Raw genomic sequence first — 57,181 nt, 5'->3', positions numbered from 1 at the left:
TGCGTAAGCTGGCCGGTAACCTGAAGCAGTCCAACACGCTGCTGATCTTCATCAACCAGATCCGTATGAAGATTGGTGTGATGTTCGGTAACCCGGAAACCACCACCGGTGGTAACGCGCTGAAGTTCTACGCCTCCGTGCGTCTGGATATCCGCCGTATCGGTGCCGTGAAAGACGGTGAGAACGTAGTGGGTAGCGAAACCCGCGTGAAGGTTGTGAAGAACAAGATTGCTGCACCGTTTAAACAGGCTGAATTCCAGATCCTCTACGGCGAAGGTATCAACTTCTACGGCGAACTGGTTGACCTGGGCGTGAAAGAGAAGCTGATTGAAAAAGCGGGTGCCTGGTACAGCTACAACGGCGACAAGATTGGTCAGGGTAAAGCGAATGCTATCTCCTGGCTGAAAGAGAACCCGGCGGCAGCTAAAGAGATCGAGAAGAAGGTGCGTGAGCTTCTGCTCAGCAACCAGGATTCTAAACCGCAGTTCGCTGTTGATGGCGAAGGCGTTGAAGAAACCAACGAAGATTTCTGATAAACAGATGTAATAAACAAGGGTCGCTTAGTGCGGCCCTTTTTGCTTTTTAATTTTTGCTTTTATTGCAGCAGGTTTATCTATGAATGAATCCACAGCACGTCGTCCGGCTTATAACCGTCTGCTGGATCGGGCGGTACGCATTCTTGCTGTTCGTGACCACAGCGAGCAGGAACTGCGCCGCAAACTCGCCGCGCCGGTAATGAGCAAAAACGGGCCAGAGGCTATCGATGCCACGGCAGAAGATTACGATCGGGTCGTTGCCTGGTGCTATGAGCACAGCTATCTGGACGATACCCGTTTTGTCTCACGCTTCATCGCCAGCCGCAGCCGGAAAGGCTACGGTCCGGCGCGCATCCGCCAGGAGCTTAATCAAAAAGGTATCCCGCGTGAAACCAGCGAAAAGGCGATGCGTGAATGCGAGATTGACTGGTGCGAGCTGGCGCGGGAACAGGCTGTCCGGAAGTATGGGGAACCTTTGCCGCGTGAGTTTTCAGAAAAAGTCAAAATCCAGCGCTTTTTGCTTTATCGCGGCTTCCTGATGGAGGATATTCAGGATATCTGGCGTAATTTTACCGATTGAACGCATGCGGGATTTTACTTCCCTTTAAAGAAAACTTATCTTATTCCCACTTTTTTCAGTAGCTGGTCCGTCCAACAAAGGTTGTGTAGTGACCGGCTGTGACATTTCGTTAGCTTGATTTCAGGATAATTATGAGCAAGAGCACCGCTGAGATCCGACAGGCGTTTCTCGATTTTTTCCATAGTAAGGGACACCAGGTTGTTGCCAGCAGCTCCCTGGTACCGAACAACGATCCAACTTTACTGTTTACCAACGCCGGGATGAACCAGTTCAAGGATGTCTTCCTGGGTCTCGACAAGCGTAATTATTCTCGCGCAACCACCTCGCAGCGCTGCGTGCGTGCGGGCGGTAAACATAACGATCTGGAAAACGTCGGTTACACCGCACGTCACCACACCTTCTTCGAAATGCTGGGTAACTTCAGCTTCGGCGACTATTTCAAACATGACGCTATCCAGTACGCATGGGAACTGCTGACCGGTGAAAACTGGTTCAACCTGCCGAAAGAGCGTCTGTGGGTTACCGTCTACGAAACCGATGACGAAGCCTACGAGATCTGGGAAAAAGAAGTGGGTATCCCGCGCGAACGCATTATTCGCATCGGCGATAACAAAGGCGCTCCGTACGCGTCTGACAACTTCTGGCAGATGGGTGACACTGGCCCATGCGGTCCGTGTACCGAAATCTTCTACGATCATGGCGATCACATCTGGGGCGGCCCTCCGGGCAGCGCAGAAGAAGACGGCGACCGTTACATTGAGATCTGGAACATCGTCTTCATGCAGTTCAACCGTCAGATCGACGGCACCATGGAGCCGCTGCCTAAGCCATCCGTGGATACCGGTATGGGTCTGGAGCGTATTGCCGCAGTACTGCAACACGTCAACTCCAACTACGATATCGATCTGTTCAGCACCCTGATTAAGTCTGTTGCCGAAGTGACCGGCGCAACCGACCTGAGCAACAAATCCCTGCGAGTTATTGCCGACCACATCCGTTCCTGTGCCTTCCTGATTGCTGACGGCGTGATCCCGTCGAATGAAAACCGTGGCTACGTGCTGCGCCGTATCATTCGTCGTGCTATCCGTCACGGCAACATGCTGGGCGCGAAGGACACCTTCTTCTACAAACTCGTTGGGCCACTGGTTGGCGTGATGGGCGCAGCTGGCGACGAACTGAAACGTCAGCAGGCGCAGGTTGAACAGGTTCTGAAAACCGAAGAAGAGCAGTTTGCTCGTACTCTGGAACGTGGTCTTGCCCTGCTGGACGACGAACTGTCGAAGCTGAAAGGCGATACCCTGGATGGCGAAACCGCCTTCCGTCTGTACGACACCTATGGCTTCCCGGTTGACCTGACGGCTGACGTCTGCCGCGAGCGCAACATTAAAGTTGACGAAGCGGGCTTCGAAGCCGCCATGGAAGAGCAGCGCCGCCGCGCGCGTGAGTCCAGCGGTTTTGGTGCCGACTACAACGCGATGATCCGCGTTGATGGCAGCAGCGAATTCGAAGGTTACGAGCATCTCGAAACCAACGGCAAAGTGACTGCCCTGTTTGTTGACGGCAAAGCCGTGGACAGCATCAGCGCGGGCCAGGCTGCGGTTGTGGTTCTGGACAAAACCCCGTTCTACGCAGAATCAGGCGGCCAGGTTGGCGATAAAGGCGAACTGAAGGGCAGTGATTTCAGCTTTACCGTGAACGACACGCAGAAATACGGTCAGGCGATCGGCCACCAAGGTACGCTGGCATCCGGCATGCTGAAAGTGGGCGAGGGCGTTCAAGCTATCGTTGACGAAGCACGCCGCGCACGTATCCGTCTGAACCACTCCGCGACGCACCTGATGCACGCCGCGCTGCGCCAGGTTCTGGGCACGCACGTTGCGCAGAAAGGCTCGCTGGTAAACGACAAAGTGCTGCGCTTTGACTTCTCCCATTTCGAAGCGATGAAACCGGCGGAAATCCGTGCGGTGGAAGATCTGGTGAATGCCCAGATCCGTCGTAACCTGCCGATCGAAACCAACATCATGGATCTCGACGCGGCGAAGAACAAAGGCGCAATGGCCCTGTTCGGTGAGAAGTATGATGAACGCGTACGCGTACTGAGCATGGGCGATTTCTCCACCGAACTGTGTGGCGGTACGCACGCCAGCCGTACGGGTGACATCGGTCTGTTCCGCATTGTGTCCGAATCCGGTACGGCGGCAGGCGTGCGTCGTATCGAAGCGGTCACCGGCGAAGGTGCGATTGCGCTCCTGCATGCAGAGAGCGATCAGCTGCACGACATCGCGCAGCTGCTGAAGGGCGACAGCCAGAACCTGGGCGAGAAAGTGCGCAGCGTGATGGAACGTACCCGTCAGCTGGAAAAAGAGCTGCAGCAGCTGAAAGAACAGGCCGCCGTTGCCGAGAGCGCAAACCTCTCCAGCAAAGCGGTTGAGATTAACGGCGTCAAACTGCTGGTCAGCGAACTGGCTGGCGTTGAGCCGAAAATGCTTCGTACCATGGTCGACGATCTGAAGAACCAGCTCGGTTCAACCATCATCGTTCTGGCAACGGTAGCGGAAGGTAAGGTTTCTCTGATTGCGGGCGTATCTAAGGACGTGATCGATCGTGTGAAAGCAGGGGAACTGATTGGTATGGTCGCTCAGCAAGTGGGCGGTAAAGGCGGTGGTCGTCCGGACATGGCGCAAGCCGGTGGTACAGACGCAGCAGCCCTTCCAGCGGCGCTGGCCAGTGTTGAAAGCTGGGTAAGTTCTAAACTGTAATAATTACAAAGCGTACACAGACGCCATAACGACAACGTTATGGCGTACTGCGCTCTACGCTATCGATAATGATAAAGTCAGGTTGAGTTTGTGTATATCGGCTAAACTTACGTTTAACAGATTGTGATGCCGTGACTACCTACACATTACGTGTTTGTCATCGCTTACTTTTTGGCGTTATATGATGGATAATGCCGGGATACAAGAGACCCGACTCTTTTAATCTTTCAAGGAGCAAAGAATGCTGATTCTGACTCGTCGAGTTGGTGAGACCCTCATGATTGGGGATGAGGTCACCGTGACAGTTTTAGGGGTAAAGGGCAACCAGGTACGTATTGGTGTGAACGCCCCTAAAGAAGTCTCTGTTCATCGTGAAGAGATCTACCAGCGTATCCAGGCTGAAAAATCCCAGCAGTCCAGTTACTGATATTATCGCGTCTCGCTGTCTGGCGAGACGCAACCCTCCTGATATATTCCTTGTCAAAAGTTACCGTTCGATTTCAATTGCTCTCTTTTTAACCTTCTGTCACACCCTTTCTCTGTCCGACATCCCTTTTATACCCCTACATAACTGCCAGCAGGCCTGCAAAATCCGTTTATAAAACACCCTCTTTGCGGGTTTTACATGCGAATTGCCTGTGATTTGTGCAAACGATAAAAGCTTGTGGAAAATTGTTTGACTTATAAGTCCCAGAAAGTAATATATGCGCCACGCAGCGACGAGAAGCTCTTAACGAGTTGCTCGAAGCACTCGAAAGAGGCGTTGTGTGGTGAGGTGGCCGAGAGGCTGAAGGCGCTCCCCTGCTAAGGGAGTATGCGGTCAAAAGCTGCATCCGGGGTTCGAATCCCCGCCTCACCGCCATTTTGCATCCGTAGCTCAGCTGGATAGAGTACTCGGCTACGAACCGAGCGGTCGGAGGTTCGAATCCTCCCGGATGCACCATATTCTCCGAGATAGCAGTTAAACTGTTATTTCATGTTCTGCGAGATAATCGCGAGCACCAGGGAGGATAGCGTTGCTTTAGCAACGACCCGTAGGGCGAGGCGCAGCCGAGTAATACTCCCGGATGCACCATCTATTACTTCATATTGCTTTCGAAGTGATATGAGTATCGAGTAGTACAGTAGTAAATCCTGATGCATCCGTAGCTCAGCTGGATAGAGTACTCGGCTACGAACCGAGCGGTCGGAGGTTCGAATCCTCCCGGATGCACCATCTTTTACTTTGTGTTGCTTATGAAGCAATACTGAGTATCAGCAGTAACAGTAGTAAATCCCGATGCATCCGTAGCTCAGCTGGATAGAGTACTCGGCTACGAACCGAGCGGTCGGAGGTTCGAATCCTCCCGGATGCACCATTTACTATTTTCTACAGAAGTGCCCTGATGCATCCGTAGCTCAGCTGGATAGAGTACTCGGCTACGAACCGAGCGGTCGGAGGTTCGAATCCTCCCGGATGCACCATCTTCTCCCTCATTGTTTATTCCTTCGACTTTCCGTCAGCAATCATCTTCACAGTCAGCGACAAAACTCCTTGTTTACGTTAAAGTAACGTTTTGTAATCCTTCTGCGAGAGCACGATGTACGCACAGTATGACGGTTTGATCTTCGATATGGATGGCACCATCCTGGACACCGAGCCAACGCATCGTAAAGCCTGGACTGATGTCCTCGGCCGTTACGGAATGCGTTTCGACTTACAGGCGATGATTGCCCTCAACGGATCCCCCACCTGGCGTATTGCGCAGGCCGTGATTGAACTGAATCAGGCCGATCTCGACCCCCATCAGCTCGCGCGTGAAAAAACCGATGCGGTAAAAGCGATGCTGTTAGACACCGTGCGCCCTTTGCCATTAATTGAAGTGGTAAAAGAGTGGCACGGACGTCGTCCGATGTCGGTCGGGACGGGCAGTGAGAGCGCGATCGCAGAGGCACTGCTCAACCATCTTGGCCTGCGCCACTATTTTTCTGCCGTTGTCGCCGCCGATCATGTTAAAAACCACAAGCCCGCCCCGGACACCTTTCTGCTGTGCGCAGAGCTTATGGGTGTGCCCGCTGCCAGGTGCGTCGTATTTGAAGATGCCGACTTCGGCATTCAGGCAGCACACGCTGCCGGCATGGATGCGGTGGACGTTCGCTTACTGTGAGTGACCTGCTGTCACTGACCTCACTCTTCGCCAGCAGTTTTTTAAGCGCCACTCTCCTGCCGGGAAATTCGGAAGTGGTACTGGTGGCGATGCTGTTGTCCGACGTAAGTCAGCCCTGGTTGCTCGTGTTAATAGCAACAATGGGTAATAGCTTTGGAGGGCTGACTAACGTTATTCTTGGGCGATTCTTTCCGCTACGCAAAACATCGCGCTGGCAGGAAAAGGCAGTCGGCTGGCTAAAACGCTATGGGGCTGCCACGCTTTTACTAAGCTGGATGCCGGTAATCGGTGATTTACTGTGCCTGCTGGCGGGATGGATGCGCATCTCCTGGGGGCCCGTGCTCTTTTTTTTATGCCTCGGCAAGGCGCTGCGCTACGTTCTCGTGGCGGTTGTGACTTTACAGGGCATGACGTGGTGGCACTAATTGGACTGTTTGTGACCATGAACCATTACAATTATGCTAAATAAAATGATTTTGACAGGCGGGAGGTCGAATTGATCCCGGACGTATCACAGGCACTGGCCTGGCTGGAAAACCACCCTCAGGCTCTGAAGGGTATTCAGCGTGGTCTTGAGCGCGAAACGCTGCGCGTTAACGCGGATGGCAGTCTTGCAACGACGGGCCATCCACAGGCGTTGGGTTCAGCGCTGACCCATAAGTGGATCACGACTGATTTCGCTGAAGCGCTGCTTGAGTTCATCACCCCGGTCGATGGCGATATTGACCACATGCTGAAGATTATGCGTGATATTCACCGCTACAGTGCCCGCAATCTGGGTGATGAGCGTATGTGGCCACTCAGCATGCCTTGCTATATCGAGCAGGGCCAGGACATTGAACTTGCGCAGTACGGCACGTCAAATATTGGTCGTCTGAAAACGCTCTATCGAGAAGGGCTGAAAAACCGCTACGGCGCGCTGATGCAGACGATTTCTGGCGTGCATTATAACTTCTCACTGCCGATGGCATTCTGGCAGGCGAAGTGCGGCGAGACGGACAAAGAGGCGATCTCTGCGGGCTACTTCCGCCTGATCCGTAACTACTATCGCTTTGGCTGGGTCATTCCGTATCTGTTCGGCGCATCGCCGGCGATTTGCTCCTCGTTCCTGCAGGGCAAACCGACCACGTTGCCGTTCGAGAAGACCGATTGCGGCATGTATTACCTGCCGTACGCGACCTCTCTGCGCCTCAGCGATCTGGGTTATACCAATAAATCGCAAAGCAATCTCGGAATTACCTTTAACGAATTGCACGAGTATGTGGCAGGATTGAAGCGGGCGATCAAAACGCCGTCGGAAGCGTACGACGAAATCGGGCTCGAGAAAGACGGTAAGCGCCTGCAAATCAACACTAACGTTTTGCAGATTGAGAACGAACTTTACGCGCCGATCCGTCCAAAACGTGTCACCCGCAGCGGCGAGACGCCGTCAGATGCTCTGCAACGCGGCGGTATTGAGTATATCGAAGTGCGCTCCCTGGATATCAACCCGTTCTCACCGATTGGTGTGGATGAGCAGCAGGTACGCTTCCTTGATCTGTTTATGGTCTGGTGCGTACTGGCGGATGCGCCAGAAATGAGCGCTGACGAACTGCTCTGCACCCGCACCAACTGGAACCGGGTGATCCTCGAAGGGCGCAAACCTGGCCTGACGCTGGGCATCGGTTGCCAGACGGCGCAGTTCCCGTTACAGCAGGTGGGTAAAGATCTGTTCCGCGATCTGAAGCGCGTCGCCCACACGCTGGACAGCGTTTACGGTGGGGAAGAGTATCAGCAGGTTTGCGATCGGCTGGTCGAAAGCTTTGATAATCCTGAGCTGACATTCTCGGCGCGCATTCTGCGTTCTATGATTGATCAGGGGATTGGCGGTACAGGTCGTGCGCTGGCGGCAGAGTATCGCGATATGCTGCAGCAGGAGCCGCTGGAGGTGTTAAGCGAAGCCGATTTTGCGGCGGAGCGCGACGCGTCAGTGGTGCGTCAGAGAGAGATTGAAGCGGCGGATACCGAGTCGTTTGCCGATTTCCTGGCGAAACAGGCCTGACAGAAAAGAAAAAGGCCACATCTCTGTGGCCAAAATAACATCTCTGAAGAACAGGGATGATGATAACAAATGCGCGTCTTTCATATACTCAGACTCGCGTTGAAAAGAAGAGTTCATTTTTTTTAAAAAAAAATCACTATCGGAGGTGACGTATGCCGTTATTAGATAGCTTTACTGTCGACCATACCCGTATGGAAGCACCAGCTGTACGCGTTGCGAAGACCATGCATACCCCGCACGGCGACACGATCACCGTTTTCGACCTGCGTTTCTGCGTACCTAACAAAGAAGTGATGCCGGAAAAAGGTATTCACACTCTGGAGCACCTGTTTGCCGGTTTCATGCGCGATCACCTGAACGGCAACGGCGTTGAGATCATCGATATCTCCCCAATGGGTTGCCGTACTGGTTTCTACATGAGCCTGATTGGCGTGCCTGAAGAGAAACGCGTCGCAGATGCGTGGAAAGCTGCGATGGAAGACGTGCTCAAGGTAAAAGAGCAGAACCAGATCCCTGAGCTGAACGTTTACCAGTGCGGTACGTACCAGATGCACTCTCTGGAAGAAGCCCAGGAGATTGCTCGTCATATTCTTGAGCGTGACGTTCGCGTTAACAGCAACGAAGAGCTGGCGCTGCCTAAAGATAAACTGCAGGAACTGCACATCTAGCAAATTACCCGGCCCTCAGCAAGGAGTGTGTCGGGTAATATTAGTTTCTTTATAAATTCCTAAAAGCCTATCTCTCGTTGTGCATCCCTCTCTTTCTCTCTATTATTGCAATCAACGCATGATAGTTATTTATATATATTATATCTATGGATGATATGTTGGCGCTCATTCACTGTAATTATAGATGCGTTAATATTTCATGGAATAGATAATAATTCAGAGGGATTTATGAAAGTTTATTTGACTGGCACCGCGATTCTTTTTTCCGCTCTTCTCCTGTCTGCCTGCAGCTCTAAACCCGTTACAACGCCTATCGCCAAAGCACCCGCTGAGCGCAAGCAGGAGGTGCAGTGCTACCAGGAGTTCTCCGCGCTGCAAAAGCTCGATCCGGCGGCATATGAGTCCTATCGTAAGCAATTTGATAATATTAATAAAAACTATAAAATTTACGAATCGAATAAATCTCTGGTTGATGATAACGCTTCAGAAGTTATGCTGACCGAAATTAATAAAAAACTGTCGCTGGTATGCGTAAGGATTCGTAATACGGTTTATACCAACATGATGAACCGTGCCAATGAAATGAATAAGTTATGAATAAATACTTTAGCGCAGCATTGTACTGCGGATTGTTATTATCGGGTGGAAAAGCATTTTCAGCCGGAACGGATTTGTTGGAACGTTTAAATAACGAAAAAATTATCGGCAACGGTTCAACCAATCCTTTCATTGCCTCAGAAGCCAACACGAATCCCCCGGACGCGGCGCCGCCGAAAGCAGAGCCAGCCCGCCCGTCGGCGCGTGCCGTGCCCGATAAAAAAGACAAAGCCATTGCAGTAGACCAGGCCAAACTTTCCCGCCTCACCGAGGCGCTTCGCCAGGCTAATGCCACCATCACCGGATTAGATAAACAGCTGAGCGCGGTAGAAAGCGAAAAGTCGTTACTGGAACAGGCTGTTGCCCACGAGAAGGAGCGCGTCGCGGAAAAGGAGCAGGCAATCGCCCGACTTAAATCACAGCCGGAAGGCAGTGCACAAAAACTTGCCGTCGAAAGCCTTATCGCGACGTTGCCGAAGCCAGCTGGCGTCGATCAACAAAAATATGCCGAACTGGCAGAGCAACTGCGTAACGCCAACGTACAACGCGCCGAACTGACTAAAGCCCTGAGCGAGCTGCAGGTACAGAAAAATGCGCTGGATACGCAGTTGAGCGCTCTCAAGGCGAACAACGCCCAGGCTATCGACGTGGCGAAAGAGCTCGACGCCTTAAAAGCCCAGCTGTCGGCGCTGAATCTGCAAAAAGCCACCCTGGAAACCCGGCTGGCCGAACAGGAAAAAGTGTTCAGCAGCGAAAAGACAAAGTCTGAGGTTGCCCAGAACCAGCTTGAGGACGCCAAAAAAGTCATCGCCTTGCAGGAGTCCCAGCTGGCCGCGCAGAAGAGCAGCGCCGGAAGCGACAAAGAGAAGCTGCTTCAGGAGCTGACCGACCTGCAGACGCAGAAGAAAGCGCTGGATACTCAGCTGGCCTCCCTGAAAGAAGCCAGTGCGAAAAACGCGGCTCTGACCAAAGCGCTGGCCGATCTGCAAACGCAAAAGAATGCGCTGGACGCACAGCTCGCCACGCTCAAAACAAGCAGTGACAAGAGCACCGGCGCGGTGAAAGAGGTCGATGCCTTAAAATCCCAGCTGTCGGCGCTAAACCTGCAAAAAGCCACTCTGGAAACCCGGCTGGCCGAACAGGAAAAAGTGTTCAGCAGCGAAAAGACAAAGTCTGAGATTGCCAGGAACCAGCTGGAAGACGCCAAAAAAGTCATCGCCTCGCAGGAGTCCCAGCTGGCCGCGCAGAAGAGCAGCGCCGGAAGCGACAAAGAGAAGCTGCTTCAGGAGCTGACCGACCTGCAGGCCCAGAAGAAAGCGCTGGATACTCAGCTGGCCTCCCTGAAAGAAGCCAGTGCGAAAAACGCGGCTCTGACTAAAGAGCTGACCGATCTGCAGGCCCAGAAGAAAGCGCTGGATACCCAGCTGGCCGCGCTGAAAGCGGCCAATGAGAAAAGCGCCGCGCTGGCGAAGGAGATGGCTGACCTGCAGACGCAGAAAAAGGCGCTGGAAACAGAGCTGGCCGGGCTGAAAGAGACCCGCGAGAAAAACGCAACCCTGACCAAAGCCCTGGCCGATCTGCAAACGCAAAAGAATGCGCTGGACGCACAGCTCGCCACGCTCAAAACCAGCAGTGACAAGAGCAGCGGCGCGGTGAAAGAGGTGGATGCCTTAAAATCCCAGCTGTCGGCGCTAAACCTGCAAAAAGCCACTCTGGAAACCCGGATGGCCGAGCAGGAAAAACAGCTTAAAAGCGAGAAGTTCAAGGTCGATATTGCCCAGAACCAGCTGGAGGACGCTAAAAAAGTCATCGCTTCACAGGAATCCCTGTTGGCGCTTCAGAAAAATAACGTGGGCAGCGAGAAAGACAAAAGCGGTGCGCTGGTCACCCAGCTGGCTACCGCCGGGAAAGAGACGGCGGAGCTGAAAAAGCAGCTGGCTCTGCTCCAGACGCAAAAAGCCTCGCTTGAGGAGCAGCAGAAAACGCAAAGCGCCTCTCTGGCAACGCTGACAGCCGAAAACCAGAAGCTGAAAGAGAGCCAGTCTGCACCTGCAAAAGAGGGCGCGGATAAGCAGCGGATGAAGATCGATAAAGCTGCAGCAAAAGATACCCTGACCAGCTACGCCATTGGCACCTGGTATGGCGATGCGGCAGGGCGTGAGAAGAGCAAGCTCGACGGGCTGAACAAAAAACTCGATCTCAACGCCTTTATGCAGGGCTTTGACGATAAGGTAAACAATAAGCTCCAGCTGACACCCGCTGCGCTTTCGAAGGAGCTGGCCGCGCTGGACCAGGTACAGAAAAAGCAGTTTGTCGCGACGCAAAGCGAAAATGAAAAGCAGAGTAAAGCGATCATGACTAAGGCGGCGAATGAGAAGGGGGCCAAGCGACTGCCGGATGGCGCCATCTACCGGGTGATTCAGCAGGGTGAAGCACCTCTGGTTACGGGCAAGAATGAGATCATTACCGAAATTGATGAGGTGTTGGGCACCGGAAAAGTGATGTCCAGTAAAGAGGTTCGCGCCAGCCGGGTTAAAGACTTACCGCCGCTGTTCCAGACGGTAGTGAAAAAGCTCGGGCTGGGCGGGGAGGCAAAACTGCATATTCCTGCGAAGCAGGCCTACGGTGAAGCGGGCGTTCCCGGTTTTGTACCGCCAGGCACGGTCTCGATCATTACGATTAAAATTATCGGCATTAAGTAAGCTTAATCGCTCCCATAAAAAAACGGATCTGCATGCAGATCCGTTTTTCTTTTCAGCCGGTTAGTGCGCGCCACCGCCTCCGCCGCCCGCGCCGAATGGCGGTTTGGCGAACCATATTAGCCCTAATAGCACAATGAACACGCCCGCCGATAGCCAGAAAATCTCGTTAGCCGAGATGATCAGCCCCTGCGCGGTGATCTGCTGCGCTATCCAGCCCGAAGCCTGCTGCTCGGTCATGCCCATCCCCTGCAGCTGGCTGTAAACCTCCTGCGCCTGCGGATTGAACACGTTCACCGATTCAGTCAGCTGCGCATGGTGCAGTGACTCGCGGTTGGTCCACATGGTGGTGGTCATCGAGGTACCGATGGAGCCCGCCAGGGTACGCATAAAGTTCGACAGACTGGAGGCCGCCGCCATCCGTTCCGGCGGCAGGCCGGAGAGGGTGATGGTGGTCAGTGGCATAAAGAAGCAGGCTACCGCAAAGCCCTGAATGAACTGCGGCCACGCGGAGGCACCAAAGTCCATGCCCGGCTCAAAGGTATAGGCGCGCCAGTAGAAGCACACCGCATACATAATGAAGCTGAAGGTCACCAGCCGACGCATATCCAGCTTATGGGCAAAGCGGCCGATGATCGGCGACAGCAGGACCGGGATCACCCCGACCGGCGCTGACGCCAGCCCCGCCCAGGTGGCGGTATAGCCATATACCTCCTGCAACAGCTGCGGCAGCAGAACGATAGCGCCGAAGTAGAGCATGTAGGCAAGGCTGATACACAAACAGCCTATGGTGAAGTTGCGCGACTTAAACAGCGATAAATCGACTATCGGGTTGTCATCCGTCAGCTCCCAGACAATCAGGAAGCTTAGCGCCACCACCGCCACGACCGTCAGGACGATGATCTCCTGCGAGGCGAACCAGTCCAGCTCTTTCCCGCGGTCGAGCATGATCTGCAGGCTGCCGATGCCCAGCACCAGCAGCGCCAGCCCCACGCCATCAATACGCCGTTGTTCGGTGCGGGTTTCGCGACCGCGCAGCGACTGCAGGGTCAGCAATACCACCACCGCGCCAATCGGCACGTTGATAAAGAAGATCCAGCCCCAGTGGTAGTTATCGCTGATATAGCCGCCCAGAATCGGGCCGCAGATCGGTGCGACGATCACCGTCATCGACCACAGCGCCAGCGCGATGGAGCGTTTGGCCGGCGGGTAGTTGTTGAGGAGCAGACTTTGCGACAGCGGGATCAGCGGTCCGGCGACAATCCCCTGGATCACGCGGAAGAAGATCAGCATGGTCAGGCTGCTGGACATCCCGCACGCCCAGGAGGCAATAACAAAGGCGATGGTCGACCAGAGGAAGAGTTTTACTTCCCCGACGCGCTTTGCCAGCCAGCCGGTAATCGGGATGGAGATGGCATTCGCCACCCCGAACGAGGTGATCACCCATGTCCCCTGGCTCAGGGATGAGCCAAGGTTCCCGGCGATGGTCGGGATCGCCACGTTCGCGATGGTGGAGTCCAGCACCTGCATGAATGTCGCCAGCGACAGCGCAATGGTCATGATGACCAGCTGCGCGCCTTCCAACGGTTTTTGCGGTTTTTGCTGCTGCATAACGCTCACCTTCGGATTAACCGGCGTTTGCCTTCACGATCTCATCGATCAGCTTATTCACCGGCTCAAGGCTGATCTCGCGGGCATTACTTTCGTAGGCCGGGTTAGAACGCGCCTGGTTTGCCAGCATCTGACCGTCGCGGTTGGAGGTATCGACCGTCACCAGCGTGGAGAGGCCAATACGCAGCGGATGGTCCGCCAGCTGTTTCTCATCCAGCTCAATACGCACCGGCAGACGCTGAACCACTTTGATCCAGTTCCCGGTGGCGTTCTGGGCAGGCAGCAGGGAGAAGGCGCTACCGGTACCCATATCCAGGCCGACAACTTTACCGGTGTATTTCACCTCGTCGCCGTAGATATCACTGACCACCGTCGCGCTCTGGCCGATACGCATATGCGCCAGCTGCGTCTCTTTGAAGTTAGCATCCACCCACAGGTTAGTTGCTGGCACCACCGCCATCAGCGGGGTTGAGGAGCTAATCTGCGCGCCAGGCTGCACCGAGCGACGGGATACGTAACCGGTCATCGGGCTGACAATTTTGGTTCGCTCCAGGGCCAGCCAGGCGTTGCGTACTTCGGTCGCCGCCTGTTTCACCGCAGGTTGTTGATCGAGGGTCGTGTCCAGCACCACCGCCTGGTTGGCGTTGTACTGCTGGATGGCGACATCAAGTTGGGCCTGCGCGCTGGCCACCGCATCGCGGGCATGTTGCAGCTCTTCACGGCCAATCAGATTGGCGGTGCCGAGCGGAACGCGGCGATTAAAGTCGCTCTGCGCCTGGGCGAGGGCGGTCTTCTGCACGGTGATGTTGGCCTGCAGCTGCTTGCTGTTGATCATCTGCTGGCGGGTCTGACGTACGCTCGAGGCCAGCCCGGTCTGCGCTTTTTCAAACGCCTGCTGGGCATCGGTCGGATCCAGCGTCACCAGCACGTCGCCTTTTTGCACAAAGTCGGTATTGTCAGCCCAGACTTTCGTCACGCTGCCCGACACCTGCGCCATAATCTGAACCTGGTTCCCTGCCACGTACGCATCATCCGTCTCTTCACTATGACGCAGTACTAAAAACCAATAGATCCCATATGCCACGGCAATGATAATAAAGAGCAAGGTCAGCAGCAGAAGGGCGCGCTTGCGTTTGCCTTTCTTGTTGTTGACCGGTTGCTGCGGGGTTGTGTTCTCCGCATTTGCGCTCATGATTTTCTCCACGATCTTATTATTTCACATCGGCTGAGCCGACCTGTTATCAGAAAGGCCAGCACTATGATGTGCTGGCCTGTCGGTTTTCTTATGAATCTGGATTTTTGGAGCGTGTCGTCGCGTTAGCGCAGCGCCTCAAGAACAGCGCCGTCTTCATCCATCTGGTCCAGACGGGTGAGAAGCTTGCGGGTGATATGCTCGAGCTGCTCTTTCTCGGTACCGCTTAAAGACGACCAGAGTTGATGCAGACAGTTGTGCTGAGGTGGAAGCACCTCGCGCAGGAATTCGTGACCTTTCTCGGTCAGTTGCAGATGCAGACAACGGCGGTCGTTGTCGCTTTCACGGCGTTCGATCCAGCCGCGTTTTTCCAGCTCATCGGCAATACGGGTTGCATTGGTACGAGACGAACCCAGGGCGCAGCTCAGCTCGGAAGGCTGGATGCTGTGATTCTCCTGAGACTCCAGCGTAATCAACGCCATAAATAACGTCTCGTTAATCCCTTGAGCTTTCAGCATTTTATTGCGATTTTCCAGCAGCTTGCCCTGCATATGCATGCAGAGACGGGTCAGCAGGATCTCCTGATACGGGAAATCTGCATAGCGACTGGCGCGAAATTTAAGCATTTGTTCAATGGGCGTAAACGAACTATCCATTTGGGCATAACCTCATTAATTACAGCCGATATAGTAACGACAGTGACAAATAATGTAAATGAATTATTTGTGCGGCTAAAATCCATTAGACAAATTTCACCGTCATCAAGAGCCGGGTAGATCCGTGACCCGGTAAGCACAGAAAAGAGGGGATGGCACTGGCAAAACGGGGATGGGTCTTCGGGCGTAAGCTATTCATGCGGTATTCTAATATATTACCCACATAAAAATTTCCGGAATAAATGATTACGCCACCATAACAGACTGAGGGGCTCCTTAACACCCTGAGGAGCCCCAAACTTATGTAAACCTTATTGAATTGCCTCCTGGCGATGGTAGCCGCGCCACCAGACCAGCAGGTTAACCAGCGCCATCACCGCCCCAACCGCACACACGCCTGCCCAGCCGGCATGCTGCCACGCGAACGCCGAGATCAGTGACCCGACGGCACCGCCGATAAAGTAGCTGGTCATGTACCCGGCCGTCAGACGGTTACGGGCGTCCGGCTTAACGCGGTAGATCACGGTCTGATTGGTGATATGCACCCCCTGCACGGTAAGGTCGAGCACCAGAATGCCGACAATCAGCGCCAGCACCGAGACATGCCCGTACCAGATCGCTGCCCAGGAGAGCAGGAGCATCACCAGCCCGACGGTGGTGGTGAGATGCGATTTACCCTTATCCGCCAGGCCACCCGCAGGTCGTGCGCCCAGCGCGCCTGCGGCACCGGCCAGGCCGAACAGGCCGATCATCCCCTCAGAATAGTTAAACGGCGGGGAGGCCAGCAGGAAGGCCATTGAGGTCCAGAGGATGCTGAAGTTAGCAAAGGTGAAACAGCCCAGCAGCGCCCGGGTACGCAGCAGTTTATCGTGCGTGAACAGGCTGAAAACGGACCCCAGCAGCTGAGGGTAGTTGAGATGGGTTTCTGACTTCACCTTCGGCAGGCCGCGCCACAGGGCGAGAGCCATTACCACCATCAGCACCGACGCCACCCAGTACACGGTGCGCCAGCCGCCGATACCCGCCAGCAGGCCCGCGACGGTGCGCGCCAGCAAAATCCCCAGCAGCAGGCCGCTCATAATGGTCCCCACCACCTTACCGCGTTTTTCCGGCGAGGCGAGGGTGGCGGCGAGCGGGACCAGAATCTGGGCCACTACCGAGAACAGGCCCGTCAGGGCGGTGCCGAGGATCATCATTGCCAGCGACTGGCTGGAGGCGGTGATCAGCATCCCTCCGGCGGCCAGCAGGGTCATGGAGACAATCATCGCCCGACGTTCAAACATATCTCCCAGCGGCACGAGGAACAGCAGACCCACGGCGTACCCCAGTTGGGCGGCGGTGACGATAAAACCGGCCGAGCTGGCCGAGAGCGAAAAATTGCGGGCGATGGTTTCCAGCAGCGGCTGGGCGTAATAGTTACTGGCGACCGCCAGACCGGTTGCCACTGACATCAGCAGAATAAGTGCGGGGCTAAGCCCTTGATTAGATTTTGTCATCAGGTTTTTGAAATCATTAGTTGAGTGATTATTTTTTCAAAAACCATAATAACGGATGAATAAGGGAGGCGGGGAGATGTTGAGTGATGGATCGTGCGATCCAGGCCCCTCACCCCGGCTGGGATGAGGGGGCACTGCGTGCTCTTACTTCTGCGCGGCCAGCGCCTCATTCACCCACGCATCAAACTGCTGCTGGTGGGCTTTGATCCAGCCGTCAACGTGACCCTGGACATCGGCTTCAGAGGATTTGCCCGCGTGCATCATCGCGTTCTGGGCGTTGATATCCGCCAGCGGGAGCTTCATTACCGAGAACAGCTTCGCCGCCGCCGGGTTTTTCTCAGCCCAGGCTTTGTTGGCGACGATGTGCATGGTGTTCACCGGGAAGCCATAGTTCATGCCGTTCGGCAGCTTGGTGTCGATATCCTTCTGCTCGCCCGGCAGGGAGGAGAACGGCACCTGCAACCAGACCACATCTTTACCCGGCTTCAGCACGTCGCTCACCCAGTACGGCGTCCAGGTGTAATAGATAACCGGCTTGCCTTCCTTAAAGCGGGCGATGGTGTCGGCCATCATTGCGGAGTAGTTGCCGTGGCTGACGTCCACGGTTTTCGCCAGATCGAAGGCTTTGTTCTGGTGGTTAATCACCGCTTCGCAGCCCCAGCCCGGGGAGCAGCCCATCATGTCGGCTTTGCCGTCACCGTTGGTATCAAACAGTTTGGCGATCTTCGGATCCTTCAGCTGTTCGATATTGGTGATGTGGTACTGGTCGGCAGTTTTCTTGTCGATCAGATAACCCTGCGCCGCGCCCGAGACAAAGGTGCCTTCGCGGTAGAACTTCTTGTCGCCGCCCGCCGCGCTGTACATGTCGTCATGCAGCGGCTGCCAGTTTACGGCCGTAAAGGTGGCATCGCCGGAGGCAATAGAGGTATAGCCCACGTTGTAATCCACTTCGCTGGGCTTACTGACGGTATACCCCAGCTTTTCCAGCGCCCGGCTGACCAGCCCGGTCTGGAACGACTCTTCGGAGATGGTGCTCTGTACCGGTTGCACGGTAATGCCTTTGCCCGGCAGATCGGCAGCAAATGCGCTGGTGGAGGCAAGGGTGGCAAACGCTGTGGCAAAAATTACGCTATGTCGCATCGTTGTTCCTTATTTTGCTTTTGAGAAGGGACGGGTGATTAACCCGACAGGGCCGGTGGTGTACCAGCGACGGTTGCCGCGACTGCGTGAATCACGACCGACAGCCTGGGTCAGGCGGTCAAGAATAATGGCGAGGATCACGATCCCGACGCCGCCCACGGTGGCGAGTCCCATATCGAGACGACCAATCCCGCGCAGCACCATCTGACCAAGACCCCCTACGGCGATCATCGAGGCGATCACCACCATCGACAGGGCCAGCATCAGGGTCTGGTTCACACCGGCCATAATGGTCGGCATCGCCAGCGGCAGCTGCACTTTGAACAGCATCTGGCGCGGGCTGGCGCCAAACGAGCGCGAGGCTTCGATCAGGTCGGCGGGTACCTGGTTGATCCCCAGAATGGTCAGACGCACAATCGGCGGCAGGGCGAAGATAATGGTCACCACCACGCCCGGCACGTTACCGATGCCAAACAGCATCACGATAGGCACCAGATAGACAAACGCCGGGGTGGTCTGCATCGCATCCAAAAGCGGCCGGATAATTTTGGCCGCCCGCGGACTGCGCGCCAGCCAGATCCCCATCGGCAGGCCAATCACCACGCAGAAGAGCAGGGCGGTCAGCACCAGCGCCAGGGTGATCATCGCCTGCGACCAGGCACCGATCGCACCGATCAGGATCAGCGAGATCAGGGTCGCGATGCCCATCCCCGCGCTGCCAAACTGCCAGGCAATCAGCGAGAACAGCACGATGGCGACCGGGGCCGGCATGCCCAGCATCAGCTGCTGGAAGCCGTTGAGGATATAATCCACCGGGACGCGGATCCCCTGAAACACCGGGCGGAAGTGCGTCACCACCCAGTCGATCCCCTCTGTCACCCAGCTGTCGAGCGGGATCAGGGTTTTATGGAACGGATCCATAATATTGAAATGTTCTGGCGCCGGCGCCGGGGCGCTGGTCAGCCAGTCGGCACTGCCGCCGTCCGCAGGAGCCGTCGCCGGAGCGGTACCCCACGCGTCGGCGGATTGTGCCGCGCTGTCGGCGGCCTCAGTGGTGCCCCACGGGTTAGATTGATCAGCCATTGTTTGCCCCCTCGCGATCTAAAGCCTGCAGCAACATGCGTTTTGAGATGATGCCGACGTACTGTTGTTCCTCTCCGACTACCGGTACCGCGCAGGGCGCCTGACCGACATGGGAGAGCAGCTCGCTGAGCGGCGTTTCGGCATCCACAGCAAGCGGAGCGTCAATTAACGCCGCATCGATTCCTGCGTTTTCGCTAAGCGCGGTTTTCAGGGAGTCGATGGAGACAACACCGACAAATTTATTACCGCGTTCAACCAGATAACCGTATTCGCGGTCTTCATCCTGCAGCAGTTTGAGCGCCGATCGCGGGCCGAAGCCTGGCGTTTTACGGATAATGCCGTTCGGCGTTCGGCGGGCAATATCTTTGGCGCTGAACACCTGGCTAATATCCACGCCGCGGAAGAAGGTACGCACATAATCATTCGCCGGATTATTGAGAATTTCATCCGGGGTTCCCACCTGCACCACTTCGCCGTTTTGCATAATGGCAATACGATCGCCAATTCGCATGGCTTCATCGAGGTCATGGGAAATAAAGACAATGGTGCGCTGATGCCGCGACTGCAGTTTTACCAGCTCATCCTGCATCTCGGTACGAATTAAGGGATCGAGCGCCGAGAAGGCTTCGTCCATTAATAATATATCGGGGTTGATCGCTAATGCGCGGGCTAATCCTACGCGCTGACGCATCCCGCCGGAAAGTTCATCCGGGTAGGCGTGAGCGTAATTTTCCAGCCCCACCTGACGCAGCGCATCCAGCGCTTTTTCCTGGCGCTCATTGGCCGCAACGCCGGCTAATTCCATACCAAAGGCGGTGTTATCTAATACCGTCATATGCGGCATCAGAGCGAACGACTGAAACACCATCGCGATCTTTTTTCTGCGCACCTCGCGGAGCTCGGCGTCCGATATTTTGGCGATATCCACGCCATCAATCAGCACCTGTCCGCGGGTGGGTTCAATCAGGCGATTGAGAAGGCGAACCATAGTGGATTTACCCGAACCGGATAACCCCATGATGACGAAAATCTCGCCTTCTTCAATGGCCAGACTGGCGTCTTTAACGCCAAGCGACAGCCCGGTTTTTTCCAGAATATGTTCTTTTGAAAGTCCTTTTTCAATATATTTGAATGCGCGCTGCGGGTGCTCGCCAAATACCTTATAAAGATTTTTAACTTCTAATTTAATTGCCATGCAATAAAGAATGTCCCGTTATTTATTTATGTCGATATCATTACCAGTGAATATAATTAACCGGCCATACCCTAACATACTCAGAATCTGAGACAACCCTGGATTGGCTTGTGGCATGATTTTTGCCGCGCGCGAATCGGCGCAATTTCCCATGAGATAAGGGCTGAGCGCGATATGAATTTTTCTTGAGAAATGTCTTATTATGGCGAAATTCGCGGAGCGAAAACAAAAATGCACAGGAATATGACAGGGGAATGTCGCCGGTAAGGGCAGGGAAATAGCACCCCGAAAACATGAGAATTATATTCCACTCATGCGGGTGATATTTCCCTCCTGCGTCCTACAAAATGGCGTTCTTATCGATTCCCAGGCGCTTCATGCGCGACAGGAGCGTGGTGCGCTTCAGGCCCAGGCGTTTGGCTGCGCCTTTTGGCCCGGCGATCACGCCGTTGGTCTCTTTCAGCACCCGCATAATGTGTTGATACTCCTCCTCGCCTTCGCGGATCGGACTGACGGGCGTCTCCGGCACTGCGGCGCTGACAAAGCGCGGATAATCGATATCCGGGAGCGACAGTTGCAGGACATTGCCGCGGGTCAGGAGCACCGCCCGCTCAATCACGTTTTCCAGCTCGCGCACGTTGCCCGGCCACTCCATCTTACTGAGCTGACGCAGCGTCTCCGCCGGGATACTGTCGATATTGCGCCCCAGCCGGTGGGCAATCTTGAAGGTGAACGACTTCACCAGCAGGGGGATATCTTCCGGGCGTTCCCGCAGCGGCGGGAGGAAGATCGGAAACACGTTGAGCCGGTAGTAAAGGTCGCTGCGAAACTCACGATCGGCGACCATTTGCGTTAAGTCGCGGTTGGTGGCGGCGATCAGGCGTACGTCAGTGTGGATGGTGCGGTTGCTGCCGAGCCGTTCGAACTCCTGCTCCTGCAGCACGCGCAATAGCTTGGGCTGGAGCTCAACAGGCATATCGCCCACTTCATCGAGGAACAGCGTGCTTTTGTCCGCCAGCTCAAAGCGGCCAATATGCTGGGCGCTGGCGCCGGTAAAGGCCCCGCGCTCGTGGCCGAAGAGGTCGCTTTCCAGCAGACCGGCGGGCATTGCCGCGCAGTTCATCTTCACCATCCGGCGATCGCTGCGTCCGCTGAGGTTATGAATGGCGCGGGCAATCAGCTCTTTACCGGTCCCGGTCTCGCCGAGGATCAGCACCGTGCTGTTGCTGTGGGCGACCATCTCCACCTGCTTCATCACCGTCATCATCGGCGAGCTGCGGCCAATGATTTCGCCAAAATCAGTAGCGACGTTGTTGATCTGCTCGGTCAGGGCGAGGTTTTCGTCGATCAGCCGCTCCTTGAGGTGGCTGATTTCGCGGTAGGAGAGGGCGTTATCTACGGCAATGGCGATGCGTTCGGCAATCTGGTTCAGCAGCTCCAGGTTCGAGGCGGTAAAGACCTGGGCCTGGCACTGGGCCAGCTTCAGGGTGCCGAGGATCCGATCGCGGAAAATCAACGGGAACAGGCACAGGGTCTGATCCTGTTCGCCCCACATATCAAACAGCATGCGTTCGTACGGGGCGTGCTGATCGCGACTGTGCAGATTAAGCATCAGCATCTTTTTGTTACGCATGACTTTTTCCGACAGCGTGCCCTTCTCGTCCACCTCGCTCTGATCGTACAGCGGGGCGTTTTTATCCAGGTAATGGGTGGAGTAGACGAGGAGCTTGCCCTTGCGCTCGCTGCGCAACACCATGCTGATGGAATCAATGCCGAAGTTGCGCTGGATCTCGCGGGAAACCTCTGTCACCAGCTCGTCGAGATCGAGTTTGGACAGCACCGCGTTGGTGATGGCGACCAGCAGGCGGAAATCGTTACGTTCACGGCACAGCACGTCATAGCTGTCGCTGTTATTCTGCCGGGCCAGGATCTGCTCCACCGCCAGGCCGGCCGCCTGGGTCAGGGTTTGCAGCCGGGAAAAATCGCTGTCGCTCCAGGGGCGATCCTCACTGCGCAGGAACTCGCAGCCGCCGAAGATCCGGCCGTCGGCCGCCAACGGGGTCAGGCAGTAATGGGCAAAAGGCGCATAGAGATCCAGCCCGGCCAGCGCCGGCCAGGTCTCTTTAAAGGTGTCCGCCGGACAGTGCAGCACGTCCGGGCGCGACAGCATGCGGCGAAAAGGTCCGTTCGCCAGCAGCGGCTCATCTTCATAGCGGATATCCCGATCCTGCTCGTCGGTGCTGTACAGATAAACGCGACGCTGCTCTGACTGCCAGAGCAGAATATTGGCGCGATCGGCCAGGTTCATCTGCCGTGCATGCCAGGTCAGCGCCTGCGCCAGGGCGCAGAGATCGGGCTGTTGCAGCAGGCTACGGGTAATATCGAACAATCCTTGATCGATGGGATCGTTCGTGGGTGTATACGACATGCGTTTTATCCAGAGTATCCAGAAAAATGAGAAGCTAATGAGTGCTGCCGGGATCAGCAAATACGCGGTAGCGGTTCGGCATGTGGCAAATTCAGGGTTCGCTTCACGCCGTACAGTCCGGTGAGCCTGACACCTTTGCGTTCTACCACCTCGCCGATGATGGCCGCGTCCTGGCCCAGAGGATGTTGACGTACTAAGCCTAGCACGCGCTCCGCTTCATGGCGTCCAACGACGATAGCCAGCTTGCCTTCGTTGGCAAAGTTAAGCGGGTCCAGCCCCAGCAGTTCGCATGCCCCGCGCACGGCGGCCTTCACGGGCAGGGCGCTCTCCTGCAGTTCGATGCCACAGCCGCTGCTGGCGGCAAACTCGTGGGCAACGGCATTTACGCCGCCGCGAGTGGCGTCGCGCAGGGCTTTGATGCCGGGCTCTGCCCGCAGCGCCTGAATGAGCGGCGTCAGGACGGCGCAGTCGCTTTGCAGGTCGCCATCCAGACCTAAGCCTTCGCGCAGGTTCAGGATAGTCGCACCGTGATCGCCCAGCGTGCCGCTGACCAGCAGCACATCGCCTGGCGCAATCTGGCGCATCCCCCAGTTTACCCCCTCGGGAATCGAACCGATACCGGCGGTGTTAATAAACACTTTATCCACCGCGCCGCGCGGGACCACTTTGGTATCGCCGGTCACAATGGTGATGCCTGCTTCAGAGGCGGCGGTGGCCATGCTGGTGACGATGCGCTCCAGCGCCGCCATCTCCAGCCCCTCCTCGAGGATAAAGCCGCAGGAGAGCCAGCGCGGGATCGCCCCGCTGACCGCCACGTCGTTAGCCGTACCGCAGACAGCCAGCTTGCCGATATCGCCCCCCGGGAAGAACAGCGGGTCAATCACATAGCTGTCGGTGGAAAAGGCCAGCCTGTCGCCCTGAGCGGTGAGCTCATGCAGGGGAATACGGGCCTGATCTTCCTGCTCGTTCAGCAGCGGGTTGGCGAAGGCGCGCATAAAAAGCTCGCCGATCAGCTGTTGCATGGCCTGTCCGCCGCTCCCGTGGGCGAGGGTTATCTGTTTCAACTTTCACACTCCTGAGAACGGTACTGATACCAGGCGCTACACGCCCCTTCCGATGACACCATCAGCGCGCCAAAGGCGCTTTGCGGCGTGCATTTGTTACCAAACAGCGGACACTGGGCCGGTTTACAGCGCCCGGTCAGGACCGCGCCGCAGCGTGCCTCAGGATCGTCACAGATGTCTTGCGCACGGGTGCTGAAGTGGCGCTCGGCGTCGAACTGGCGATACGCGTCGGTGAGATGCACGCCGGAGTGTTCAATCACCCCCAGCCCGCGCCATTCGCTGTCGCCTTCTATGCCGAATACCTCTGCGATGGCGGTCTGGGCCACGGCGTTGCCGTTTTCAGGCACGATGCGGCGATACTGATTTTCGACCTGGCTTACGCCCGCGATCTTCTGCTCCACGATCATCAACACCCCCTGCAGCAGATCGACCGGTTCAAAACCGGCGACCGCCAGCGGGCGCTGATGTTCCGCCGCGATAAAATCGTAGGCGTGGGTGCCAATCACCATGCTGACGTGCCCCGGTGCCAGGAAAGCGTCGATGCCGTTTTCCGGCTGTTCCAGCAGGCTTTTCAGCACCGGGATTAGCGTGATGTGCTGACAGAAAAAGAAGAAGTTCTGTACGTTAGCGGCCTTCGCCTGGCGCAGGGTCAGGGCGGTGGCGGGCATGGTGGTTTCGAACCCCAGGCCGAAGAACACCACTTTACGATCCGGGTTTTGCCGGGCCAGCTTCAGCGCGTCGGCGGGGGAGTAGATGATCCGCACATCCGCGCCGCGCATCCGGGCATCCAGCAGGGAGCCGTTTTTACCCGGGACCCGCATTGCGTCGCCGAAGGTACAGAAGATCACCTCCGGGTCGCTGGCGATCTCAATGCAGGTATCGATCCGCCCCATCGGCAGGACGCACACCGGGCAGCCGGGGCCGTGGATAAACTCGATATTCTCCGGCAGGAGCCGATCGAGGCCGAACTTAAAGATGGCGTGGGTATGGCCGCCGCACACCTCCATGATCCGCAGCGGGCGGGCCGGGGTGTAGGGCAACGACGCGGCGCGGGTTTTCAGCGTCTCAATCAGACGCATCACCTTTTCCGGGTCGCGGTATTCGTCAACATAGCGCATCAGCGGGGCTCCTCCCCAAACAGCAGCGGGCCCACGTCCGGCTCAACGTCGAACATATTCTGCAGCGCGGCGAGGGTGTCCAGCGCCTCCGCTTCATTTATCACGCTCATGGCGAAGCCGACGTGGACCAGTACCCACTGGCCGAGACGGCTGGTGCCGTTTTCGTCGTGAGCACCGACCAGGGTCAGATCCACATCGCGCAGCACGCCGCAGACCTCGACTTTGGCCTGCATACCGTCCGCAATGGCGGTGATTTTACCGGGAACGCCTATGCACATCGCTGCGCCTCCAGCCAGTCAAGCCAGGCGTCCATCCCGTCACCCCGCGTGGCGGAGACCAGCAGGATCGCGATATCCGGGTTCACTTCCCGGGCGGCGGCGAGGCATTTCTCCACGTCAAAGTTGAGGTACGGCAGCAGATCGACCTTGTTGAGCAGCATGATGGAGGCGGCGGCGAACATGTGCGGATATTTCAGCGGCTTGTCCTCGCCCTCGGTAACGGAGAGCACCGCCACCTTATGGCGCTCCCCGAGATCGAAGCTGGCCGGGCAGACCAGGTTGCCGACATTCTCGATAAACATAATCCCGCCCTCGTCCAGGGGCAGGCGCTGCATCGCGTCAGAGATCATTTGCGCGTCCAGGTGGCAGCCTTTGCCGGTATTAACCTGGATCGCCGGAGTGCCGGTGGCGCGGATCCGCTCGGCATCATTCACGGTCTGCTGATCGCCTTCGATCACCGCGCAGGGCACACGCTGCTGTAAGCGCGTTAAGGTCTCGGTCAGCAGGGTGGTTTTACCGGAGCCGGGGCTGGAGACCAGATTCAGCGCCAGCTGCTGCCGGGCACGGAACCGCTGGCGGTTACGTTCGGCAACCTGATTATTTTTGCTCAGCACGTCGATCTCAATCTCGACCATCTTGCGCTGGCTCAGGCCCGGCGCGTGAGTGCCTGCGGCCCCCTGGCCGTAATCAAGCTGGCCTGGCTGCTGTTCCGTGGGCGCAAAATCGCCGCCGCCGATCCGCGTGACGTGAAACGTCTGGCGGGGTGCCGGTGAGAAGGGGGCGCTGCGAAAAGCGGAATGGGCATTCCGCTCGTCGCCTTCTATATAGAGGTTGCCGTGGGCGCAACCGCAGGTGGTACACATGATTTACTCCTGTTCAATTTCCAGACGCGTGATGTGCAGTCCGTCGTCAGCGACGATATTCAGACTCGCGCCGCCGCATTGCGGGCAGCGTCGCACGCGATGGGTTAGCAGCTGGACATATTCCTGGCAGTCCTGACACCAGCATTCCGCCTGCTGTTCTTCGAGATGCAGCCCGCAGCCTTCGGCCAGGGTGCCGCGGCAGACCAGCTCAAAGCAAAATTCCAGCGCGCTGCTTTCCACGCAGGAAAAAGCGCCGACGCGCAGCCAGACATCCGTCACCCGCTTCGCGTGATGCTGATGGGCCTGTTGTTCGATCAATTCCAGCGCCTGCTGGCAGAGGGTGATTTCGTGCATTGTGCTATTCCCGGTGAAGTCTTGCGGGGTAAAGCAATATTGATGCCAGCTTTTAGTGAGGAGAAAGTGCGGGGGAAGACTGAACCCTGACAAAGATGACGAAATGACATGTCATTTTTTGTGATCGGGCAGGCTTTAAAAAATAAAAATGCATAAAATCAATAGGTTAAAAAATGGCATGAAATGTGCTTAGTGAAGCGAACTCTTTACATATGACGCATCAGGTACATCACCATGACACTTTCAGAATTGAGCGAAAAAGCCAATTTTATTGCCGGGCAACAGCGCGTGCTCCGCGCCCACTGGAACCACTACGGTAATTCACTGGTTCAGGCCATTACCCTCTCTAAAGCCAGTCTGCACCTGAGTGTGGGCTGCAACAACGACACCGGGCTCGGTTTCTGGCTGTTCGACCACTTCCTTATCCGCGTGACGCCTGAACAGGCGTTCAACGGGCATATCTTCAATTACACCATTGAAGCGCGTGACAACGACGAGAGCGTGCTGATTGGTCGCGCCCGGCTGAGCGATGACGGGATGCTGGACGGCAGCATTCACATCGACCAGCGCGAAGCGGTATTCAACCATTTCCTCGGGAAAATCAACGGTGTTTATGCCGCGCTATTTGAGGCCACCGAGCGCGGCGAATCGCTGACCCTGGCGGCGCTCGCGCAGCACCACGCCGCCGCCTGAATTCGATGTCGTCAGGTGTCGAAAATGACACTTCCGCCATTTTTCGTCAAAAATGACTATCACCAGAGGAAACCAGGTGAATCGTTTTGTAATTGCCGATCCCACGCTGTGTATCGGGTGCCACACCTGTGAGGCAGCCTGCTCAGAAAACCATCGCCAGCATGGCCTGCAAAGCCAGCCGCGACTGAAAGTGATGCGCAACAGCCAGGACTCTGCGCCGCAGCTTTGCCATCACTGCGAAGATGCCCCCTGCGCCCAGGTGTGCCCGGTCAATGCCATCACCCGCATTGACGGCGCCATCCAGCTTAATGAAAGCCTGTGCGTCAGCTGCAAGCTGTGCGGTATTGCCTGCCCGTTTGGCGCCGTTGAGTTTGCCGGGAGCCGCCCGCGGGCCATTCCTGCCAACTGTAATACCAGCAAGGCGCCGATGGCCGCCCCGGCACCCGCCCGCGTCAGCCCGTTCCTCGACTGGGTGCCTGGCGTGCGCGCCATCGCGGTGAAGTGCGACCTCTGCTACTTCGACCCGGACGGCCCAGCGTGCGTCCGCACCTGCCCGACCAAATCCCTGCGTCTGATTAATAACGAGGACATCGCGCGCGCCAGCCGGAACAAGCGCGAACTCACCCTGCACACGGATCTGGGCGATCTGTCGCTGTTCCAGTCGCAACAAGGAGAGCTTTGATGAACGCCTTATCGTTAATTAACCAGGCGCTGGCGTGGTATGTCATCAGCGCGGTGCTGGCCCTCATTTTTTGCGCCAACCGGCCAATCAGCGGCGCTATCGCCGGGATCGGCGGCGCCATTGCCAGCGCCATGACGGTGGGGGCAGGGGCGATCGCGCTGCTCTCCTCGCAAACCGGCCCGCTGCACGCAGAGATAACCTGGCTGCACCTCGGCATGCAGATGACCGGCATCCGGGCGATATGGCTTATCGCCATCGGCCTGCCGGCGTTTCTTATCAGCCTGTTTACCATTGCCTGGCACCGCCACCCGCAGGCGAAAGCCAACGGCCTGCTGACCAACCTGCTGATGGCTGCCGCCGTGGCCGCCATCATGGTCGATAACCTCGGCTGGCTGGTTGTGATGGCGGAAGTGATGGCCCTGTGTGGCGCGTTTCTCACCGGCTGCGCCCAGTCCGGCAAGCTGTGGTTTGTGCTGGGTCGTCTGGGGACCCTCCTGCTGGCCATCGCCTGCTGGCAGGCGTGGGGCTTCTACGGCACCCTGAACTTCGGGGCGATGAATGCCCTGGCTACCGCCCAGGCGCCTGGGGCCAGCATCTGGCTGCCGGGCCTGGCGGGCTTTGGCCTGCTGGCGGGTGTGATCCCGCTGCACGGCTGGGCCCCGCAGGCGCATGCTAATGCCAGCGCCCCGGCTGCCGCGCTGTTCTCCACGGTCGTCATGAAGGTTGGCCTGTACGGCATGCTCACCGTGGCGCTGAGCGGGGCGTTACCGCCGCTGTGGCTCGGGGTGTTGCTGCTGGTGATGGGCATGCTCACCGCCTTTATCGGCGGGCTGTACGCCCTGATGGAGCACAACATCCAGCGCCTGCTGGCGTATCACACCCTGGAAAACATCGGCATTATCCTGCTCGGCCTCGGGGCGGGCGTCACCGGTATTGCGCTGCACAGCAACCTGCTGATTGCGCTGGGCTTTACCGGCGGTCTTTACCATCTGATTAGCCACGGGCTGTTTAAAACCACGCTGTTCCTCGGCGCGGGCGCGGTGTGGTATCGCACCGGCCATCGCGACATCGAGAAGCTGGGCGGCATCGGCAAAAAAATGCCGCTGATCTCGCTGGCCATGCTGGTGGGGCTGATGGCGATGGCGGCCCTGCCGCCGCTGAACGGCTTTGCCGGGGAGTGGGTGATCTATCAGTCCTTCTTCAATCTCGGCACCCATGACGCCTTTGTTGCCCGCCTGCTGGGGCCGCTGCTGGCAACCGGCCTGGCGATTACCGGCGCGCTGGCGGTGATGTGTATGGCGAAAGTCTATGGCGTCACCTTCCTCGGCGCACCGCGCACCGAAGAGGCGGAAAACGCCTGCTGCGCCCCGGGGATGATGACCGTCAGCACTGTGCTGGCGGCGCTGTTCTGCGTGGCGGGCGGCGTGGCGGCCCCGTGGTTCCTGCCGATTATCAGCGGCCTGTTCCCGGTCAGCGGCGGGGAGATGTCTACCGTCTCGCAGCCGATGATTACCCTGCTGCTGATCGCCGGTCTGCTGCTGCCGTTTATCCTGATGGTGCTGTTCAAGGGCGACCGCCTGGCGAACCGCTCCCGCGGCTTTGCCTGGGTCTGCGGCTACGATCACGAAGCCTCGATGGTCATCACCGCCCACGGCTTTGCAATGCCGGTGAAAGAGTCCTTCGCGCCAGTGCTGAAGCTGCGCAAATGGCTCAACCCGGTGCGCTTTATCCCCGGCTGGCAGTGCGACAGCACCGCCGTGTTATTCCACCGTATCGCCCTGATTGAGCTGGCGGTGCTGGTGGTTGTCGTTATCTCCCGAGGAGCCTGAGCATGACCCTCATCTTCGCTTTGATTCAGGCGCTGGTGCTGTTTGCCGCTGCGCCGCTGCTGGCGGGCATTACCCGCGTGGCGCGTGCCCGTCTGCATACCCGTCGCGGGCCGGATATCTTCCAGGAGTACCGGGATCTGATCAAACTCCTGGGCCGCCAGAGCGTGGCCCCGGCGGCGTCCGGCTGGGTGTTCCGTCTGATGCCGTTTGTGATGGTGGCGGTGATGTTCGCCATTGCTACCGCACTGCCGGTGATCACCGTTGCCTCTCCAGTGCCTGCGCTGGGGGATCTGATCACCCTGATCTACCTCTTCGCTATCGCACGCTTCTTCTTCGCCATCGCCGGGCTGGATACCGGCAGCCCCTTCACCGGGATTGGCGCCAGCCGTGAAGCGATGCTCGGCGTGCTGGTGGAGCCGATCCTGCTCCTGGGTCTGTGGGTTGCCGCTCAGGTGGCGGGCACCACTCACATCAGCGCGGTGACCGCGACCATCTACCACTGGCCGGTGGCCCACACCCTGACGCTGTTACTGGCGATGTGCGCCTGCGCCTTCGCCACCTTCATTGAGATGGGCAAGCTGCCGTTTGACCTTGCCGAGGCCGAGCAGGAGCTGCAGGAAGGCCCGCTGTCGGAATACAGCGGCGCGGGCTTTGCCGTGCTCAAGTGGGGCATCAGCCTGAAACAGCTGGTGGTGTTGCAGATGTTTGTCGGGGTGTTTATCCCCTGGGGACAGATGACCCACTTCTCCGCAGGCGGTCTGCTGCTGGCGATCGTCATTGCGGTGGTCAAGCTGGTCGTGGGCGTACTGGTGATTGCCCTGTTTGAGAACAGCATGGCGCGCCTGCGCTTTAACGCCACCTCACGGATTACCTGGACCGGTTTCGGTCTGGCATTTTTAGCTTTCGTCTCCTTGCTGGCGGCGTGACTGTAGAGAATACCCATGTCTGAAGAAAAAGTTGGTCAACACTATCTCGCCGCACTGCATCAGGCCTTCCCTGGCGTGGTGCTGGATGAAGCCTGGCAGACCAAAGATCAAATCACCGTGACGGTGAAAATCAACTACCTGCCGGAAGTGGTCGAGTTCCTGTACTACAAGCAGGGCGGCTGGCTGTCGGTGCTGTTTGGCAACGACGAACGCCAGCTCTGCGGCAGCTACGCCGTCTACTACGTGCTGTCGATGGAGCAGGGCACCCGCTGCTGGCTCACCGTGCGCGTGGAGGTGGACGCCGACAAACCGGAGTTCCCGTCCGTCACCCCGCGCGTGCCCGCGGCGGTGTGGGGCGAGCGCGAAGTGCGCGACATGTACGGCCTGGTGCCGGTGGGCCTGCCGGACGAGCGCCGTCTGGTGCTGCCGGATGACTGGCCGGACGAACTCTATCCGCTGCGTAAAGACAGCATGGATTACCGTCAGCGCCCGGCCCCGACCACCGACAAAGAGACCTATGCGTTCATCAACGAACTCGGGGATAAGAAGAACAACGTGGTGCCGATTGGCCCCCTGCACGTCACCTCCGATGAGCCGGGCCACTTCCGCCTGTTCGTCGACGGCGAGAACATTATCGACGCCGACTACCGCCTGTTCTACGTCCATCGCGGCATGGAGAAGCTGGCTGAAACGCGGATGGGCTACAACGAAGTGACCTTCCTGTCGGATCGCGTCTGCGGTATCTGCGGCTTTGCCCACAGCACGGCCTACACCACCTCGGTGGAGAATGCGATGGGGATCGTGGTGCCGGAACGCGCCCAGATGATCCGCGCCATTCTGCTGGAGGTGGAACGCCTGCACTCGCACCTGCTGAACCTCGGCCTGGCCTGCCACTTCGTCGGGTTTGACTCCGGCTTTATGCAGTTCTTCCGCGTGCGTGAAACCTCGATGAAGATGGCGGAGATCCTCACCGGGGCGCGTAAAACCTACGGCCTGAACCTGATCGGCGGCATCCGTCGCGACCTGCTGAAAGACGACATGATCCAGACCCGCCTGCTGGCCCAGCAGATGCGCCGCGAGGTGCAGGACCTGGTGGATATTCTGCTGAGCACGCCGAACATCGACCAGCGCACCGTCGGCGTGGGTCGTCTCGACCCGCAGATCGCCCGCGACTTCAGCAACGTCGGCCCGATGGTCCGCGCCAGCGGTCACGCCCGCGATACCCGCGCCGACCACCCGTTTGTTGGCTACGGCCTGCTGCCGATGGAGGTTCACACCGAGCAGGGCTGCGACGTGATTTCCCGCCTGAAGGTGCGCATCAACGAGGTCTACACCGCGCTGAACATGATTGATTTTGGTCTCGACAACCTGCCGGGCGGCGAGCTGATGGTGGAAGGCTTTACCTATATCCCGAACCGCTTTGCGCTGGGCTTCAGCGAAGCGCCGCGCGGGGATGATATCCACTGGAGCATGACCGGCGACAACCAGAAGCTGTGGCGCTGGCGCTGCCGGGCGGCCACCTACGCCAACTGGCCGACGCTGCGCTACATGCTGCGCGGCAACACCGTCTCCGACGCGCCGCTGATTATCGGCAGCCTCGACCCTTGCTACTCCTGCACCGACCGCATGACGGTGGTGGACGTGCGTAAGAAGAAGAGCAAGGTGGTGCCGTACAAAGAGCTGGAACGCTACAGCATTGAACGCAAGAACTCGCCGCTGAAATAACCCGGAGCATTCATGTTTACCTTTATCAAAAAAGTCATCAAAACCGGCACGGTGACGGAGTCGTATCCCCTCCAGCCGATTGCGGTCGACAAAAATATGCGCGGCAAGCCGGAGCACGACCCCAAGCAGTGTATCGGCTGCGCGGCCTGCGTGAACGCCTGTCCGTCGAACGCTCTGACGGTAGAGACGGATGTGCAGTACGGTCAGCTTGCCTGGCAGTTCAATCTGGGGCGCTGCATCTTCTGCGGGCGCTGCGAAGAGGTCTGCCCGACCACCGCCATCAAACTCTCCCAGGAGTATGAGCTGGCGGTGTGGAGCAAGGCCGATTTTCTCCAGCAGTCGCGCTTTGACGTCTGCCACTGCCGGGTGTGTCAGCGCCCGTACGCGGTGCAAAAAGAGATCGACTACGTCATCGAACTGCTGCGCCACAACGGCGACAAACGCGCGGAGCATCACCGGGAGAGCTTTGAGACCTGCCCGGACTGTAAGCGCCTGCAGGGGCTGACCCCCTCGGAAAAAATCCATCTGACCCGCGAGATGAAGGAAGCGACACGATGAGCGAACTCTTAGGCCCACGTAACGAACAGGGGATCCCGGTGCCGGTGACGGTGGATGAGTCCATCGCCCGCATGAAGGCCTCGCTGCTGAAAAAAATCAAGCGCTCCGCCTATGTCTACCGCGTGGACTGCGGCGGCTGCAACGGCTGCGAGATTGAGATCTTCGCTACCCTGTCGCCGATCTTCGACACCGAGCGCTTCGGCATTAAGGTGGTGCCATCCCCGCGCCACGCCGACATTCTGCTGTTTACCGGGGCGGTGACCCGCGCAATGCGCTCCCCGGCGCTGCGCGCGTGGGAATCGGCCCCCGATCCGAAAATCTGTATCTCCTACGGCGCCTGCGGCAACTCCGGCGGTATCTTCCACGATCTGTACTGCGTCTGGGGCGGCACCGACAAAATCGTCCCGGTGGATGTGTACATTCCCGGCTGCCCGCCGTCGCCTGCCGCCACCCTGTACGGTTTTGCCATGGCGCTGGGGCTGCTGGAGCAGAAGATCCACGCCCGCGAGCCGGGGGCGCTGGACAACCAGCCCGCCGAGATCCTGCATCCGGAGATGGTTCAGCCCCTGCGGGTCCGCATCGACCGCGCCGCGCGCCGCCTGGCGGGCTACCGCTACGGCCGCCAGATCGCCGACGACTTTATGCGCCATCTGCTGGAAGGGGATAAAAGCGTGGCGGCCTGGCTGGCCCGGGAGAACGATCCGCGCCTGAATGAGATCGTCGGCAACCTCCTTGAGGTGGTCGGGCAGGAGCGTATCTGATGAGCGAAACCGTGGTCTTCAGCCAGCTCAGCCGCAAGTTCATTGATGAAAATGACAACACCCCCGACGACGCCCAGCAGGTGATCTACTACGGGCTGGCCATCGGCCACCATCTGGGGGTCATCGACTGCCTGGAGGCGGCGCTGACCTGTCCGTGGGAGGCGTATCTGGACTGGATCGCCACCCTGGAAACGGGGAGCGAGGCGCGGCGTAAAATGGAGGGTGTGCCGCGCTACGGTGAGATCGTGATCGACGCGAATCATATTGTGATGCTGGCCAGCGCCTTTGACGCCGCAATGGCGCGGCAGACGGCGCAGCAGCAGGAATGGAGCGAAGCGATGCTCGGCATGCTCCACGCCATTCACCAGGAAAACGCCATCTATCTGATGGTTCGGAGGCAACGTGACTGATGTATTACTCTGCGTCGGCAACAGCATGATGGGCGACGACGGCGCCGGTCCGCTGCTGGCCGAGATGTGCCGCGAAGCGCCGCGCGGCGACTGGGTGGTGTTCGACGGCGGCAGCGCCCCGGAAAACGACGTGGTCGCGATCCGCGAGCTGCGCCCGGCGCGGCTGCTGATTGTTGATGCGACAGATATGGGGCTCAACCCGGGCGAGATCCGCCGTATCGACCCGGACGACATCGCCGAGATGTTTATGATGACGACGCACAATATGCCGCTTAATTATCTGGTGGATCAGCTGCGGGGGGATGTGGGGGAGGTGATCTTCTTAGGTATTCAGCCGGATATTGTGGGGTTTTATTATCCGATGACGGAGAAGGTAAAAGAGGCGGTGGAGACCGTTTATGAAAGCCTGGCGGAGAGGGATGGGGTGCTGGGGTTTGGGGAGTTGTAGCGAGTAATCACAAAGGTACCTCTCTGGAAATGCCCGGTGGCGGCTAGCACCTTACCGGGCCTACGAAATATGCGTCATTTGTTGATATTGTGGGTTTTGTAGGCCGTGCAAGGCGTCAGCCGCCGCCCGGCATAAGCGAGCACAATATTTAAACCAGGTTGCTGATTACGTGTACCTCTCTGGAATTGCCCGGTGGCGGCTAGCGCCTTACCGGGCCTACGAAATATGCGTCATTTGTTGATATCCTGGGTTTTGTAGGCCGTGCAAGGCGTCAGCCGCCGCCCGGCAAATGCGAGCACAATATTTAAACCAGGTTGCTGATTACGTGTACCTCTCTGGAATTGCCCGGTGGCGGCTTACGTCTTACCGGACTTATAGCTCTGTTTTTTTATTAGTTCTGTTTTTCGTAAAATGTTAAACCGAAATTAATTTTAACGGGTATATGAGCACAGGAGTTTAAGGCGTGAGATCGCATGAAAGAGTAGGGAAGATGTTTATGCTTGTCGTCGTGGTCAGCCTGTTAGCAGGTTGTGCGCCGTTACAGCCTTCGGGATGCCACAAAACCTCAGCAATAGGGAGTTGCAGTTCTGGGCGCTGGGACGATCAGGATGAATGGGGGGCACAGGCGCGGGGTATTAAGGCGGCAATAGAAGATAAAATTGCTGAGCCAGAACGCTGGAAGGGCAAAAAATGCAGACTGCATATGGAGTTTGCGCAGGATGGTAGAGCGTTAAAGGTATCAACCAGTAATGGCAATAAGGAGTATTGTGAGGCGGTGAAACTGGCGGCTCAAAAAGCGAAGTTCCCGGCGTTTACCAATCCTGAGGTGTTTAGGGATTTTCAGAAGGTTGGGTTTGATATGCGGGGGTAGTTGGGTGGTTATTGCTGGGATGTCCGCTTTGTGCCAGGAGCGGACATTTAGTATCATCCTTAGCCACTTATCAAAACCGAATATCGTACAGTAGAACGGTGTCAGGCCACTTATGTTCAAAGTTGGTGGATAAGATCAAACACTATATCCCAGAGAGATGCCATAAATAATATCTTTGTTGATAAGGGAATGGTCTAATACATAGGAATCAGTTTAATCAAGCGCTTTTTTTAAAAACTCTTTCAAGCCTTGCTCTATTGTTGTGTATCTGGAAGTATAACTTCCATGATCTCCTCCGCGAGGTCCTGTATCAGAACGGTGAATCCCTGATGTGTAAGTTGTTTTATCTTGTGTAGATGGAATAACAAAGAAATAGTAGTTTGTGTATGAGTTATCATACCAGTAGTTGGTGAGTTTTATATTCCCATTAACAATCCATTCCAATTTCCCATATCTCGCATCAGGCTTTTGGAGTGTAAAATTTTTATTCGCAAGATTCGGTGACAAGATAATGCTTTCGTATATGCCAGATAGAGATTGAAATGATAAGTTTTGATCTTGTTTTCGGTTTTCAGTTTCTTTATCCTCCTGAATTTCATTTAGAATATTATTTATATCGAAGGTGATTATTGCTTGTGGTGTACTTGCGGCAATTTTAGGTGATTCAACTGGTTTTGTAAGTGTGGAGGATAGCTTTTCCAACTCATTTTTAAAGCATTGAGATGCTGCTTTCTCTTTTTCAAAATCTCTCTGAGTTTTCAATAAAATATTACAAGTTTCTTCTAAAGCTCTTGATGCCTCATCTCGGTGTAATCGCATATTTTCTGCAACTTTATTTGCCGACCTAAATTTTGATTCAGCGATAGCCAAGGCTGACTTTGTTTCCGCTAAGGATTTAGTTGTCTTATCGAGTTGATAAGTCAGGCTTTCTATCTTCGCGGAAAATTCCTTCGCTTTTTTAAGTATCCCGTTATATTTGTTAACCAGTTCAATTTCCCGAGATGTGCTTATGCTCTTTGATTCATGAACTTCAATTTTATGTAATGTGGATAGGTTAAACCCACCTTTTGTTGCATAAGTTAAAGCCACACCAAAAGCCGATAAAGCCTCTGCCTTTGAACTGTTATTCAGAGCTAAGTTCAGAGCCTTCCCTGCTTTCGCTTTATACATAATTTTCGCCTGCCCAATATTATTAAAAAACCTAACAATAATTCTCTGCCTGCTCTGAAAAAATTTAAATAAAAAGATCAATAAGGCAAAGTCAAAATCTATTGCTAACCGCCTCCAGGGGAGATGGTGAAAAGGTAACAACAGAACATTAGAGTTTAGAGTGTAGTGTTTTCTGTATTAAATTTTTTCACAAATAGTGTGCCAACCTACATTACGCGGACACAATTCTATAGTCGGTTTGGACTCTCAGGTGCGGTTGTAAGTATCCCGGTAAACAGACCATACACTTTCAAAAATCTTCCTGTCTCATCATGGAAGGAAATGTCCGCTCCTCGCTCTTAACAGACATCCATTGTTTCTCATAGGTAACAACCGATGTTGTCGTCTTATAAAAAATCGAACACCAGCCCCAACGCTAACCTCATCCTCAACCGCATTAAGGGGCCTTCCACAGCCCCTTATCACAACCTGAAACGAGTCAGCCTTCACGGACTTCCAGCCGCATTCAATGCACCGTAATATACGGCTCCTTCACAAACTCATTAACCAGCCAGACCAGATCGTGCAGCAGCCCCGTCAGTTCTTTCTCGACGCTGGCGGGCAACGTTCCGCCCAGAATTGCCTGCACTAAAGCCAGCGCATAATCCACCTGAGGGGCGGTTTCCTGCCAGCAGTCCGGCATACAGGAGGTGAGTGTTTCCCCCTGGATCAACTGCGCAACAAGGTGCGGCGGAAGTTCGGCATCACAGCGTTCACGCAGCTGGCGCAGCGCGTGGAGCAGACCTTCACAGAGCGTAGTGCGGGATGCTCTGTCGTCCGTTTCGATCAACACGCTCACCAGAGCGGCGCAGCGATCGGCGACCTCAAAGAGATCCGCAGCAGCAGAAAGCGGCGTAGTCAGGGAAGGGGGAATAACCTGTTCGTCAGATTGCGGGTAAGGCAGGGTTGGGATAGTAGTCATCATGACATCCTCTCTGTATTAATTGATTTAACCATCCTAAAAGTTCCTACGCTCAAAGGAGGCAGCACTGACGGAGGTAGGAATGCCGCCCACAGAGAAAAACGGCCAGCCTTTCGGCTGCTCCGCCAGTGCCACCGTGATTTTACGGGATATGCACTGTCGCGACATACAAATATCGCTCTGTAGAATACGGGTTCCTACGCCCGATTGCGGATGTGTCGCAACGCAGTCACTTTACGAGCCTGATAATGGGATTAAAAGCCTTAACCCTGAATTACATAAGGTTACTTTGAAGTTTGCGAGGAGCTTTCCAGAAAGGCCATGCCGGGGGCGCTTCGCTTGCCCGGCCTACAAGGACTAAAACAAATCCGTCACTCCTGTCATCGTCACTTATGACGATGACAGCCACACCTCCAAATAAATCCCTTTAATTTCAAAATCTTAATATCTGGCCCAATTTATGCATACCTCCGGCAAGCTAATCATCATTCCCGGAGATTAAGGATGAACCGTTTCATCATTGCCGATGCCAGCAAATGCATCGGCTGTCGTACCTGTGAAGTGGCCTGCGTGGTGTCGCACCACGACACCCAGGACTGCGCCTCGCTGACCCCGCAGAACTTCCTGCCGCGCATTCACGTCATCAAAGGCGTCAACGTCTCCACGGCCACCATGTGCCGCCAGTGTGAAGACGCCCCTTGCGCCAGCGTCTGCCCGAACGGGGCCATCACCCGCGATAACGACTTTGTTCACGTCCACCAGGAGCGCTGCATCGGGTGCAAAACCTGCGTGGTGGCCTGCCCGTACGGCGCGATGGAAGTGGTGCTGCGTCCGGTTGTGCGCAGCATCGGCGCCGGGCTGAACGTGATGTCAGAGAAGGCCGAGGCCAACAAATGCGACCTCTGCTATCACCAGCCGGACGGCCCCGCCTGCATTCAGGCCTGCCCGACCAATGCCATTGTCTGCATCGACAGGCAGAAGCTTGAGCAGTTGAGTCTCGAGAAACGCCGCCGCGCGGCGCTGGACTCCGTTTCCTCGCAGATGCTGTAAGCCTCTGCCTCTCTTTTCACTTTTAGCAGGTCTGTTACTGATGAAAAAAATCACCAGCGTCTGCCCGTACTGCGGTGCGGGCTGTAAATTAAAACTCGTTGTCGACAACAATAAAATCGTTCGTGCGGAGGGCGCGCAGGGCGTCACCAACCAGAATCAGCTGTGCCTGAAAGGCTATTACGGCTGGGATTTTCTCAACGACACCCGGCTGCTGACGCCGCGCCTCACCCAGCCAATGATCCGCTACCAGAAAGGCGGCAAATTTGTGCCCGTCTCCTGGGATGAAGCCATCCGCTACACCGCCCGACGCCTGAGTGAGATCAAGGCCAGCCATGGACCGCGCTCCATCATGACCACAGGGTCATCGCGCGGCACCGGGAATGAAACCAACTACGTGATGCAGAAGTTTGCCCGCGGGGTGCTCAACACCAACAACGTCGACTGCTGCGCCCGCGTCTGCCACGGGCCGAGCGTGGCCGGGCTGCAGGAGACGCTGGGCAACGGGGCGATGAGCAACTCCATCAGCGATATCGAAAACTCAAAATGCCTGCTGATCTTCGGCTACAACTGCGCCGACTCGCACCCGATCGTCGCCCGCCGGGTGATCAAAGCCAAACAGAACGGCGCCCGGGTGATCGTCTGCGATCCGCGAAAAATTGAAACCGCGCGCATCGCCGACCGGCATTTGCAGATCCACAACGGCTGCAACATGGCGCTGGTGAACGCCTTTATTTACACCCTGCTGGACGAGAGCCTCTACAACAGCGATTACGTCGCCCGCTACACCGAAGGACTGGACGCGCTGCGCGAAACGGTCCGCGACTACGCCCCGGAAAACGTCGAGGAGATTACCGGGGTCAGCGCCCGGCAGATCCGCGATGCGATGCGCATCTATGCCGCCGCGCCGTCCGCCACCGTGATGTGGGGGATGGGCGTGACCCAGTTCGGGCAGGCGGTGGACGTGGTGAAAGGGCTCTCCACCCTGGCGCTGCTTACCGGCAACCTCGGGCGCGAACACTGCGGCGTCGGCCCGGTGCGCGGGCAGAATAACGTCCAGGGCGCGTGCGACATGGGGGTGATCCCCAACCAGTTCCCCGGCTATCAGGACGTGACGGACCCGCAGGTGCGGGAGAAATTCGCCCGGGCGTGGGGCGTCGATCCTGCGCGGATGGATGACCAGGTCGGCGTGCGGATCACCGAAGTGCCGCACCTCGCGCTGGAGGGCAAGGTCAAAGCCTATTACATCATGGGTGAAGATCCGCTCCAGACCGAAGCCGATCTGGGCCTGGTGCGCAAAGGCTTTGACGCCCTCGACTTCGTGGTGGTGCAGGACATCTTTATGACCAAAACCGCCGAAGCCGCAGATGTGTTGCTGCCCGCCACCTCATGGGGCGAGCACGGCGGGGTCTTCACCTGCGCCGACCGCGGCTTCCAGCGTTTTGAAAAAGCCGTGGAGCCAAAGGGCAACGTCAAGCGCGACTGGGAGATCATCAGCCTGATCGCCACCGCGATGGGCTACCCGATGGCGTACCGCGATAACCAGCAGATCTGGGACGAAATGCGCGAGCTGTGTCCGTTGTTCTACGGCGTGACGTACGAAAAAATGGGCGAGATGGGGCACATCCAGTGGCCGTGTCCGACCCTCGAACATCCGGGCACGCCGTGGCTCTACGCGGACAACCGCTTCGACACCCCGAGCGGCAAAGGGCAGCTGTTTGCCGCGCCATGGCGCAAACCGGCGGAGATGCCGGACGCCGACTATCCGCTGGTGCTCTGCACCGTGCGCGAGGTGGGGCACTACTCCTGCCGTTCGATGACCGGCAACTGCGCGGCGCTGCAAACCCTGGCGGATGAACCGGGCTTTGTGCAGATCAACCCGCAGGATGCGCAGCAGCTCGGCATCCGCGATCGCCAGCTGGTGTGGGTCAGCTCCCGCCGCGGGAAGGTGATCAGCCGCGCCGACGTGAGCGAACGCATCAATCAAGGGGCGGTATACATGACCTATCAGTGGTGGATTGGGGCCTGCAACGAGCTGACCCAGGACAACCTCGACCCGGTCTCGAAAACGCCAGAAACCAAATACTGCGCGGTGAAGATCGACACTATTGCCGATCAAGCCTGGGCAGAAAACTATGCCCAGACCACCTACAGCGCGATGAAACAACGCCTGCGTGAGGCGGTAGAGAGTTAATTAATGTGTACAAACGGCACGCTGCTGCGCATTCGCGGCAAAGTCCAGGGGGTGGGGTTTCGCCCCTGGGTCTGGCAACTGGCCCGGCAGCTGGGGCTGAAAGGCGACGTCTGCAACGACGGAGCAGGGGTGATGGTTCGCCTGGCCGGTGAGGCGCAGGATTTTATCACCCGGCTGGCCGCCGGAGGCCCGCCGCTGGCGCGCATTGACGACATCAGCGAGCAGCCGTGGCACTGGGCCTCGTTGCCGGAGGCCTTCACCATTCTGCCCAGCGGGCAGGGGAAGATGACCACCCAGGTGGTGCCGGATGCCGCCACCTGCCCGCAATGTCTGGCCGAGATGAACGACCCGGGCGAGCGTCGCTACCGTTATCCCTTTATCAACTGTACCCACTGCGGGCCGCGCTTCACCATTATCCGGGCGATGCCCTATGACCGCCCGGCCACCACCATGGCGGAGTTTGCCCTCTGTCCGGCCTGCGCGGCGGAGTACCGCAACCCGGCTGACCGGCGCTTTCACGCCCAGCCGGTGGCCTGCCCCGACTGCGGGCCGCAGCTGAGCTGGGTGTGCAGCGAGTGGCGTGAAGATAAAGATAGCGCCCTGCGGGCTGCGGTGGAGGCGCTGAAGCAGGGCGGGATCGTGGCGATAAAGGGGCTGGGCGGCTTCCATCTGGCCTGCGATGCCGGCAATGCGCTGGCGGTTAACCGGCTGCGCGCGCGCAAGCGGCGTCCGGCGAAACCGCTGGCGGTGATGATCCCGCCGCAATTAGCCACTGCACTTCCTGCAGAAGCGCAGGCCCTGCTGCGTTCAACCGCGGCACCGATTGTGCTGGTGGATAAGCGGCTCCTGGCCTGCTGCGAAGCCATCGCCCCCGGGCTGAACGAGGTGGGAGTATTGCTGGCGGCCAATCCGCTCCAGCATCTGCTGATGCAGGATCTGGATCGTCCCCTGGTGATGACCTCCGGCAACCTGAACGGCTGCCCTCCGGCGCTGACCAACGACCGGGCCATGCAGGATCTGGATGGGATTGCCGACGGCTGGCTGCTGCATAACCGCGACATCGTTCAGCGCATGGACGACTCGGTGCTGCGCGCCAGCGGCGAAATGCTGCGCCGCTCCCGGGGCTTTGTCCCGGACGCGCTGCCGTTGCCGCCCGGTTTTGCCAATGTACCTTCGCTTTTATGCCTTGGCGCGGATCTGAAAAACACCTTCTGCCTGGTGCGCGGCGGGGAGGCGATCCTGAGCCAGCACCTGGGCGATCTGGGGGATGACGAGGCGCTGGCCCAGTGGCAGCAGGCCCTGACCGTGCTTCAGGATCTCTGGCAGTTCAGCCCGGAAGGGGTGGTGACCGACGCCCATCCCGGCTATCGCTCCACCCGGCTCGGGGAGCAGATGCCGTATCCCCACCATCGCGTGCTGCATCACCACGCCCACGCCGCGGCCTGCCTGGCGGAACATGGCTGGCCGCGCGACGGCGGGGACGTCATCGCCCTGGTCCTTGACGGGCTGGGCCAGGGGGAAAACGGTGCCCTGTGGGGGGGGGAGTGCCTGCGGGTCAACTACCGCTGCTGTGACCGGCTCGGCGGGCTGCCTGCGGTGGCGCTGCCGGGCGGCGACCTGGCGGCACGCCAGCCGTGGCGCAACCTGCTGGCCCAGTTCCAGGCCTTTGTGCCCGGGTGGCAAACCCGCCCCGAGGCGCGGGTGCTGCTGGATAAACCCTGGCCGCCGCTGGCCCAGGCCATCGCCCGCGGGGTGAATTCTCCGCTGGCCTCATCTGCCGGACGGCTGTTTGATGCGGTGGCCGCCGCAACGGGCTGCGCGCCGGCGCAGCTTAGCTACGAAGGGGAGGCCGCCTGTCGGCTGGAGGCCCTGGCGCTGCGCGGCGGGCCGGTCAGCCATCCGGTCACCTTGCCGGTACGCGACGGCGAGCTGGATATGGCCACCTTCTGGCACCAGTGGCTTGGCTGGCAGGCCTCTGACGCCGAGCGCGCGTGGGCGTTCCACGATGCGCTGGCCGGCGGGCTGGCGACGCTGGCGGCGCAGCATGCCCGCCGCTGCGACCTTGGCACCATCGTCTGTAGCGGCGGGGTCATGCACAACCGGCTCCTGCGGGAACGCCTGCAATTCTGGCTGGACGATTTTACCGTGCTGTTTCCCGGGCGCTTGCCCGCCGGAGACGGCGCGATTGCATTTGGACAGGCGGTGATTGCTGCCGCGTCTCTTTCTTAAATCGGGATATCACGATGTTTATCAAATACTTCAACAACCACCCCAAGGCCATGGCGCTGATGCTGGCCCTGATCGCCACCAATATTCTCGCCTGGGGAACCGCGTTCTACCTCTTTCACAACACCCCGTCGCTGATGGCGGCCAGCCTGCTGGCCTGGTGCTACGGCCTGCGTCACGCGGTGGATGCGGACCACATCGCCGCCATTGATAACGTCACCCGCAAGATGATGCAGCAGGGCAAACGCCCGTGCGGCGTGGGGGCCTGGTTCTCGCTGGGGCACTCCTCCATTGTGGTGCTGGCCTCGATTGCCATCGCCGCGACCGCTACCGCTTTCAGCCGTAACATGGAATGGTTCCACGAGACCGGCGGCACCATCGGCACGGCGGTGTCGGCCTTTTTCCTGCTGGCGATGGCGCTGGTGAACCTGGTTATTCTGCGCGACGTCTGGGGCAGCTTTAACAAAATGAAGCGCGGCGAGAAGGTGCCGGAAGAGGTCTCCTTTGCCCGCGGCGGGGTGATGAACTGGCTGTTCCGCTCGGCGTTCCGCCTGGTGACCCGCAGCTGGCATATGTATCTGGTGGGCTTTCTGTTTGGCCTCGGCTTTGATACCGCCACCGAGATCGGGGTGCTGGGGATCTCCGCAGCCGGGGCCTCCAGCGGCATGTCGGTATGGGCGATCATGGTCTTCCCGCTGCTGTTTACCAGCGGTATGGCGCTGATCGACACGCTCGACAACCTGATTATGGTGGGTGCCTACGGCTGGGCCTTCAACAAGCCGCAGCGCAAGCTCTACTACAACATGACCATTACCGGCACCTCGGTGGTGGTGGCGCTGTTTATCGGCGGTCTGGAAGCGCTGGGCCTGCTGGCGGATAAGTTTGGTCTGACGGGCGGGCTGTGGAACGACGTGGCGGCGCTGAATGACAATCTGGGCAACGCCGGGTTTATCGTGGTCGGGCTGTTTATCCTCTGCTGGATCGCCTCTCTGATTAACTACCGCTTCAAAGGCTACGACGCGCTGATCGTACGCTAACGTCATCGCTGTCCGTTCGTCATGACATTTATGACGAACGGCTGCTCCCCCGCAAAACTCTTCCTCTATTTTTCCACCATTTCAGCTACTTAACATCAAATTTCATGCTGGCACACTTCATGCATACCGCTGAGGACATATTACTAACGGAGTAACTACCGATGAAGAAAGTCGTCACGGTTTGCCCCTATTGCGCATCGGGTTGCAAAATCAACCTGGTGGTCGATAACGGCAAAGTCGTCAAGGCTGAAGCGGCACAGGGTAAGACCAATCAGGGCGATCTCTGCCTGAAAGGCTACTACGGCTGGGATTTTATCAACGATACGCAGATCCTCACCCCGCGCCTGAAGTCACCGATGATCCGTCGCGAGCGCGGCGGCAAGCTGGAGGCCGTCTCCTGGGACGAAGCGCTGGATTACGTTGCCACTAAACTCTGTGCGATCAAAGCCGCACACGGCCCGGACGCGATCATGACCACCGGGTCATCGCGCGGCACCGGGAATGAAACCAACTACATCATGCAAAAATTTGCCCGCGCGGCAGTCGGCACCAACAATGTCGACTGCTGCGCGCGCGTCTGACACGGCCCATCGGTTGCAGGTCTGCACCAGTCGGTCGGTAACGGCGCAATGAGTAACTCCATTGTTGGCATCGAGAATGCCGATATGGTCTTTATTTTTGGCTATAACCCGGCGGATTCGCACCCTATCGTGGCGAACCGGGTGATCAAAGCCAAACGCAACGGGGCGAAGATTATCGTCTGCGATCCGCGCAAAATTGAAACCGCGCGTATTGCCGATATGCACATCGCCCTGAAAAACGGCTCCAACATCGCGCTGCTCAACGCGATGGGGCACGTGATTATCGAAGAGCAGCTGTACGACCGCGCCTTTGTGGCGGCCCGTACCGAAGGCTTCGAGGAGTATCGCAAAATCGTTGAAGGCTATACGCCTGAGTCCGTTGAAGACATCACCGGGGTCAGCGCCCAGGAGATCCGCCAGGCGGCACGGATGTATGCCGCAGCGGAAAACGCGGCCATTCTGTGGGGCATGGGCGTGACCCAGTTCTACCAGGGCGTGGAAACCGTGCGTTCCCTGACCAGCCTGGCGCTGCTGACCGGCAACCTCGGCAAGCCTTATGCAGGGGTTAACCCGGTGCGCGGGCAGAACAACGTGCAGGGCGCGTGCGACATGGGTGCGCTGCCGGATACCTATCCGGGCTATCAGTACATCAACAACCCGGAAAACCGGGCTAAGTTCGCCAAAGCCTGGGGCGTGGAATCGCTGCCTGCCCATACCGGGTACCGCATCAGCGAGCTGCCGCACCGGGTCGCGCACGGCGAAGTGCGTGCCGCCTATATCATGGGGGAAGATCCGCTCCAGACCGACGCCGAGCTGTCCGCGGTGCGTAAGGCCTTTGAGGAGCTGGAGCTGGTCATTGTGCAGGACATCTTTATGACCAAGACCGCCGCCGCCGCCGATGTGATCCTGCCGTCCACCTCCTGGGGTGAGCACGAGGGGGTTTACACCGCCGCCGACCGGGGTTTCCAGCGCTTCTTCAAAGCGGTAGAGCCGAAGTGGGACCTGAAAACCGACTGGCAGATCATCAGCGAGATCGCCACCCGGATGGGCTATCCGATGCACTATGACAACACCCGGCAGATCTGGGATGAACTGCGTCATCTGTGCCCTGATTTCTTCGGAGCCACCTACGAGAAGATGGGCGAGCTGGGCTATATCCAGTGGCCGTGTCGCGACGAGTCAGAGGCCGATCAGGGGACGGACTACCTGTTCGAAAAAGAGTTCTCCACCCCGAACGGGCTGGGACAGCTCTATACCTGCGACTGGGTTGCGCCGATCGACAAGCTCACCGACGAGTACCCGCTGGTGCTGTCGACGGTGCGTGAGGTTGGCCACTACTCTTGCCGTTCGATGACCGGTAACTGTGCGGCACTGGCTGCCCTGGCGGATGAACCGGGCTATGCGCAGATCAATACCGCCGACGCGAAGCGCCTCGGTATTGAGGACGAAGCCCTGGTGTGGGTCACGTCGCGCAAAGGCAAAGTCATTACCCGCGCCCAGGTGAGCGATCGTCCGAACATGGGTGCCGTGTACATGACCTATCAGTGGTGGATCGGAGCCTGTAACGAGCTGGTGACGGAGAACCTGAGCCCGATTACCAAAACGCCGGAGTATAAGTATTGCGCCGTGCGCGTGGAGCCGATTGCCGACCAGCAGGGTGCCGAACAGTACGTGATTGATGAATATCACAAGCTGAAAAAGCACTTAAGGGAACTGGCTAAAGTGTAAAAAGCAGCCCCGAAGGGCCGCCCGGCGGCGCTTTGCTTGCACGGGCCTACAGAAACGGTAGGCCGGGTAAGCGCAGCGCCACCCGGCAAAAATGCGGGCACTTTGTCATCATAATCAGCAGCCCCCAAGGGCTGCTTTTTTTGCGCTCATACTTTATTTGGGAATATATTCCTCCGATCGGAAAATGTGGAAATTTAAAAGGACAGGGGATATATCAGCCATTCAGCCATCCGGGTGTTTAAACGGGTAAAATAAATAATATAAACATTGCTTAGCTAATTTTTCTATGTCTTAATAGCGCCATCGGTTTGGAAAACAGACCTTACGAAAGCAGTTTTAGTAAAGCAGTCCTCAGTTCAAGTGTTATCCACAGATACCCTTCTTCATGAGTCTCCTCCTAAGTGCCAGGTAAGTAACTCTCGCAATACAGGCCATCATCGCCGCGTTTAAGTGGCTCATCATTAAGGAATTATCTATGTCTAATAAAATGACTGGTTTAGTAAAATGGTTTAACGCAGATAAAGGTTTTGGCTTTATCACCCCTGATGACGGCAGCAAAGATGTCTTCGTACACTTCTCTGCTATCCAGAGCGACAGCTTCAAAACCCTTGAAGAAGGCCAGAAAGTCTCCTTCACCATTGAAAATGGCGCTAAAGGTCCTGCTGCCGGAAACGTCACAGTCCTGTAATCTGCGTTAATTATCAGTAGTTATTACGATAGCGATGAAGGTAATAGCCTGAGCAGTTAAGAATTACTGATAATAAAATAAACCCGCCCTGAGCGGGTTTTTTATTAACTTAATTTCGCATGACAGCGGTTCGCTTATTTTGCCGCCTGGCTTAATAACGGCATTGCTACGTTTAATCCGGACGGTATTTTCCCTTTCTGCTGCAGGCCGTAAATCTGTTTCTGGCTCGTAATCGACAGGGTCGTTATCATTCCGGGCACTGACTCTCCAGCCACTCACCGACGACAGGCCATAATTTCTCCGCACATCGCGTACGAAAAAAGCCCATGTGGCCGACGCCTGAGAGACCGAATTCCGCGTGCCGTATCTCCTGGCGTTCAATTTTTGCGTGCTGTACCGGCTCCAGCAGGCGTGTAATGGCTTCGGGGTTAGCCCAGGGATCGTCATCAAAACCCATCACCAGTAAGGGTAACCTTATCTCGCTTGCCCGTCGGCGCGCATCCCAGTCTGGATCGTCGTAAAAGTAACCCGGCATTGCGCTCCAGCGTCCCCACTGTAGCATCACAGGCGCGGGTAAATCTTCTCCCAGCCCGAGGCGCCTGGCAGGCATATACCCAAAGATACGGCATAGCGCTGGCGCGAGAATACGCAGTAAGCACCATACGCGTACCTTTTCTGCCGTATGTTTGATGGTACTTGTCACCCCGGCGTGTGATGCCACAATGACCGCCGCCTTCAGGGAGTGGGTGGCCGTCGAAAGCAGAACGGCGTGCCCACCAATGCTGTGACCCACTGCCAGCAGGCTAAGCCCGGGGAAACGCGCCTTAGCCCAGGCCGTTATGCAGCCTACATCCTGCTCGATCCAGTCTGACATGGAGACGCTGTAGTGACGGAGCATTCCCGACTTCGAGCGACCCGTCCCACGGTAGTCGTAAGTCAGAACGCTGAATCCCATGTTGTTAAGATACTCTGCGAAGCCCTTGTAAAACGCCTGCACAACCGCCGTAGCAGGATGAAGGATAACCAGTGCTCTGGCATCGTTTTTTTCCCATAACGTGGCAGCCAGAAATCCGCCTTCAGTGACCGGTATTATTATCGAATTCATCAGGTGAGCCTTTTTTTGTGTGGTCATACCAGTTGGAGCTGTATTGACTGTAGCTTTTACTCACTCATCTGGCGATTTTTTTTGTTCTGTATCCTGATGCCCGCTTTGCGCTCACAGCGGCCTGAACGCTCCAGGCGGCCCACCCTCATTGTTGCCGGCCCGGCATTGCCCGTTTTTAAAGAGGCGCTTGCGAGCAGAAACGCTATCTGAGAAGGGCATTAATGAATTATCTGCATAACTCCTGTCAGGCTCTGCCTCTTAATCGCCACCGTCTTTGTCCTTTAGAATGGCTGTTTGACAGCGCAGAGGAGTTCAATCGTGGAATATGCAGAATTAAGCAACGGCCTGAAAATGCCGATGGCCGGTTTCGGTGTTTTTCAGGTTACCGACAAAGAAGAGTGTAAACAGTCCGTGCTGAGCGCGATTCGGGCAGGCTATCGTCTGATCGATACGGCTGCGGTCTATGGCAATGAAGATGCCGTGGGCGACGCCGTTCGGGAAGCCATTGCCGGGGGCCTGTGCACCCGGGAAGAGCTGTTCATTACCTCAAAACTGTGGGTGCAGGACATGGCCAGCGACGAGACGGCCAAAGCGGGTATCGACGCGTCGTTAGAAAAATCGGGGCTGGAGTACTTTGATCTCTACTTGCTGCATCAGGCCATGCGGGACTATTTCAGCGCGTGGCGGGCGATGGAAGAGGCCTATGAAGCCGGTAAACTGAGAGCGATTGGGGTGTCCAATTTTTATCCTCACGTCTTAGCCAACTTCTGTGAAACCGTCCGAATCAGGCCGATGGTCAATCAGGTTGAACTGCATCCTTACTTTGCCCAACCTGCCGCCCTGGAAACCATGCGCTATTACAACGTGCAGCCTGAAGCCTGGGCGCCCTTGGGCGGCGGGCGACACAAGCCGTATGAAAATGCGATGCTGCAGGGCATTGCCGATGCCCATAAAAAGAGCGTTGCTCAGGTGGTCCTGCGCTGGAACGTCCAGCGCGGTGTGACCGTCATTCCAAAATCGACCCATCAGGAACGTATCGAAGAGAACGTTGCTATCTGGGATTTCTCCCTGACGGAGAGCGAAATGGCGCAGATCGACGCCCTCGATTTGGGGTACGTCGGGGATGCCGTGAAGCACTTTAACCCTGAGTTTGTTCGCGCTTGCCTGGGCGTCAACATTCACGACTGAGCCGTTGCGCCACTCTTTCACCCCTTTTCGGGGTGAAATCATTAGAAATTCCAGTCCTCGTCTTCGGTCTCCACCGCTTTACCCATCACATACGACGACCCCGAGCCCGAGAAGAAGTCGTGGTTTTCGTCGGCATTCGGAGAAAGTGCGGCGAGGATGGCCGGGTTGACCTCGGCCATCTCCGGCGGGAACAGCGCCTCGTAGCCGAGGTTCATCAGCGCCTTGTTGGCGTTGTAGCAGAGGAAGGCCTTCACATCCTCCTCCCAGCCGGTTCCGGCGTACAGCTCTTCGGTATAGGCCAGCTCGTTGTCATACAGATCCATCAGCAGATCCAGCGCAAAGCCTTTTAAATCCTCGCGCTCCGCCGCGCTCACTTTCTCCAGCCCCTTCTGGTACTTATAGCCAATGTAGTACCCGTGTACCGCCTCATCGCGGATGATGAGCCGGATCAGATCCGCGGTATTGGTCAGCTTGCCCCGGCTGGACCAGTACATCGGCAGCCAGAAGCCGGAGTAGAAGAGGAACGATTCCAGAAACACGCTGGCGATCTTCTTCTTCAGCGGCTCGTCGGCGCGATAGTGTTCCAGCACCCGCTGAGCTTTGCGCTGCAACGAGACGCTCTCTTCGCTCCAGCGGTAGGCGGCATCCACGTCCCGGGTCTGACAGAGGGTGGAGAAGATCGAGCTGTAGGATCGGGCATGCACCGCCTCCATAAAGCTGATGTTCGACATCACCGCCTCTTCGTGCGGCGTCAGCGCATCGGCGATCAGGGCCGGAGCGCCCACCGTGTTCTGCACCGTGTCGAGCAGGGTCAGGCCGGTAAAGACGCGAATGGTCAGCTGCTGCTCTGCGTGGCTCAGGGTGGCCCAGGCCTGGACGTCATTCGACAGGGGCACCTTTTCCGGCAGCCAGAAGTTGCTGGTCAGGCGGTTCCACACCTCCAGATCCTTATCATCTTCAATCTTGTTCCAGTTAACGGCGTGAACCCGTGACAGTTTCATCCTCTCTCCTTAAAGCGCGCAGGACACGCAGCCTTCTGTTTCGGTGCCTTCCAGCGCAAGCTGGCGCAGGCGAATGTAGTACAGGGTTTTGATCCCTTTCTTCCACGCGTAAATCTGCGCTCTGTTGATGTCGCGGGTGGTGGCGGTGTCCGGGAAGAACAGCGTCAGCGACAGCCCCTGGTCGACGTGCTTCGTCGCCTCGGCATAGGTATCGATAATCTTTTCCGGCCCAATCTCGTAGGCGTCCTGATACAGGGCCAGGTTCTCGTTGGTCATAAAGGGGGCAGGGTAGTAAACGCGCCCGGTTTTGCCCTCTTTGCGGATCTCGATTTTCGAGACGATAGGGTGAATGCTCGAGGTCGCATGGTTGATGTACGAGATCGACCCGGTAGGCGGCACCGCCTGCAAATTCTGGTTGTAGATGCCGAACTGCATCACGTCGTCCCGCAGCTGCTGCCACATCTCCCGCGTCGGCAGGGTAATGCCGGCCCGGGCAAAGAGTGCGCGCACCTTCTCCGTTTTCGGCTGCCAGTCGTTTTCCAGATACTGATTAAAGTACTCCCCGCTGGCGTAGCGCGACTGTTCGAAGCCCGCGAAACGCCGCCCCTTTTCGCGGGCCAGCATCATCGAGGTGTTCAGGGCGTGCCAGGTGATGGTGTAGAAATAGAGGTTGGTGAAATCCAGCCCCTCCGGGCTGCCGTAGGCGATCCCCTCCCGCGCCAGATAGCCGTGCAGGTTCATCTGCCCGAGGCCGATGGCGTGCGAGGCGGCGTTCCCGGCCTCCACCGACGGCACGCTGCGGATGTGGCTCATGTCCGACACCGCCGACAGGCCGCGCACCGCAGTTTCGACGGTACGGCCAAAGTTGGGGGAGTCCATGGTGTGGGCAATGTTCAGCGAGCCCAGATTGCAGGAGATATCGTGCCCGATCCGGGTGTAATCCAGATCCTCGTCATAGGTTGAGGCGCTGTTGACCTGCAAAATCTCCGAGCACAGGTTGCTCATGTTGATGCGCCCGGCAATGGGGTTGGCGCGGTTAACGGTATCTTCATACATGATGTACGGATAGCCGGACTCAAACTGGATCTCCGCCAGCCGCTGGAAGAAGTCGCGGGCGTTGAGGGTAGTCTTACGAATGCGCGGATCGGCCACCATCTCGTCGTACAGCTCGCTGACCGCCACATCGCCAAACGGCTTGCCGTAAATCCGTTCCACGTCATAGGGTGAGAACAGCGCCATATCGGCGTTCTCCTTCGCCAGCCGGAAGGTGATATCCGGGATCACCACCCCCAGCGACAGGGTTTTGATACGAATTTTTTCGTCGGCGTTTTCCCTTTTGGTGTCGAGGAACCGCAGAATGTCCGGGTGATGGGCATGCAGATAGACCGCCCCGGCCCCCTGGCGCGCGCCCAGCTGGTTGGCGTAGGAGAAAGCATCTTCCAGCATTTTCATCACCGGGATCACCCCCGAGGACTGGTTCTCAATGCGCTTGATCGGCGCCCCCGCTTCCCGCAGGTTCGAGAGTAAAAACGCCACGCCGCCGCCGCGTTTGGAGAGCTGTAACGCTGAGTTCACCGCCCGGCCAATAGACTCCATATTGTCTTCGATACGCAGCAGGAAGCAGGAGACCAGCTCCCCGCGCTGGGCCTTGCCGCAGTTGAGGAAGGTGGGCGTCGCGGGCTGGAAGCGTCCGGCGAGCATTTCGTCGGTAAGCTGGCGGGCGAGGGTTTCATCCCCCTGGGACAGGGTCAGGGCCACCATCACCACCCGATCCTCGAAGTGTTCGAGGTACTGCTTACCGTCGAAGGTTTTCAGCGTATAGCTGGTATAAAACTTCCATGCGCCGAGGAAGGTCTGAAAACGAAAACCGCTGGCGTGAGCGTGGGCAAACAGCCCCAGCACGAAGGCACGATCGAAGCGAGCCAGCACCCTCGGATCGTAGTAATTCTCGCTGACCAGATAATCGAGACGCGCCTGCGGGCTGGTAAAGGTCATGCTGTTGGGGTAGACGTGGGCGTTAAAAAAGGCGTCCACCGCCTCATGATCTTTGCTGAACTGGATCTTCCCGTCCCGATCGTACAGGTTCAGCATGGCGTTCAGCGCATGGAAATCGGTTGATCTCTGCATCACGCGCTCTGCGGTTGTCGTTGCCAAAATTCGTTCACTCCTTTACGCACGTTGTCGACGTCCTGCTGGGTCCCCATCAGCTCGAAGCGATAGAGGTACGGCATGCCGCATTTTTGTGAGATGACGTCCCCGGCGCGGCAGAAGGCCTCACCGAAATTACGGTTGCCGGCGGCAATCACCCCGCGGATAAGCGCCCGGTTATGCGGATCGTTGAGAAAGCGGATCGCCTGCCGCGGCACCGCCCCGGCCGTTCCACCCCCGCCGTAGCTGGGCACCACCAGAATAAAGGGCTCGTCTACCTGGATCCGCTCCCGCTCGTTAAGCGGGATCCGCACGGCGGGCAGCCCGACGCGCGCGATAAAGCGGTGCGTGTTCTCCGAACTGCTGGAGAAGTAGACGAGCAGGCTCATGCCCGGGCGGCCTGTGCAGGCTGGGGGAGACGGTTAATCAGATCCGGGCGGAAGCCGGACCAACTGGTTTCCCCGGCGATCACCACCGGCAGCTGGCGGAACCCCTGGGCTTTGAGCGTCTCTGCCGCGTCAGGAACCAGGTCAACATTCACCATTTCAAAGGCCACGCCGCGGCTCTCCATGGCGCGTTTGGTAGCATGGCACTGCACACAGTCGTTTCGAGTGTAAATAATAATGCGCATGATTCGTATTTCCATCTAGAATAGGATTCCGACGCCAGTTAGTGCGTCACCAGGAGTCTGTCTTGCTAAAGAGAATACTAGATGTAGTTATCGTAAGTTTCAACCATACAAGATATGGGAAAATGTCAGGGGTTCACTGTCGGTGATGCGTTCAGCGGGAGAGGGAGGCGCTCGGGCTTAAAAAAGAAAAACCCCCACACCGCAGGGCATGGGGGCAAAGGAGGATAGAGCCGGATCGGAGATTATTTGCGCAGAGCAAGCAGCGCGCCGATAAAGATCCCCACCGCGGCGACGGTCCCTACCGCACACATCGGACGTTCACGGATAAAGGTGTTAGCGCAGCCAATGGCATCGCAGGCGGCCTGCTTGCCGGTCGAGCGCCCCTGCAGACGCGCGCGTGTTTCACGCAGCAGCGATTTGGCTTTACGTCTGGCGTCGTCCGCTTCGCCCTTCGCATCCGATCCCCAGGATTTCAAAACGCTTTCCAGCGAATCCGCTAATTTCCTGACATCGTTATGGATATCCTGAACATCGTCGTCAACATCGTTTCGGTTCGAACGGTTAAACATATGCTTCTCCCTTGTATTTGCGGTAATTAATAGTTTAGACCACCTTTTTAATATCTGAAGCCGGTCACGGCTTATCAGGCCGTTTATGGATTTTTCTGAAAGCGCTGCTATTGCTGAATACGGTAAGGTTGCCCGGCAGGAAATGATAACGAGGAAAGAATATGTATTTACGACCCGATGAGGTTGCGCGCGAACTTGAAAAAGCGGGATTTACCGTGGATGTGGTAACCCAAAAAGCATACGGGTACCGTCGTGGCGATAATTATGTTTATGTGAACCGGGAAGCCCGTATGGGGCGCACGGCGCTGATCATTCACCCGACGCTGAAAGAGAAAAGCCTTTCCTTTGCGGACCCTGCTTCAGAGATGAAAACCAGCGACCATTATGAGCAGTTCCCGCTCTATTTAGGGGGCAATAACCAGGAACATTATGGTATTCCGCATGGCTTCAGTTCCCGCATGGCGCTGGAACGCTTTCTGAAGGGCCTGTTTGGCGACGCGCAATAATGACGCGACTGGCTTGCGCCAGTCGCCGTGCTTTACGCTTTGACCTGTTGATACTGGCTGACTTTGAACAGACGTCGGCAGTAATCGAGGAAATAGCCGTAGACCGCACCCATCATCATCGACACCACGATATTTGAACTCACCGCCGCGGCAATCTGGTGCCAGTCGGCTCCCACCGTTAACAGGATCGCGACATACACCGGCGACTGAAAGGTGACGTAGGCCACCACGTCCGCCAGATTTTTCATCCAGCCGGTGGGCGAGTAGCGACGGGCAACGCGCATCACCGCATCGCGATAGAAACCGTATGGCCATGCAATAAGGATATTCACCGGGACGGCCACCAGACGGGAGGAAAGCGACTGCTCGAAGGTCATTCCGGAGAGGAATATTTCAATCAGCATGTTCACCACCGAACAGTAGACCACCATGGCAAAGGTATCCGCTACCGCGTGACGCAGGCGAGACTGCCGAGAGAACATGTCCTGACTCCTTAAAGGTTGTATAACAGAGGAGCTAAAGCAGGGTAGCTTAGTGCTTTAGTTTGCATTATTTTTCGTGTATAGAGTATCTCTCTGCATTGAAACCTACAATTAGCGATAAATTTTTATTTAAAGGCGTTTTGTCCGTAAAATTCTCTAAGCCAATCGGTTTTGCCAGCGCGGCGGCATTTTCTCTTCGTTCTTTGTTTTTCTTTTTGATAAACAATGGGTTGTATTTTTTATTTTCAGCGGCTGGCATCTGCTGTGTCCCGGGGCGAAAAATCCCGTGCTTTGCTTGCTGCTCATGCTGTCAGTTTGAGATTGGTTGGAGTGAAACTCCGGAAAAGGAGTTTTTGTTTTATGCGCCAGAAGTGAATAAATAGTCGTTATGCCGACAAGAGAAAAGGCCCAGGCAATTACCCTGGAAAGGTTCAGGAATTAAATAATCATTAAACAGGTTATCAGGATAAATCATACAAAAAGAGAAGCATCGCACTGACTATTTTCTTTATTTCATTTAATTTGAGATAAATTATATTTTCGTGCGCTGTTGTCTGGATGTTCATAAACAAATGAATTACCATGGCCGCTATTGTTTATTTTATCGACTTGAAAAGGTTTTCATTTTATATGACTTCGCTGTTACAGAATCTTAATAATATTCGTACCCTGCGCGCAACGGCGCGTGAATTCTCGCTGGACGTGCTGGAAGATATGCTCGAAAAGCTGCGCATTGTCACGGAAGAGAAACGTAATGAACAGGCTGAAGTTGAACAGCAGCGTGCCGAACAGAGTCAGAAAATTAACGCCCTGCTGGAGATGATGAAAGCCGACGGTATTTCGGCAGAAGATCTGCTGAGTTCCGATCTGCTGAACGCCCCGGCACAGCCGAAAAAACGTCAGGCGCGCGCGGCAAAATATCGCTTTACCGATGTCGACGGTCAGGAAAAAACCTGGACCGGTCAGGGCCGTACGCCGAAGCCTATTGCCCTTGCACTGGCAGAAGGAAAATCACTGGATGATTTCCTGATTTAAACTGTGCATATCGGGCGGAGTAATACCGCCCGGTAGCGTCTGCTTAGCAGACCCCAAAATCACCGTCTTCTTTATACAGCGTTACGTCCGCTGCCTTCAGGGTGAATTTCTCCCCTTGCTCGTTACTCGCCTGCACCGCCACAATCTGATCTTCATGCACTTCGATGACTTTAAGTTTCGGCCCGCCCATGCGCGGTTGTACGAGATCGCCAACAGAAAACATAATTACCTCCTTCAGGATTGATGTGTCCCTGAGCTTAGCCCAGGCGAAGGCCCGGGTACAGCATCCCGCGCGGATTACCCCTTAATCGCCAGACTAAACCTGTGTAAAGAGGGTAAAAGAGGGTAAAACTTCACGCGAACGCTGGCGGCTGTGCGTAGACTCACTACGCTTAAGGTAAAAGCTCTTCTTTTACAATGACCTGACTGCTTGCATGGAGAATCTATGGGTTTCTGGCGTATCGTAATTACCATCATTTTACCGCCCCTTGGCGTGCTGCTGGGTAAGGGCTTCGGCTGGGCGTTTATTCTGAACATCATCCTGACCCTGTTGGGTTACATCCCCGGCCTTATCCACGCGTTCTGGGTACAGAGCCGCAGCTAATCCCGCCACAGTAAATCGCTGTAGATCCCGGTCAGCACCCCCTGAGGCGCAAACTGCTGTTTGATCCAGCGGGTGACCTGACCGGTAGCCGCATGCTGCGTGGCGAGCAGCATGCGCGAATCCTGGCGCGGGTTATTAATACGTCGCGTCACCAGCAGTCCTGCATCCACCGCCTCTCTAGCCATATGCTCCGGTAAAAAACCAATCCCTTCTCCGAGGATCTGACACTGGCACTTGGTATTGAAATCCGGAACCAGGATCGCCTCCTGGCCGTGCAGCAGCCAGCCCACTTTTTTATTGATGGTGTGCGCCGTGTCTTCAACCATGATGTTGGGATACAGCCGCAGCTGGCTCTCGGCCAGCGGCTCCGGGGCCAGCGCCAGCGGATGGTCCGGGGCGATGGCGAACACCCAGCGGATGGCGCCAATCTCGGTGTAATCAATCCCGCCGCCGTCGAGCAGGGTATCCGGAGCACCAATGGCGATATTCGCCTGGTTATTGATGATCGAATCCCAGACCCCGTTGTACACCTCGGTCGTGACCGTGATCTGACAGGTGGGGAACTGCTTTTTCAGCACCTGTAACAGGCGAGCGGTGTGGCGCGGGGTGTAGAGCAGCTGGTTGATGCAGATCCGCACCCGGGTCTCAATGCCCTGCGAAATGGTGTCGATCCCACGCTTGATGGCGTGGAAGTCGTTCAGCAGGTCTATGGATTTGCGGTAGAAGTAGAACCCCGACTCGGTCAGCTCGATGCTGCGGGTGTTACGCACAAACAGCACCACGTCGAGGCCGGTCTCCATCCGCTTGATGGTGTAGCTGATGGCTGAGGTGGTCACCCCCAGTTCGGCGGCGGCTTTGCTGAAGCTGCCAAA

The 57,181-nt window shown here is 57.0% G+C and carries 55 protein-coding genes and 5 tRNA genes (2 of these 60 running past the window's edge); 35 read left to right on the top strand and 25 right to left on the bottom strand.

Annotated features, from left to right (window positions below; translation table 11 throughout):
• The 15 genes from recA to ES815_RS04955 form a co-directional block, all read left to right on the top strand.
• Positions 1 to 533, top strand: partial view of a recombinase RecA gene (recA, locus tag ES815_RS05025; RefSeq protein WP_142486888.1) — the 3' portion only. The gene continues 526 nt to the left of window position 1, outside the view; the window shows 533 of its 1,059 coding nt (coding positions 527-1,059); the start codon falls outside the window, past its left edge; it ends in the stop codon at positions 531 to 533.
• 82 nt (positions 534 to 615) lie between these two features.
• Positions 616 to 1,116, top strand: a complete 501-nt coding sequence (recX, locus tag ES815_RS05020; RefSeq protein WP_142486887.1) for a recombination regulator RecX — start codon at positions 616 to 618, stop codon at positions 1,114 to 1,116.
• 131 nt (positions 1,117 to 1,247) lie between these two features.
• Complete coding sequence (alaS, locus tag ES815_RS05015) at positions 1,248 to 3,875, top strand: alanine--tRNA ligase (protein WP_142486886.1); 2,628 nt, start codon at positions 1,248 to 1,250, stop codon at positions 3,873 to 3,875.
• Between the two features lie 241 nt (positions 3,876 to 4,116).
• The gene (gene csrA, locus ES815_RS05010) at positions 4,117 to 4,302 is read left to right on the top strand and encodes a carbon storage regulator CsrA (RefSeq protein ID WP_000906486.1); all 186 of its coding nucleotides are present in this window, start codon (positions 4,117 to 4,119) and stop codon (positions 4,300 to 4,302) included.
• A gap of 342 nt (positions 4,303 to 4,644) precedes the next feature.
• Positions 4,645 to 4,737 (top strand) — tRNA-Ser (locus tag ES815_RS05005).
• 4 nt (positions 4,738 to 4,741) lie between these two features.
• Positions 4,742 to 4,818, top strand: a tRNA-Arg gene (locus tag ES815_RS05000).
• A 196-nt stretch (positions 4,819 to 5,014) separates the two neighbouring features.
• Positions 5,015 to 5,091 (top strand) — tRNA-Arg (locus tag ES815_RS04995).
• 65 nt (positions 5,092 to 5,156) lie between these two features.
• Positions 5,157 to 5,233, top strand: a tRNA-Arg gene (locus tag ES815_RS04990).
• 29 nt (positions 5,234 to 5,262) lie between these two features.
• Positions 5,263 to 5,339, top strand: a tRNA-Arg gene (locus ES815_RS04985).
• A 116-nt stretch (positions 5,340 to 5,455) separates the two neighbouring features.
• Complete coding sequence (gene yqaB / locus ES815_RS04980; protein ID WP_142486885.1) at positions 5,456 to 6,022, top strand: fructose-1-phosphate/6-phosphogluconate phosphatase; 567 nt, start codon at positions 5,456 to 5,458, stop codon at positions 6,020 to 6,022.
• Positions 6,019 to 6,447, top strand: coding sequence for a YqaA family protein (locus ES815_RS04975; protein WP_142486884.1), 429 nt, complete (start codon positions 6,019 to 6,021; stop codon positions 6,445 to 6,447). The genes yqaB and ES815_RS04975 overlap by 4 nt, the downstream gene beginning before the upstream one ends.
• A gap of 71 nt (positions 6,448 to 6,518) precedes the next feature.
• Entirely contained in the window at positions 6,519 to 8,063 is a 1,545-nt protein-coding gene (gene gshA / locus ES815_RS04970; RefSeq protein WP_142486883.1) for a glutamate--cysteine ligase, read from the top strand.
• Between the two features lie 152 nt (positions 8,064 to 8,215).
• Entirely contained in the window at positions 8,216 to 8,731 is a 516-nt protein-coding gene (gene luxS, locus ES815_RS04965) for an S-ribosylhomocysteine lyase (protein ID WP_142486882.1), read from the top strand.
• A 228-nt stretch (positions 8,732 to 8,959) separates the two neighbouring features.
• Positions 8,960 to 9,328 (top strand): hypothetical protein, encoded by a 369-nt coding sequence (locus ES815_RS04960; RefSeq protein WP_142486881.1) that lies wholly within the window; start codon positions 8,960 to 8,962, stop codon positions 9,326 to 9,328.
• 77 nt (positions 9,329 to 9,405) lie between these two features.
• Complete coding sequence (locus ES815_RS04955; protein WP_142486880.1) at positions 9,406 to 12,030, top strand: FKBP-type peptidyl-prolyl cis-trans isomerase N-terminal domain-containing protein; 2,625 nt, start codon at positions 9,406 to 9,408, stop codon at positions 12,028 to 12,030.
• Between the two features lie 60 nt (positions 12,031 to 12,090).
• On the opposite strand, the gene emrB is transcribed toward ES815_RS04955, so the two are convergent.
• From emrB to hypA, 13 genes are all read right to left on the bottom strand, one after another.
• The gene (gene emrB / locus ES815_RS04950) at positions 12,091 to 13,638 is read right to left on the bottom strand and encodes a multidrug efflux MFS transporter permease subunit EmrB (protein WP_142486879.1); all 1,548 of its coding nucleotides are present in this window, start codon (positions 13,636 to 13,638) and stop codon (positions 12,091 to 12,093) included.
• A 16-nt stretch (positions 13,639 to 13,654) separates the two neighbouring features.
• Positions 13,655 to 14,830: a multidrug efflux MFS transporter periplasmic adaptor subunit EmrA gene (emrA, locus tag ES815_RS04945; RefSeq protein ID WP_142486878.1), complete on the bottom strand. Its 1,176-nt coding sequence runs from the start codon at positions 14,828 to 14,830 to the stop codon at positions 13,655 to 13,657.
• Positions 14,831 to 14,955: 125 nt separating this feature from the next.
• Positions 14,956 to 15,486: a transcriptional repressor MprA gene (mprA, locus tag ES815_RS04940; protein WP_032613564.1), complete on the bottom strand. Its 531-nt coding sequence runs from the start codon at positions 15,484 to 15,486 to the stop codon at positions 14,956 to 14,958.
• A 311-nt stretch (positions 15,487 to 15,797) separates the two neighbouring features.
• Positions 15,798 to 16,982: an MFS transporter gene (locus ES815_RS04935; protein WP_142486877.1), complete on the bottom strand. Its 1,185-nt coding sequence runs from the start codon at positions 16,980 to 16,982 to the stop codon at positions 15,798 to 15,800.
• A 144-nt stretch (positions 16,983 to 17,126) separates the two neighbouring features.
• Positions 17,127 to 18,122 (bottom strand): glycine betaine/L-proline ABC transporter substrate-binding protein ProX, encoded by a 996-nt coding sequence (proX, locus tag ES815_RS04930; protein ID WP_106994523.1) that lies wholly within the window; start codon positions 18,120 to 18,122, stop codon positions 17,127 to 17,129.
• Positions 18,123 to 18,131: 9 nt separating this feature from the next.
• On the bottom strand, positions 18,132 to 19,205 hold the full coding sequence (proW, locus tag ES815_RS04925; protein ID WP_142486876.1) for a glycine betaine/L-proline ABC transporter permease ProW: 1,074 nt from the start codon (positions 19,203 to 19,205) through the stop codon (positions 18,132 to 18,134).
• A complete protein-coding gene (gene proV, locus ES815_RS04920) occupies positions 19,198 to 20,400 on the bottom strand; it encodes a glycine betaine/L-proline ABC transporter ATP-binding protein ProV (protein ID WP_142486875.1) in 1,203 nt (400 codons plus the stop codon). Before proV ends, proW begins: the two co-directional genes overlap by 8 nt.
• 340 nt (positions 20,401 to 20,740) lie before the next feature.
• Positions 20,741 to 22,828, bottom strand: a complete 2,088-nt coding sequence (gene flhA, locus ES815_RS04915) for a formate hydrogenlyase transcriptional activator FlhA (protein WP_142486874.1) — start codon at positions 22,826 to 22,828, stop codon at positions 20,741 to 20,743.
• 53 nt (positions 22,829 to 22,881) lie between these two features.
• Positions 22,882 to 23,892, bottom strand: a complete 1,011-nt coding sequence (gene hypE, locus ES815_RS04910; RefSeq protein ID WP_142486873.1) for a hydrogenase expression/formation protein HypE — start codon at positions 23,890 to 23,892, stop codon at positions 22,882 to 22,884.
• Positions 23,889 to 25,010, bottom strand: a complete 1,122-nt coding sequence (gene hypD / locus ES815_RS04905; protein WP_142486872.1) for a hydrogenase formation protein HypD — start codon at positions 25,008 to 25,010, stop codon at positions 23,889 to 23,891. The genes hypE and hypD overlap by 4 nt, the downstream gene beginning before the upstream one ends.
• On the bottom strand, positions 25,010 to 25,288 hold the full coding sequence (locus tag ES815_RS04900; protein ID WP_142486871.1) for a HypC/HybG/HupF family hydrogenase formation chaperone: 279 nt from the start codon (positions 25,286 to 25,288) through the stop codon (positions 25,010 to 25,012). Before ES815_RS04900 ends, hypD begins: the two co-directional genes overlap by 1 nt.
• The gene (gene hypB, locus ES815_RS04895; protein WP_142486870.1) at positions 25,279 to 26,151 is read right to left on the bottom strand and encodes a hydrogenase nickel incorporation protein HypB; all 873 of its coding nucleotides are present in this window, start codon (positions 26,149 to 26,151) and stop codon (positions 25,279 to 25,281) included. The genes ES815_RS04900 and hypB overlap by 10 nt, the downstream gene beginning before the upstream one ends.
• A 3-nt stretch (positions 26,152 to 26,154) precedes the next feature.
• Positions 26,155 to 26,505, bottom strand: coding sequence for a hydrogenase maturation nickel metallochaperone HypA (gene hypA, locus ES815_RS04890; protein WP_142486869.1), 351 nt, complete (start codon positions 26,503 to 26,505; stop codon positions 26,155 to 26,157).
• A gap of 234 nt (positions 26,506 to 26,739) precedes the next feature.
• Between hypA and ES815_RS04885 the strand changes: the two genes are divergently transcribed.
• The 10 genes from ES815_RS04885 (at position 26,740) to ES815_RS04840 (ending at position 35,408) form a co-directional block, all read left to right on the top strand.
• On the top strand, positions 26,740 to 27,198 hold the full coding sequence (locus ES815_RS04885) for a transcriptional regulator (protein ID WP_142486868.1): 459 nt from the start codon (positions 26,740 to 26,742) through the stop codon (positions 27,196 to 27,198).
• Between the two features lie 76 nt (positions 27,199 to 27,274).
• A complete protein-coding gene (locus tag ES815_RS04880) occupies positions 27,275 to 27,880 on the top strand; it encodes a 4Fe-4S dicluster domain-containing protein (RefSeq protein WP_142486867.1) in 606 nt (201 codons plus the stop codon).
• Positions 27,880 to 29,709 carry a formate hydrogenlyase subunit 3 gene (gene hycC / locus ES815_RS04875; protein WP_142486866.1) on the top strand — a complete coding sequence of 610 codons (1,830 nt, stop codon included), beginning with the start codon at positions 27,880 to 27,882 and terminating at the stop codon, positions 29,707 to 29,709. The genes ES815_RS04880 and hycC overlap by 1 nt, the downstream gene beginning before the upstream one ends.
• Before the next feature lie 2 nt (positions 29,710 to 29,711).
• Positions 29,712 to 30,635, top strand: coding sequence for a respiratory chain complex I subunit 1 family protein (locus ES815_RS04870; RefSeq protein ID WP_142486865.1), 924 nt, complete (start codon positions 29,712 to 29,714; stop codon positions 30,633 to 30,635).
• Between the two features lie 15 nt (positions 30,636 to 30,650).
• Positions 30,651 to 32,360: a formate hydrogenlyase subunit HycE gene (hycE, locus tag ES815_RS04865; RefSeq protein WP_142486864.1), complete on the top strand. Its 1,710-nt coding sequence runs from the start codon at positions 30,651 to 30,653 to the stop codon at positions 32,358 to 32,360.
• Positions 32,361 to 32,372: 12 nt separating this feature from the next.
• Entirely contained in the window at positions 32,373 to 32,918 is a 546-nt protein-coding gene (locus ES815_RS04860; protein ID WP_142486863.1) for a formate hydrogenlyase complex iron-sulfur subunit, read from the top strand.
• Positions 32,915 to 33,679, top strand: coding sequence for an NADH-quinone oxidoreductase subunit B family protein (gene nuoB, locus ES815_RS04855; protein ID WP_142486862.1), 765 nt, complete (start codon positions 32,915 to 32,917; stop codon positions 33,677 to 33,679). The genes ES815_RS04860 and nuoB overlap by 4 nt, the downstream gene beginning before the upstream one ends.
• A complete protein-coding gene (locus ES815_RS04850) occupies positions 33,679 to 34,089 on the top strand; it encodes a formate hydrogenlyase maturation HycH family protein (RefSeq protein WP_142486861.1) in 411 nt (136 codons plus the stop codon). Before nuoB ends, ES815_RS04850 begins: the two co-directional genes overlap by 1 nt.
• The gene (gene hycI / locus ES815_RS04845; RefSeq protein WP_142486860.1) at positions 34,082 to 34,537 is read left to right on the top strand and encodes a hydrogenase maturation peptidase HycI; all 456 of its coding nucleotides are present in this window, start codon (positions 34,082 to 34,084) and stop codon (positions 34,535 to 34,537) included. The genes ES815_RS04850 and hycI overlap by 8 nt, the downstream gene beginning before the upstream one ends.
• A 490-nt stretch (positions 34,538 to 35,027) precedes the next feature.
• Entirely contained in the window at positions 35,028 to 35,408 is a 381-nt protein-coding gene (locus ES815_RS04840) for a cell envelope integrity TolA C-terminal domain-containing protein (protein WP_409518822.1), read from the top strand.
• 213 nt (positions 35,409 to 35,621) lie between these two features.
• Here the strand turns inward: ES815_RS04840 and ES815_RS04835 are convergent, their stop codons facing one another.
• Positions 35,622 to 36,578 carry a hypothetical protein gene (locus ES815_RS04835; RefSeq protein ID WP_142486858.1) on the bottom strand — a complete coding sequence of 319 codons (957 nt, stop codon included), beginning with the start codon at positions 36,576 to 36,578 and terminating at the stop codon, positions 35,622 to 35,624.
• Between the two features lie 505 nt (positions 36,579 to 37,083).
• Complete coding sequence (locus ES815_RS04830; RefSeq protein WP_142486857.1) at positions 37,084 to 37,539, bottom strand: hypothetical protein; 456 nt, start codon at positions 37,537 to 37,539, stop codon at positions 37,084 to 37,086.
• A gap of 504 nt (positions 37,540 to 38,043) precedes the next feature.
• Between ES815_RS04830 and hydN the strand changes: the two genes are divergently transcribed.
• The 6 genes from hydN (at position 38,044) to cspA (ending at position 47,040) form a co-directional block, all read left to right on the top strand.
• Entirely contained in the window at positions 38,044 to 38,589 is a 546-nt protein-coding gene (hydN, locus tag ES815_RS04820; RefSeq protein WP_142486855.1) for an electron transport protein HydN, read from the top strand.
• 40 nt (positions 38,590 to 38,629) lie between these two features.
• Complete coding sequence (fdhF, locus tag ES815_RS04815) at positions 38,630 to 40,780, top strand: formate dehydrogenase subunit alpha (protein ID WP_142486854.1); 2,151 nt, start codon at positions 38,630 to 38,632, stop codon at positions 40,778 to 40,780.
• A gap of 3 nt (positions 40,781 to 40,783) precedes the next feature.
• Entirely contained in the window at positions 40,784 to 43,009 is a 2,226-nt protein-coding gene (gene hypF, locus ES815_RS04810) for a carbamoyltransferase HypF (RefSeq protein WP_142486853.1), read from the top strand.
• Positions 43,010 to 43,023: 14 nt separating this feature from the next.
• Positions 43,024 to 44,043, top strand: a complete 1,020-nt coding sequence (locus ES815_RS04805; protein ID WP_142486852.1) for a HoxN/HupN/NixA family nickel/cobalt transporter — start codon at positions 43,024 to 43,026, stop codon at positions 44,041 to 44,043.
• Between the two features lie 161 nt (positions 44,044 to 44,204).
• Positions 44,205 to 46,352 carry a formate dehydrogenase subunit alpha gene (gene fdhF, locus ES815_RS04800; RefSeq protein ID WP_142486851.1) on the top strand — a complete coding sequence of 716 codons (2,148 nt, stop codon included), beginning with the start codon at positions 44,205 to 44,207 and terminating at the stop codon, positions 46,350 to 46,352.
• A 475-nt stretch (positions 46,353 to 46,827) separates the two neighbouring features.
• Positions 46,828 to 47,040, top strand: a complete 213-nt coding sequence (gene cspA / locus ES815_RS04795; protein WP_106994905.1) for an RNA chaperone/antiterminator CspA — start codon at positions 46,828 to 46,830, stop codon at positions 47,038 to 47,040.
• Between the two features lie 247 nt (positions 47,041 to 47,287).
• Here the strand turns inward: cspA and ES815_RS04790 are convergent, their stop codons facing one another.
• Positions 47,288 to 48,145: an alpha/beta fold hydrolase gene (locus ES815_RS04790; protein WP_142486850.1), complete on the bottom strand. Its 858-nt coding sequence runs from the start codon at positions 48,143 to 48,145 to the stop codon at positions 47,288 to 47,290.
• 318 nt (positions 48,146 to 48,463) lie between these two features.
• On the opposite strand from ES815_RS04790, the gene ES815_RS04785 reads away from it, so the two are divergent.
• Positions 48,464 to 49,333 carry an aldo/keto reductase gene (locus tag ES815_RS04785; RefSeq protein ID WP_142486849.1) on the top strand — a complete coding sequence of 290 codons (870 nt, stop codon included), beginning with the start codon at positions 48,464 to 48,466 and terminating at the stop codon, positions 49,331 to 49,333.
• A gap of 41 nt (positions 49,334 to 49,374) precedes the next feature.
• On the opposite strand, the gene nrdF is transcribed toward ES815_RS04785, so the two are convergent.
• The 5 genes from nrdF to ES815_RS04760 all read right to left on the bottom strand — a co-directional run bounded on the left by nrdF (position 49,375) and on the right by ES815_RS04760 (position 53,682).
• Positions 49,375 to 50,334 (bottom strand): class 1b ribonucleoside-diphosphate reductase subunit beta, encoded by a 960-nt coding sequence (gene nrdF / locus ES815_RS04780; protein ID WP_142486848.1) that lies wholly within the window; start codon positions 50,332 to 50,334, stop codon positions 49,375 to 49,377.
• 9 nt (positions 50,335 to 50,343) lie between these two features.
• Entirely contained in the window at positions 50,344 to 52,488 is a 2,145-nt protein-coding gene (nrdE, locus tag ES815_RS04775) for a class 1b ribonucleoside-diphosphate reductase subunit alpha (RefSeq protein WP_142486847.1), read from the bottom strand.
• A complete protein-coding gene (gene nrdI, locus ES815_RS04770; protein WP_142486846.1) occupies positions 52,461 to 52,871 on the bottom strand; it encodes a class Ib ribonucleoside-diphosphate reductase assembly flavoprotein NrdI in 411 nt (136 codons plus the stop codon). The genes nrdE and nrdI overlap by 28 nt, the downstream gene beginning before the upstream one ends.
• Entirely contained in the window at positions 52,868 to 53,128 is a 261-nt protein-coding gene (nrdH, locus tag ES815_RS04765; protein WP_142486845.1) for a glutaredoxin-like protein NrdH, read from the bottom strand. Before nrdH ends, nrdI begins: the two co-directional genes overlap by 4 nt.
• Positions 53,129 to 53,355: 227 nt before the next feature.
• Positions 53,356 to 53,682, bottom strand: a complete 327-nt coding sequence (locus tag ES815_RS04760; protein WP_032613488.1) for a DUF883 family protein — start codon at positions 53,680 to 53,682, stop codon at positions 53,356 to 53,358.
• A gap of 161 nt (positions 53,683 to 53,843) precedes the next feature.
• On the opposite strand from ES815_RS04760, the gene ES815_RS04755 reads away from it, so the two are divergent.
• Positions 53,844 to 54,188 (top strand): DUF2002 family protein, encoded by a 345-nt coding sequence (locus tag ES815_RS04755; protein ID WP_142486844.1) that lies wholly within the window; start codon positions 53,844 to 53,846, stop codon positions 54,186 to 54,188.
• Between the two features lie 32 nt (positions 54,189 to 54,220).
• On the opposite strand, the gene alaE is transcribed toward ES815_RS04755, so the two are convergent.
• A complete protein-coding gene (gene alaE, locus ES815_RS04750) occupies positions 54,221 to 54,670 on the bottom strand; it encodes an L-alanine exporter AlaE (protein WP_142486843.1) in 450 nt (149 codons plus the stop codon).
• Positions 54,671 to 54,737: 67 nt separating this feature from the next.
• Positions 54,738 to 54,929: a hypothetical protein gene (locus tag ES815_RS04745; RefSeq protein ID WP_142486842.1), complete on the bottom strand. Its 192-nt coding sequence runs from the start codon at positions 54,927 to 54,929 to the stop codon at positions 54,738 to 54,740.
• 371 nt (positions 54,930 to 55,300) lie between these two features.
• Here ES815_RS04745 and stpA point away from each other — a divergent pair, with 371 nt between their 5' ends.
• Positions 55,301 to 55,705, top strand: coding sequence for a DNA-binding protein StpA (gene stpA, locus ES815_RS04740; protein WP_142486841.1), 405 nt, complete (start codon positions 55,301 to 55,303; stop codon positions 55,703 to 55,705).
• A 43-nt stretch (positions 55,706 to 55,748) separates the two neighbouring features.
• Here the strand turns inward: stpA and ES815_RS04735 are convergent, their stop codons facing one another.
• Positions 55,749 to 55,928, bottom strand: a complete 180-nt coding sequence (locus tag ES815_RS04735; protein ID WP_142486840.1) for a hypothetical protein — start codon at positions 55,926 to 55,928, stop codon at positions 55,749 to 55,751.
• Between the two features lie 222 nt (positions 55,929 to 56,150).
• On the opposite strand from ES815_RS04735, the gene ES815_RS04730 reads away from it, so the two are divergent.
• A complete protein-coding gene (locus tag ES815_RS04730; protein ID WP_032613478.1) occupies positions 56,151 to 56,309 on the top strand; it encodes a YqaE/Pmp3 family membrane protein in 159 nt (52 codons plus the stop codon).
• Here ES815_RS04730 and ES815_RS04725 read toward each other — a convergent pair.
• A protein-coding gene (locus tag ES815_RS04725; RefSeq protein WP_142486839.1) for a LysR substrate-binding domain-containing protein crosses the window boundary here: on the bottom strand, positions 56,306 to 57,181 show its 3' portion. 54 nt of this gene lie beyond the right edge of the window; only the last 876 of its 930 coding nucleotides appear in the window; its start codon lies beyond the right edge, outside the window — the gene reads right to left on this strand; its stop codon occupies positions 56,306 to 56,308. The two genes, ES815_RS04730 and ES815_RS04725, sit on opposite strands and share 4 nt — an antisense overlap.

This window comes from Leclercia adecarboxylata (genome assembly GCF_006874705.1).
GTDB classification, from domain to species: Bacteria; Pseudomonadota; Gammaproteobacteria; order Enterobacterales; family Enterobacteriaceae; genus Enterobacter; species Enterobacter adecarboxylatus_C.
Note: the sequence above shows the minus strand (reverse complement) of the source record. Positions and strands in the feature narration are given on the sequence as shown.

Excerpts from the sequence above, each read along its gene's own strand:
- recX (WP_142486887.1), top strand. The coding sequence starts at position 616 with ATGAATGAATCCACAGCACGTCGTCCGGCTTATAACCGTCTGCTGGAT.
- alaS (WP_142486886.1), top strand. The coding sequence starts at position 1,248 with ATGAGCAAGAGCACCGCTGAGATCCGACAGGCGTTTCTCGATTTTTTC.
- csrA (WP_000906486.1), top strand. The coding sequence starts at position 4,117 with ATGCTGATTCTGACTCGTCGAGTTGGTGAGACCCTCATGATTGGGGAT.
- yqaB (WP_142486885.1), top strand. The coding sequence starts at position 5,456 with ATGTACGCACAGTATGACGGTTTGATCTTCGATATGGATGGCACCATC.
- luxS (WP_142486882.1), top strand. The coding sequence starts at position 8,216 with ATGCCGTTATTAGATAGCTTTACTGTCGACCATACCCGTATGGAAGCA.
- ES815_RS04960 (WP_142486881.1), top strand. The coding sequence starts at position 8,960 with ATGAAAGTTTATTTGACTGGCACCGCGATTCTTTTTTCCGCTCTTCTC.
- emrB (WP_142486879.1), bottom strand. The coding sequence starts at position 13,638 with ATGCAGCAGCAAAAACCGCAAAAACCGTTGGAAGGCGCGCAGCTGGTC.
- emrA (WP_142486878.1), bottom strand. The coding sequence starts at position 14,830 with ATGAGCGCAAATGCGGAGAACACAACCCCGCAGCAACCGGTCAACAAC.
- mprA (WP_032613564.1), bottom strand. The coding sequence starts at position 15,486 with ATGGATAGTTCGTTTACGCCCATTGAACAAATGCTTAAATTTCGCGCC.
- ES815_RS04935 (WP_142486877.1), bottom strand. The coding sequence starts at position 16,982 with ATGACAAAATCTAATCAAGGGCTTAGCCCCGCACTTATTCTGCTGATG.
- proX (WP_106994523.1), bottom strand. The coding sequence starts at position 18,122 with ATGCGACATAGCGTAATTTTTGCCACAGCGTTTGCCACCCTTGCCTCC.
- proW (WP_142486876.1), bottom strand. The coding sequence starts at position 19,205 with ATGGCTGATCAATCTAACCCGTGGGGCACCACTGAGGCCGCCGACAGC.
- proV (WP_142486875.1), bottom strand. The coding sequence starts at position 20,400 with ATGGCAATTAAATTAGAAGTTAAAAATCTTTATAAGGTATTTGGCGAG.
- flhA (WP_142486874.1), bottom strand. The coding sequence starts at position 22,828 with ATGTCGTATACACCCACGAACGATCCCATCGATCAAGGATTGTTCGAT.
- hypD (WP_142486872.1), bottom strand. The coding sequence starts at position 25,010 with ATGCGCTATGTTGACGAATACCGCGACCCGGAAAAGGTGATGCGTCTG.
- ES815_RS04900 (WP_142486871.1), bottom strand. The coding sequence starts at position 25,288 with ATGTGCATAGGCGTTCCCGGTAAAATCACCGCCATTGCGGACGGTATG.
- hypB (WP_142486870.1), bottom strand. The coding sequence starts at position 26,151 with ATGTGTACCACCTGCGGTTGCGCCCACGGCAACCTCTATATAGAAGGC.
- hypA (WP_142486869.1), bottom strand. The coding sequence starts at position 26,505 with ATGCACGAAATCACCCTCTGCCAGCAGGCGCTGGAATTGATCGAACAA.
- ES815_RS04885 (WP_142486868.1), top strand. The coding sequence starts at position 26,740 with ATGACACTTTCAGAATTGAGCGAAAAAGCCAATTTTATTGCCGGGCAA.
- hycC (WP_142486866.1), top strand. The coding sequence starts at position 27,880 with ATGAACGCCTTATCGTTAATTAACCAGGCGCTGGCGTGGTATGTCATC.
- ES815_RS04870 (WP_142486865.1), top strand. The coding sequence starts at position 29,712 with ATGACCCTCATCTTCGCTTTGATTCAGGCGCTGGTGCTGTTTGCCGCT.
- hycE (WP_142486864.1), top strand. The coding sequence starts at position 30,651 with ATGTCTGAAGAAAAAGTTGGTCAACACTATCTCGCCGCACTGCATCAG.
- ES815_RS04860 (WP_142486863.1), top strand. The coding sequence starts at position 32,373 with ATGTTTACCTTTATCAAAAAAGTCATCAAAACCGGCACGGTGACGGAG.
- nuoB (WP_142486862.1), top strand. The coding sequence starts at position 32,915 with ATGAGCGAACTCTTAGGCCCACGTAACGAACAGGGGATCCCGGTGCCG.
- ES815_RS04850 (WP_142486861.1), top strand. The coding sequence starts at position 33,679 with ATGAGCGAAACCGTGGTCTTCAGCCAGCTCAGCCGCAAGTTCATTGAT.
- ES815_RS04840 (WP_409518822.1), top strand. The coding sequence starts at position 35,028 with ATGTTTATGCTTGTCGTCGTGGTCAGCCTGTTAGCAGGTTGTGCGCCG.
- ES815_RS04835 (WP_142486858.1), bottom strand. The coding sequence starts at position 36,578 with ATGTATAAAGCGAAAGCAGGGAAGGCTCTGAACTTAGCTCTGAATAAC.
- ES815_RS04830 (WP_142486857.1), bottom strand. The coding sequence starts at position 37,539 with ATGACTACTATCCCAACCCTGCCTTACCCGCAATCTGACGAACAGGTT.
- hydN (WP_142486855.1), top strand. The coding sequence starts at position 38,044 with ATGAACCGTTTCATCATTGCCGATGCCAGCAAATGCATCGGCTGTCGT.
- fdhF (WP_142486854.1), top strand. The coding sequence starts at position 38,630 with ATGAAAAAAATCACCAGCGTCTGCCCGTACTGCGGTGCGGGCTGTAAA.
- hypF (WP_142486853.1), top strand. The coding sequence starts at position 40,784 with ATGTGTACAAACGGCACGCTGCTGCGCATTCGCGGCAAAGTCCAGGGG.
- ES815_RS04805 (WP_142486852.1), top strand. The coding sequence starts at position 43,024 with ATGTTTATCAAATACTTCAACAACCACCCCAAGGCCATGGCGCTGATG.
- cspA (WP_106994905.1), top strand. The coding sequence starts at position 46,828 with ATGTCTAATAAAATGACTGGTTTAGTAAAATGGTTTAACGCAGATAAA.
- ES815_RS04790 (WP_142486850.1), bottom strand. The coding sequence starts at position 48,145 with ATGAATTCGATAATAATACCGGTCACTGAAGGCGGATTTCTGGCTGCC.
- nrdF (WP_142486848.1), bottom strand. The coding sequence starts at position 50,334 with ATGAAACTGTCACGGGTTCACGCCGTTAACTGGAACAAGATTGAAGAT.
- nrdI (WP_142486846.1), bottom strand. The coding sequence starts at position 52,871 with ATGAGCCTGCTCGTCTACTTCTCCAGCAGTTCGGAGAACACGCACCGC.
- nrdH (WP_142486845.1), bottom strand. The coding sequence starts at position 53,128 with ATGGAAATACGAATCATGCGCATTATTATTTACACTCGAAACGACTGT.
- ES815_RS04760 (WP_032613488.1), bottom strand. The coding sequence starts at position 53,682 with ATGTTTAACCGTTCGAACCGAAACGATGTTGACGACGATGTTCAGGAT.
- ES815_RS04755 (WP_142486844.1), top strand. The coding sequence starts at position 53,844 with ATGTATTTACGACCCGATGAGGTTGCGCGCGAACTTGAAAAAGCGGGA.
- alaE (WP_142486843.1), bottom strand. The coding sequence starts at position 54,670 with ATGTTCTCTCGGCAGTCTCGCCTGCGTCACGCGGTAGCGGATACCTTT.
- ES815_RS04745 (WP_142486842.1), bottom strand. The coding sequence starts at position 54,929 with ATGCCAGCCGCTGAAAATAAAAAATACAACCCATTGTTTATCAAAAAG.
- stpA (WP_142486841.1), top strand. The coding sequence starts at position 55,301 with ATGACTTCGCTGTTACAGAATCTTAATAATATTCGTACCCTGCGCGCA.
- ES815_RS04735 (WP_142486840.1), bottom strand. The coding sequence starts at position 55,928 with ATGTTTTCTGTTGGCGATCTCGTACAACCGCGCATGGGCGGGCCGAAA.
- ES815_RS04730 (WP_032613478.1), top strand. The coding sequence starts at position 56,151 with ATGGGTTTCTGGCGTATCGTAATTACCATCATTTTACCGCCCCTTGGC.